This window comes from Limnohabitans sp. Bal53 (assembly GCF_003063355.1).
Classification (GTDB): Bacteria; Pseudomonadota; Gammaproteobacteria; order Burkholderiales; family Burkholderiaceae_C; genus Limnohabitans_A.
Window position 1 is genome coordinate 904,547 of record NZ_NESH01000001.1, and the last position, 54,901, is coordinate 959,447.

Annotated in this window: 59 protein-coding genes and 1 pseudogene (2 of these 60 cut by a window edge); 21 read left to right on the forward strand and 39 right to left on the reverse strand. The window is 60.1% G+C overall.

Annotated features, from left to right (window positions below; all coding sequences use genetic code 11):
- On the forward strand, positions 1-250 hold the final stretch of the coding sequence (locus B9Z50_RS04360) for an amidase (RefSeq protein WP_108362374.1). 947 nt of this gene lie to the left of the window's left edge; only the last 250 of its 1,197 coding nucleotides appear in the window; its start codon lies beyond the left edge, outside the window; the stop codon is at positions 248-250.
- Between the two features lie 100 nt (positions 251-350).
- On the opposite strand, the gene B9Z50_RS04365 is transcribed toward B9Z50_RS04360, so the two are convergent.
- From B9Z50_RS04365 to rpmH, 10 genes and pseudogenes are all read right to left on the reverse strand, one after another.
- The gene (locus tag B9Z50_RS04365; protein ID WP_146183159.1) at positions 351-596 is read right to left on the reverse strand and encodes a hypothetical protein; all 246 of its coding nucleotides are present in this window, start codon (positions 594-596) and stop codon (positions 351-353) included.
- A gap of 7 nt (positions 597-603) precedes the next feature.
- Positions 604-780: a hypothetical protein gene (locus B9Z50_RS17885; protein ID WP_233249772.1), complete on the reverse strand. Its 177-nt coding sequence runs from the start codon at positions 778-780 to the stop codon at positions 604-606.
- A 66-nt stretch (positions 781-846) separates the two neighbouring features.
- A pseudogene (locus B9Z50_RS17890) lies at positions 847-1,005 on the reverse strand (ATP-binding cassette domain-containing protein); the annotation flags it as partial.
- A 68-nt stretch (positions 1,006-1,073) separates the two neighbouring features.
- The gene (locus B9Z50_RS04375) at positions 1,074-2,594 is read right to left on the reverse strand and encodes an AMP-binding protein (protein ID WP_108362376.1); all 1,521 of its coding nucleotides are present in this window, start codon (positions 2,592-2,594) and stop codon (positions 1,074-1,076) included.
- Between the two features lie 82 nt (positions 2,595-2,676).
- Positions 2,677-3,651 carry a fatty acid desaturase family protein gene (locus B9Z50_RS04380; RefSeq protein ID WP_108362377.1) on the reverse strand — a complete coding sequence of 325 codons (975 nt, stop codon included), beginning with the start codon at positions 3,649-3,651 and terminating at the stop codon, positions 2,677-2,679.
- A 159-nt stretch (positions 3,652-3,810) separates the two neighbouring features.
- The gene (gene mnmE / locus B9Z50_RS04385; RefSeq protein WP_108362587.1) at positions 3,811-5,223 is read right to left on the reverse strand and encodes a tRNA uridine-5-carboxymethylaminomethyl(34) synthesis GTPase MnmE; all 1,413 of its coding nucleotides are present in this window, start codon (positions 5,221-5,223) and stop codon (positions 3,811-3,813) included.
- Positions 5,224-5,283: 60 nt separating this feature from the next.
- Positions 5,284-6,966: a membrane protein insertase YidC gene (gene yidC, locus B9Z50_RS04390; RefSeq protein ID WP_108362378.1), complete on the reverse strand. Its 1,683-nt coding sequence runs from the start codon at positions 6,964-6,966 to the stop codon at positions 5,284-5,286.
- Complete coding sequence (gene yidD / locus B9Z50_RS04395; protein ID WP_108362379.1) at positions 6,963-7,238, reverse strand: membrane protein insertion efficiency factor YidD; 276 nt, start codon at positions 7,236-7,238, stop codon at positions 6,963-6,965. Before yidD ends, yidC begins: the two co-directional genes overlap by 4 nt.
- Positions 7,235-7,672 (reverse strand): ribonuclease P protein component, encoded by a 438-nt coding sequence (locus B9Z50_RS04400; protein ID WP_108362588.1) that lies wholly within the window; start codon positions 7,670-7,672, stop codon positions 7,235-7,237. The genes yidD and B9Z50_RS04400 overlap by 4 nt, the downstream gene beginning before the upstream one ends.
- 81 nt (positions 7,673-7,753) lie before the next feature.
- Complete coding sequence (gene rpmH / locus B9Z50_RS04405) at positions 7,754-7,888, reverse strand: 50S ribosomal protein L34 (protein WP_005798102.1); 135 nt, start codon at positions 7,886-7,888, stop codon at positions 7,754-7,756.
- 240 nt (positions 7,889-8,128) lie between these two features.
- Between rpmH and dnaA the strand changes: the two genes are divergently transcribed.
- From dnaA to B9Z50_RS17730, 6 genes are all read left to right on the forward strand, one after another.
- Entirely contained in the window at positions 8,129-9,529 is a 1,401-nt protein-coding gene (gene dnaA / locus B9Z50_RS04410) for a chromosomal replication initiator protein DnaA (protein ID WP_233249748.1), read from the forward strand.
- 150 nt (positions 9,530-9,679) lie between these two features.
- On the forward strand, positions 9,680-10,789 hold the full coding sequence (gene dnaN / locus B9Z50_RS04415) for a DNA polymerase III subunit beta (protein ID WP_108362381.1): 1,110 nt from the start codon (positions 9,680-9,682) through the stop codon (positions 10,787-10,789).
- Positions 10,790-10,872: 83 nt separating this feature from the next.
- A complete protein-coding gene (gyrB, locus tag B9Z50_RS04420; RefSeq protein WP_108362382.1) occupies positions 10,873-13,476 on the forward strand; it encodes a DNA topoisomerase (ATP-hydrolyzing) subunit B in 2,604 nt (867 codons plus the stop codon).
- A 127-nt stretch (positions 13,477-13,603) separates the two neighbouring features.
- Positions 13,604-14,689: a tRNA preQ1(34) S-adenosylmethionine ribosyltransferase-isomerase QueA gene (gene queA / locus B9Z50_RS04425; RefSeq protein WP_108362383.1), complete on the forward strand. Its 1,086-nt coding sequence runs from the start codon at positions 13,604-13,606 to the stop codon at positions 14,687-14,689.
- A gap of 37 nt (positions 14,690-14,726) precedes the next feature.
- Positions 14,727-14,978, forward strand: coding sequence for a type II toxin-antitoxin system Phd/YefM family antitoxin (locus tag B9Z50_RS04430; RefSeq protein WP_090044586.1), 252 nt, complete (start codon positions 14,727-14,729; stop codon positions 14,976-14,978).
- Positions 14,979-14,993: 15 nt separating this feature from the next.
- Positions 14,994-15,146 carry a type II toxin-antitoxin system RelE/ParE family toxin gene (locus B9Z50_RS17730; protein ID WP_199221657.1) on the forward strand — a complete coding sequence of 51 codons (153 nt, stop codon included), beginning with the start codon at positions 14,994-14,996 and terminating at the stop codon, positions 15,144-15,146.
- A 134-nt stretch (positions 15,147-15,280) separates the two neighbouring features.
- On the opposite strand, the gene B9Z50_RS04440 is transcribed toward B9Z50_RS17730, so the two are convergent.
- Genes B9Z50_RS04440 through B9Z50_RS04450 form a run of 3 tightly spaced genes read right to left on the reverse strand, consistent with a single transcriptional unit; the run spans position 15,281 to position 17,351 of the window.
- On the reverse strand, positions 15,281-15,595 hold the full coding sequence (locus B9Z50_RS04440; protein ID WP_108362384.1) for a non-heme iron oxygenase ferredoxin subunit: 315 nt from the start codon (positions 15,593-15,595) through the stop codon (positions 15,281-15,283).
- A complete protein-coding gene (locus B9Z50_RS04445; protein ID WP_108362385.1) occupies positions 15,592-16,080 on the reverse strand; it encodes an aromatic-ring-hydroxylating dioxygenase subunit beta in 489 nt (162 codons plus the stop codon). The genes B9Z50_RS04440 and B9Z50_RS04445 overlap by 4 nt, the downstream gene beginning before the upstream one ends.
- A 5-nt stretch (positions 16,081-16,085) precedes the next feature.
- A complete protein-coding gene (locus tag B9Z50_RS04450) occupies positions 16,086-17,351 on the reverse strand; it encodes an aromatic ring-hydroxylating dioxygenase subunit alpha (RefSeq protein ID WP_108362386.1) in 1,266 nt (421 codons plus the stop codon).
- Positions 17,352-17,454: 103 nt separating this feature from the next.
- Here B9Z50_RS04450 and B9Z50_RS04455 point away from each other — a divergent pair, with 103 nt between their 5' ends.
- The 3 genes from B9Z50_RS04455 to B9Z50_RS04465 all read left to right on the forward strand — a co-directional run bounded on the left by B9Z50_RS04455 (position 17,455) and on the right by B9Z50_RS04465 (position 20,868).
- The gene (locus B9Z50_RS04455) at positions 17,455-18,402 is read left to right on the forward strand and encodes a LysR family transcriptional regulator (RefSeq protein ID WP_108362387.1); all 948 of its coding nucleotides are present in this window, start codon (positions 17,455-17,457) and stop codon (positions 18,400-18,402) included.
- Positions 18,403-18,478: 76 nt separating this feature from the next.
- Complete coding sequence (gene tgt / locus B9Z50_RS04460) at positions 18,479-19,651, forward strand: tRNA guanosine(34) transglycosylase Tgt (protein WP_108362388.1); 1,173 nt, start codon at positions 18,479-18,481, stop codon at positions 19,649-19,651.
- A gap of 62 nt (positions 19,652-19,713) precedes the next feature.
- Positions 19,714-20,868 carry an ATP-binding protein gene (locus tag B9Z50_RS04465; RefSeq protein WP_233249749.1) on the forward strand — a complete coding sequence of 385 codons (1,155 nt, stop codon included), beginning with the start codon at positions 19,714-19,716 and terminating at the stop codon, positions 20,866-20,868.
- Here B9Z50_RS04465 and B9Z50_RS04470 read toward each other — a convergent pair.
- The 16 genes from B9Z50_RS04470 to pedF all read right to left on the reverse strand — a co-directional run bounded on the left by B9Z50_RS04470 (position 20,855) and on the right by pedF (position 34,994).
- The gene (locus tag B9Z50_RS04470) at positions 20,855-22,102 is read right to left on the reverse strand and encodes an FIST N-terminal domain-containing protein (RefSeq protein ID WP_108362390.1); all 1,248 of its coding nucleotides are present in this window, start codon (positions 22,100-22,102) and stop codon (positions 20,855-20,857) included. The genes B9Z50_RS04465 and B9Z50_RS04470 overlap by 14 nt on opposite strands.
- The gene (locus B9Z50_RS04475; protein WP_108362391.1) at positions 22,099-22,815 is read right to left on the reverse strand and encodes a PhaM family polyhydroxyalkanoate granule multifunctional regulatory protein; all 717 of its coding nucleotides are present in this window, start codon (positions 22,813-22,815) and stop codon (positions 22,099-22,101) included. The genes B9Z50_RS04470 and B9Z50_RS04475 overlap by 4 nt, the downstream gene beginning before the upstream one ends.
- A 64-nt stretch (positions 22,816-22,879) precedes the next feature.
- Positions 22,880-23,728: a TauD/TfdA family dioxygenase gene (locus B9Z50_RS04480; protein ID WP_108362392.1), complete on the reverse strand. Its 849-nt coding sequence runs from the start codon at positions 23,726-23,728 to the stop codon at positions 22,880-22,882.
- Between the two features lie 55 nt (positions 23,729-23,783).
- Entirely contained in the window at positions 23,784-24,932 is a 1,149-nt protein-coding gene (locus B9Z50_RS04485) for a methanobactin export MATE transporter MbnM (protein ID WP_108362393.1), read from the reverse strand.
- A 21-nt stretch (positions 24,933-24,953) separates the two neighbouring features.
- Positions 24,954-25,838, reverse strand: a complete 885-nt coding sequence (locus tag B9Z50_RS04490) for an MbnP family copper-binding protein (RefSeq protein WP_108362394.1) — start codon at positions 25,836-25,838, stop codon at positions 24,954-24,956.
- Between the two features lie 20 nt (positions 25,839-25,858).
- Positions 25,859-26,404, reverse strand: coding sequence for a copper chaperone PCu(A)C (locus tag B9Z50_RS04495; protein ID WP_233249750.1), 546 nt, complete (start codon positions 26,402-26,404; stop codon positions 25,859-25,861).
- A 10-nt stretch (positions 26,405-26,414) separates the two neighbouring features.
- Entirely contained in the window at positions 26,415-27,002 is a 588-nt protein-coding gene (locus B9Z50_RS04500) for a Crp/Fnr family transcriptional regulator (protein ID WP_146183160.1), read from the reverse strand.
- A 95-nt stretch (positions 27,003-27,097) separates the two neighbouring features.
- Positions 27,098-27,496, reverse strand: coding sequence for a DUF2946 family protein (locus B9Z50_RS04505; protein WP_158270630.1), 399 nt, complete (start codon positions 27,494-27,496; stop codon positions 27,098-27,100).
- Between the two features lie 31 nt (positions 27,497-27,527).
- Positions 27,528-27,995, reverse strand: coding sequence for a copper chaperone PCu(A)C (locus B9Z50_RS04510; RefSeq protein WP_108362397.1), 468 nt, complete (start codon positions 27,993-27,995; stop codon positions 27,528-27,530).
- A 132-nt stretch (positions 27,996-28,127) separates the two neighbouring features.
- Complete coding sequence (locus B9Z50_RS04515) at positions 28,128-28,493, reverse strand: DUF2946 family protein (protein ID WP_108362398.1); 366 nt, start codon at positions 28,491-28,493, stop codon at positions 28,128-28,130.
- 63 nt (positions 28,494-28,556) lie between these two features.
- Positions 28,557-28,979 (reverse strand): BLUF domain-containing protein, encoded by a 423-nt coding sequence (locus B9Z50_RS04520; RefSeq protein ID WP_108362399.1) that lies wholly within the window; start codon positions 28,977-28,979, stop codon positions 28,557-28,559.
- 95 nt (positions 28,980-29,074) lie between these two features.
- A complete protein-coding gene (locus tag B9Z50_RS04525) occupies positions 29,075-29,452 on the reverse strand; it encodes a DUF779 domain-containing protein (RefSeq protein WP_108312538.1) in 378 nt (125 codons plus the stop codon).
- Between the two features lie 73 nt (positions 29,453-29,525).
- Positions 29,526-31,046 carry an aldehyde dehydrogenase gene (gene adh, locus B9Z50_RS04530; protein WP_108362400.1) on the reverse strand — a complete coding sequence of 507 codons (1,521 nt, stop codon included), beginning with the start codon at positions 31,044-31,046 and terminating at the stop codon, positions 29,526-29,528.
- Positions 31,047-31,326: 280 nt separating this feature from the next.
- The gene (locus B9Z50_RS04535; protein WP_108362401.1) at positions 31,327-33,525 is read right to left on the reverse strand and encodes a TonB-dependent receptor domain-containing protein; all 2,199 of its coding nucleotides are present in this window, start codon (positions 33,523-33,525) and stop codon (positions 31,327-31,329) included.
- A 25-nt stretch (positions 33,526-33,550) separates the two neighbouring features.
- Positions 33,551-34,459 (reverse strand): ABC transporter substrate-binding protein, encoded by a 909-nt coding sequence (locus B9Z50_RS04540; protein ID WP_108362402.1) that lies wholly within the window; start codon positions 34,457-34,459, stop codon positions 33,551-33,553.
- Between the two features lie 46 nt (positions 34,460-34,505).
- A complete protein-coding gene (gene pedF / locus B9Z50_RS04545) occupies positions 34,506-34,994 on the reverse strand; it encodes a cytochrome c-550 PedF (RefSeq protein ID WP_108362590.1) in 489 nt (162 codons plus the stop codon).
- 380 nt (positions 34,995-35,374) lie between these two features.
- Here pedF and B9Z50_RS04550 point away from each other — a divergent pair, with 380 nt between their 5' ends.
- Entirely contained in the window at positions 35,375-37,552 is a 2,178-nt protein-coding gene (locus tag B9Z50_RS04550) for a sigma-54-dependent Fis family transcriptional regulator (RefSeq protein WP_370463054.1), read from the forward strand.
- Here the strand turns inward: B9Z50_RS04550 and B9Z50_RS04555 are convergent.
- Positions 37,529-38,542, reverse strand: coding sequence for a hypothetical protein (locus B9Z50_RS04555; RefSeq protein WP_146183161.1), 1,014 nt, complete (start codon positions 38,540-38,542; stop codon positions 37,529-37,531). The genes B9Z50_RS04550 and B9Z50_RS04555 overlap by 24 nt on opposite strands.
- 288 nt (positions 38,543-38,830) lie before the next feature.
- Here B9Z50_RS04555 and B9Z50_RS04560 point away from each other — a divergent pair, with 288 nt between their 5' ends.
- Genes B9Z50_RS04560 through B9Z50_RS04575 form a run of 4 tightly spaced genes read left to right on the forward strand, consistent with a single transcriptional unit; the run spans position 38,831 to position 41,448 of the window.
- Positions 38,831-39,592, forward strand: coding sequence for a hypothetical protein (locus B9Z50_RS04560; protein ID WP_233249751.1), 762 nt, complete (start codon positions 38,831-38,833; stop codon positions 39,590-39,592).
- A complete protein-coding gene (locus tag B9Z50_RS04565; protein ID WP_108362404.1) occupies positions 39,589-40,200 on the forward strand; it encodes a hypothetical protein in 612 nt (203 codons plus the stop codon). The genes B9Z50_RS04560 and B9Z50_RS04565 overlap by 4 nt, the downstream gene beginning before the upstream one ends.
- Positions 40,201-40,222: 22 nt before the next feature.
- Positions 40,223-40,747: a hypothetical protein gene (locus tag B9Z50_RS04570; RefSeq protein ID WP_233249752.1), complete on the forward strand. Its 525-nt coding sequence runs from the start codon at positions 40,223-40,225 to the stop codon at positions 40,745-40,747.
- Between the two features lie 5 nt (positions 40,748-40,752).
- The gene (locus B9Z50_RS04575; protein WP_146183162.1) at positions 40,753-41,448 is read left to right on the forward strand and encodes a hypothetical protein; all 696 of its coding nucleotides are present in this window, start codon (positions 40,753-40,755) and stop codon (positions 41,446-41,448) included.
- Between the two features lie 29 nt (positions 41,449-41,477).
- Here the strand turns inward: B9Z50_RS04575 and B9Z50_RS04580 are convergent, their stop codons facing one another.
- Positions 41,478-42,047 (reverse strand): hypothetical protein, encoded by a 570-nt coding sequence (locus tag B9Z50_RS04580; RefSeq protein ID WP_146183163.1) that lies wholly within the window; start codon positions 42,045-42,047, stop codon positions 41,478-41,480.
- A 604-nt stretch (positions 42,048-42,651) separates the two neighbouring features.
- Between B9Z50_RS04580 and B9Z50_RS17400 the strand changes: the two genes are divergently transcribed.
- On the forward strand, positions 42,652-42,942 hold the full coding sequence (locus B9Z50_RS17400; protein ID WP_146183164.1) for a hypothetical protein: 291 nt from the start codon (positions 42,652-42,654) through the stop codon (positions 42,940-42,942).
- Between the two features lie 304 nt (positions 42,943-43,246).
- Here B9Z50_RS17400 and B9Z50_RS04590 read toward each other — a convergent pair whose 3' ends face one another.
- The 7 genes from B9Z50_RS04590 to B9Z50_RS04620 form a co-directional block, all read right to left on the reverse strand.
- On the reverse strand, positions 43,247-43,567 hold the full coding sequence (locus B9Z50_RS04590) for a c-type cytochrome (RefSeq protein ID WP_146183165.1): 321 nt from the start codon (positions 43,565-43,567) through the stop codon (positions 43,247-43,249).
- 220 nt (positions 43,568-43,787) lie between these two features.
- Complete coding sequence (locus tag B9Z50_RS04595) at positions 43,788-45,476, reverse strand: PQQ-dependent methanol/ethanol family dehydrogenase (RefSeq protein ID WP_108362409.1); 1,689 nt, start codon at positions 45,474-45,476, stop codon at positions 43,788-43,790.
- Between the two features lie 262 nt (positions 45,477-45,738).
- Complete coding sequence (locus B9Z50_RS04600) at positions 45,739-46,677, reverse strand: quinoprotein relay system zinc metallohydrolase 1 (RefSeq protein WP_233249753.1); 939 nt, start codon at positions 46,675-46,677, stop codon at positions 45,739-45,741.
- A gap of 41 nt (positions 46,678-46,718) precedes the next feature.
- Entirely contained in the window at positions 46,719-47,519 is an 801-nt protein-coding gene (locus B9Z50_RS04605; protein WP_108362411.1) for a quinoprotein dehydrogenase-associated SoxYZ-like carrier, read from the reverse strand.
- A 20-nt stretch (positions 47,520-47,539) separates the two neighbouring features.
- The gene (locus tag B9Z50_RS04610; RefSeq protein WP_108362412.1) at positions 47,540-48,394 is read right to left on the reverse strand and encodes an ABC transporter permease; all 855 of its coding nucleotides are present in this window, start codon (positions 48,392-48,394) and stop codon (positions 47,540-47,542) included.
- The gene (locus tag B9Z50_RS04615; protein ID WP_233249754.1) at positions 48,376-49,611 is read right to left on the reverse strand and encodes a branched-chain amino acid ABC transporter substrate-binding protein; all 1,236 of its coding nucleotides are present in this window, start codon (positions 49,609-49,611) and stop codon (positions 48,376-48,378) included. Before B9Z50_RS04615 ends, B9Z50_RS04610 begins: the two co-directional genes overlap by 19 nt.
- A 47-nt stretch (positions 49,612-49,658) precedes the next feature.
- Positions 49,659-50,651, reverse strand: coding sequence for a PQQ-dependent catabolism-associated beta-propeller protein (locus B9Z50_RS04620; protein ID WP_108362413.1), 993 nt, complete (start codon positions 50,649-50,651; stop codon positions 49,659-49,661).
- 187 nt (positions 50,652-50,838) lie between these two features.
- On the opposite strand from B9Z50_RS04620, the gene B9Z50_RS04625 reads away from it, so the two are divergent.
- From B9Z50_RS04625 to B9Z50_RS04645, 5 genes are all read left to right on the forward strand, one after another.
- Complete coding sequence (locus tag B9Z50_RS04625; RefSeq protein ID WP_108362414.1) at positions 50,839-51,837, forward strand: tripartite tricarboxylate transporter substrate binding protein; 999 nt, start codon at positions 50,839-50,841, stop codon at positions 51,835-51,837.
- Positions 51,834-52,592 (forward strand): ATP-binding cassette domain-containing protein, encoded by a 759-nt coding sequence (locus tag B9Z50_RS04630; RefSeq protein WP_233249755.1) that lies wholly within the window; start codon positions 51,834-51,836, stop codon positions 52,590-52,592. The genes B9Z50_RS04625 and B9Z50_RS04630 overlap by 4 nt, the downstream gene beginning before the upstream one ends.
- A gap of 97 nt (positions 52,593-52,689) precedes the next feature.
- Positions 52,690-53,340: a glutathione S-transferase gene (locus B9Z50_RS04635; protein ID WP_108362415.1), complete on the forward strand. Its 651-nt coding sequence runs from the start codon at positions 52,690-52,692 to the stop codon at positions 53,338-53,340.
- Positions 53,341-53,439: 99 nt separating this feature from the next.
- Positions 53,440-53,811 carry a TraR/DksA C4-type zinc finger protein gene (locus tag B9Z50_RS04640; protein ID WP_108362416.1) on the forward strand — a complete coding sequence of 124 codons (372 nt, stop codon included), beginning with the start codon at positions 53,440-53,442 and terminating at the stop codon, positions 53,809-53,811.
- Positions 53,812-53,874: 63 nt separating this feature from the next.
- The gene (locus tag B9Z50_RS04645; protein WP_108362417.1) at positions 53,875-54,288 is read left to right on the forward strand and encodes a VOC family protein; all 414 of its coding nucleotides are present in this window, start codon (positions 53,875-53,877) and stop codon (positions 54,286-54,288) included.
- Between the two features lie 21 nt (positions 54,289-54,309).
- Here B9Z50_RS04645 and mrdA read toward each other — a convergent pair whose 3' ends face one another.
- Positions 54,310-54,901: the 3' end of a penicillin-binding protein 2 gene (gene mrdA, locus B9Z50_RS04650; RefSeq protein WP_108362418.1), read on the reverse strand. It continues 1,406 nt past the right edge of the window; the window shows 592 of its 1,998 coding nt (coding positions 1,407-1,998); its start codon lies off the right edge, out of view — the gene reads right to left on this strand; its stop codon occupies positions 54,310-54,312.

Below are 54,901 nucleotides of genomic sequence, written 5' to 3' on the forward strand. Positions count from 1 at the left end.
GCTGCCCAGCATGCCCGATATCGCGCCACTCAAAACCACAAGTGAGAGCGCAATTGAGGACTACCGCAATCGGGCGATCCGCATGTTGTGCGTTTCAGGTTTGAGCGGCTTGCCGCAAATCAGCCTGCCAATGGCCAGTCGCGATGGAGCACCGCTGGGCCTCTCGTTGATGGGACCACGCGGGTCCGACCGGTCCTTGATCGCTTTGGCCGCTGAAATCATGACGGCATCAACCAGCCGCATCGCCTGAAGGATCAATGCGCGCCGAAGTTACCACGCTCGGCCCGCACTCCTTGGGCCTCGTGACTTTCTGCACTGAACAGCGCTACGATCAAGGCTTTGCCTGATACTTAACAGGGGAACGGCATTTCATCAATGGTCAGTGCTTGCCAATTGGCCGTTGGCCACACCCCCTTGTTGAGGGTTTGTTTGTCGCTGCGAAGTTGCACAGACGCGCCGCTGTTGGTGTTGGCGATGCAGCGGCTTTGGATCGAGCAAATATCGACAACACTGTCTGGCACCGATCCCAAGGGCCAGAACACCAGAATTCGACACCAACTGACGTCAGTTGTTGTTTCATTTAAGGCCAGCTTCAAAAAGCCACTACACGAGGGTCATCTGGGCGTCTTGCGTCGGTTTTTTGATGATCAAACGCTTCAGCACCCGCGCTTGCAGTTCATTGATGCTCGATATCCCTTCTATCGGCTGCGCGTTGTTGATCCGCTCCTCGTGCCGCTGAATTTGGCTGAGTTGAGACAGCGCTTTTTCGGGCGACAACATGCATGGACAAGCTCGCGCTGAGTTGCAACTCAATGCGCACGTTTTTCACCACAGTGAGGTTAGGAAAGGTGGCTGAAATTTGGACAACAAATTGAAGACCATTGTCTTGCCCGCACCATGGGGTCCGATGAGCGCGTGAATTTGTCCGCGCTTGACCTGCAAGTTAACGCCATCGACGGCGATAAATCCTTTGAACTTTGATGAGGTCTTGGGTTTGTCCCGCAAATGTCTGCTGCTGGGGCAAACACCTTTGGAACCATCAGGTTTTCATAGCGCTGTCACAGGGAGCCGCTTCATTTGAGGGTTTGTGCATCCTGCTTGCGCAACTCGGTTTTCAGCACTTTGCCGTAATTGTTCTTGGGCAAGCTCTGCACCAGGTGGTAGTGCTTGGGGCGCTTGAAGCGTGCCACTTGGGCCAGGCAGTGCGCGTCCAGCTCGGCCACACTCAAGGCTTCACGGCACACCACAAAGGCCACCACCACCTCGCCCCACTCGGGGTCAGGCCGGCCAATCACCGAAACCTCGGCCACTTGCGGGTGCGTCAGCAGCGCTTCTTCGACTTCACGCGGGTAAATGTTGGTGCCACCGCTGATCACCATGTCTTTGGATCGGTCCAGAAGGCTCAGGTAACCGTCCGCGTCCAGGCGACCCACATCGCCAGTCTGCAACCAGCCGTTGCGAATGGTTTTGGCTGTGGCCTCGGGGTCGCGCCAATAGCCGGCCATGACCAACTCGCTGCGCACGCAAATTTCGCCCACTTCACCCGCGGGCAGTTCAGCGCCAGCTTCATCGCAAATCCTCAATTCGACCATGGCTTGTGCGTGGCCCACCGAGGCCAGGCGCTCGCGCCAGCGCGGGTGGTCGGTGTCCAGTACATCGCCCTTGGGCAAGACGCTGATGGTCATTGGGCATTCGCCTTGCCCGTAGATCTGCGCAAAGTGAGGCCCGATGACTTGCAGGGCTTCTTCGATGTCGGCCAGGTACATGGGGCCACCGCCATAGACGATGGTGGCCAAGCCTTGCGGGCGCTCGGGCAAAGTGCGTGCTGCATCCACCAGCCGCCGCACCATGGTGGGCGCTGCAAAAAAAGAGGCCTGCTGCCAGTGAGCGGCCAGCGCCAGGGCTTCGTGCGGGTCAAAGCCATGCGAGCGGGGCACCACGTTCAAGCCCGCGTTCAGCACATAGGGCAGGTGGTACATGCCGCCGCCGTGCGAGAGTGGCGCGGGGTGCAGCATGGTGTCGCCGCGCTGCACCGACTGCACTGAGCCAAAATACGCCAGCGTGCTGCCGCACAACTGGCGGGCGCACAGCACCACGCCCTTGGGTTTGCCGGTGGTGCCACTGGTGTAAAACAGCCAGGCTGGGTCGTCGTCTTCACGGGATTGCAAAGCCAACTGCGGGCTATCGCCTTGCAGCATGAAAGCGTGGTCAGCGTGCACCTGGGTGGTGGCCTGGCGTTCGCTCAAGGCTTGCTTCAAGCCACTGGCGCGTTCCGCATCCACCAGCGCCAAACGCGCCTGGCTGTGCCCGGCAATCCAGGCCGCTTCGCGTTCGTGCAACTTGGCGTTCACCGGCACAGCCACAGCACCACACCACCAAATGCCCCACATCAGGGGCAGGTATTCGGGCGCGTTGTGTATGAAGAGCATGACCCTGTCGCCGGATTGCACACCTTGGCTGTGCAACCAATGTGCCGTGCGTGCGGCGCGGCGGGCAAATTCGGCGTAGTCGCACCAGAGCTCGGTGCCATGCGCGATGGCCGCTTGATGCGGATAACGATCGGCGCTGCGTGCCAGCCAAAGGGCGATGTTCATGTCGGTTCAAGCTTTCCGGCAAGCTGCCTGTGTACCGGCCCTTGCCTGTCGGGTTGGGAAGCATGTCATGAGGCTGTGCGCCTCAAATCATGGCCGCTGTTTTGCGTAGCTCGCCAGCAGGCGTGCCCGGACCGTCCTGGTTTTTGGCGGTGGCTTGGCGCAGCACCGCCAAGTAGCCAGGGGCCAGCTCCATCCGTGGCCCAAAGCCTTGCGCGATCAGCATGCGGTGCGCTGCAGGCAGCTTCCAGCAGGGGGTGAACACAAACAGGTGGTGCTCCAGGTGGTAGTTGACCCAGTAAGGGGCCAGCACCATGCGCATACCCCAGTTCGCCATGGTGGTGCGGGTGTTGCGCAGGCGGTCGTTGTTGTCGCCCACCACCGCGTGCTCGGCGATGTTGCGCACTCGGCTGATGACTTGGTACCAAGTCAACAAAGGCAGCAGCCAAAGCGCAAAGTAGGCCCACCACACACCCGCTGCGGCCGTGACCGCGAAGATGGCCAGGTTGCTCAAGAAAAAGTATTTTTCTGCAGCGAAAAGGTTCTTCACGCGCTGCAAGCGGCTGGGGCTGCTGCCCATTTCCATGCGGAAAAACGCCATGCGCCTTTGGTAGCCGGTGATGCCCAAAATATCGCGCCGCATCTTGCGCCAAAAGCTTTGCTTCGTGATCGGGAAAGGGGCCGACAAAATCAGGTCGGGATCTTCGGCTTGCTGTGTATGGCGGTGGTGGCTCAGGTGGTAAGGCCGGTAGAGCGTGAGGCTGGCTCCCACAGGCCAGCCGCACAAAAATGCGCCCAGCGTGTCATTGAGCCGCGTGTTTTTGAACAAGGCGCGGTGCGCCGCGTCGTGCATCAAAATCGCCAAGCCCAGCTGCCTGCCGCCAATGACGACCACGGCGACGATGAAGCTCAAAGGGTTGGGCCAGGCAATGAAAAACGCCATGGCCAAGGCGATCACGCCCCAAGCGTGCAACACCAGATATGCGCCCATCCAGTCCGAGCGTTCGCGCAAATACGCGTCTTGTTCGGGGCTCAGGCTGGGCGGGTTGTCGGTGGTCATGGTCAAGGGGCTCGGCAAAAGGCCTATCTTGTGCCTATGGCCCCGGACAGATAGTCACAGGCGTGACCTTTTGGGGGCTTTCCCCAATCACCCGCCCTGCCATTCATGAAACGTCTTTTTGAACCCATGGGCCGCGTCCATCGCCCAAGGGGTGAGCGCCTACTTACCGATGCAAAAACTCGAAAAAATCACGCCCAGCAAATCGTCGGCGCTGAATTCGCCCGTGATCTCGTTGAGCGCGTTTTGGCCCAGGCGCAACTCTTCGGCCAACAGGTCGAGGTTTTGCGCTTGCGCTGCCAAATGGGCGTCGGCCATGTCCAAATGCTCACGCACCCGGTGCAGCGCCTGCACATGCCGCTCTCGGGCGATGAACAAGCCTTCGCTGGCTTGTTGCCAACCGGCTTGTTGCAACAGTTGCTGGCGCAAGGCTTGCAGACCTTCACCGGTTCGGGCCGAAAGCGTCAAGCCAGAGCGCTCCCCCGAAACCTGTGCGGCGTCGGCTTTGTTCCACACATCGATCACCGCCACACTGGCGGGCAAACGGCTTTGCAGGGCGGCGGCAATGTCGGCATCTGCGCTGTCGTAATCGGTTTGGCCCACGCGTGTGAGGTCGTGCAAAAACAGCACCGCGTCGGCCCCTTCAATCTGGCCCCAAGCGCGGGCAATGCCGATTTGCTCCACCTCGTCCACACCCTCGCCTTCGCGCAGCCCGGCGGTGTCGATCACATGCAGCGGCACGCCTTCAATCTGAATGGTCTGCTGCACCACATCGCGGGTGGTGCCTGCAATGGGCGTGACGATGGCGAGCTCGGCCCCGGCCAGCGCGTTGAGCAGCGAACTCTTGCCCGCATTGGGTTGGCCCGCAATCACGACCTTGATGCCTTCGCGCAGCAATGCACCTTGCCGGGCTTTGCCCAACACGGTCTGCAGTGCGGCTTGCAGGCGCGTCAACTGCCCCTGCGCATCGGCCTTTTGCAAAAAGTCAATTTCTTCTTCCGGGAAGTCCAGCGTGGCCTCCACCAGCATCCGCAGGTGAATCAGGGCATCGCGCAGCCCATGGATTTCTTTCGAGAAGTCTCCGGCCAAAGACCGGCTCGCGCTGCGTGCAGCAGCCTCGGTGCTGGCGTCGATCAGGTCGGCAATCGCCTCGGCTTGGGCCAAGTCGATCTTGTCGTTCAAAAAAGCGCGTTCAGAAAACTCGCCCGGCTGCGCCACGCGCAGACCCGGCAAAAGGGGCTTGTCTGTGGCCGGATCCACTTCGGCAGCCGCTTGCATGCAGCGCGCCACCAGCAACTGCAAGACCACCGGGCCACCGTGCGCCTGCAATTCCAGTACGTCTTCGCCTGTGAACGAATGCGGGGCCACAAAGTGCAGCGCCAACCCGTGGTCGATGGGGCTGCCATCGGCATCTGAAAAAGGCAGGTAGGTGGCTTCACGCGGCTTCAATGGCCGCCCGCACAGCGCCTGAATCAGCGATGACAGATTTTGACCCGACACCCGCACGATGCCCACAGCACCGCGACCGGGTGCGGTGGCGATGGCGACGATGGGTTCTTGGTGTCTGGCGAGCATGGTGTCAGTGGGTGTGAAGCAAAAAAAGGCCGCTTTCGCGGCCTTTTGGGTCAAGACGGTTTACTTGAACTTGGGCAGATTGAACTGCGGCGGCACGCCCATGCGGGTGTTGATCATCCACTGCTGGGCGATCGACAAGATGTTGTTCGTGATCCAGTACAGCACCAGGCCCGCTGGAAAGAAGAAGAACATCACCGAGAAGATCAGCGGCATGAGCCACATCAACTTGGCTTGCATCGGGTCTGGTGGCGCGGGGTTGAGCGCGGTCTGCAGCAAGGTGGTCGAGGTCATGACCAGAGGCAAGATGAAGAACGGATCAGGTGCCGAGAGGTCGTGGATCCAGCCGATCCAGGGCGCATTGCGCATCTCGACGCTGGACAAGAGCACCCAGTACAGGGCAATGAACACCGGGATCTGGATCATGATGGGGAAGCAGCCACCCATGGGGTTGACCTTTTCCTCGCGGTAGATCTTCATCATCTCCTGCTGCATCTGCTGCGGGTTGTTTTTCAGGCGCTCGCGCATTTCCATGATGCGGGGGTTGATGGCCTTCATCTTGGCCATGCTCGAATATGCCTTGGCGTTGAGCCAGTAAAAACCGATCTTGAGCAAGAGCACCAAGGCCACAATGGACCAGCCCCAGTTTTGCAGCACGCTGTGCAGTTGGTCCAGCAGCCAGTACAAAGGCTTGGACAACATGGCCAACCAGCCGTAGTCTTTGACCAAGTCCAGACCTGGCGTCAAGGCTTCGAGCACTTTTTCTTCTTGCGGGCCGCTGTAGAGCTGGTTGCTCACGGTTTTGGACTGGCCCGGAGCCAGATCGGCCACAGGGGTGATCATGCCCACGGCATACAGGTTGGTGTCGACTTTGCGCACAAAGTTTTCGCGCGGCACACCATCGGCCAACAACCAGGCGCTGGCGAAGTAGTGCTGCACCATGGCCACATAACCATTGGTCGATGTCTTGTCGATCTCGGCCTTGTTTTTCTCGATATCCTCGAAATCCACCTTGTTGTACTTCTTGGCATCGGTGTAAATCGCCGGGCCGGTAAAGGTGGAGTAGAAGGACGACTCGCCCTCGGGCTTGTTGCCGTCACGCACCAGTTGCATGTACAGCTGAGGCGACACACTGGACTGGCCGTTGTTGACCACTTCGTGCTTCACGTCGATCACGTAACTGCCGCGCTTGAGCGTGTAGGTCTTGACCAGCTTGACGCCATTCATCTCGGCCGATTCGAAACGCAGATTCAACTCGTTCTGTCCGTCCTTGAGGCTGCGCTCGCCGCTGAAGCTCATGGGGGCTTTGTGGGTCGGGAAATCACCGCCGATCAGACCCGTCTGGGCCATGTACACACGGCTGCTGCTTTGGTCCAGCAAGACCATGTTTTTGTTCGAATCGACGAAGTCGCGGTGCCGGGTGAATTCGGTGCGCACCAAGGAGCCGCCTTCGGAGTCAAAGCTGAGTTTGAGCACATCGGTTTCCACCTCGATCTTCTCGCGCGGGGCGGCCAAGGCCGCAGGTGCCGAGGTGGGCACCTGGCCTGGCGTGGCCGTCACGGCCGCTGAGGTAGCAGGCACGCCGTTGGCGCTGGCAGCGGCTGCAGGCGCAGACGCGGTAGCGGCCACTTCGGGCTTGGGGAAAAACGTGGCCTTGTTGCCGTTGTACAGCTGCCATTGGTCCCACAACAAGACCAGGGAAAAACCAAAAATCACCCAAAGGATGGTGCGACGAATATCAGTCATGGGGTCTTCTTTGAGGAAGTAGGGGAAAACAAAGCAGTGAACAAGCGCGGGGCTTGCGCGGGAACGGGGTCATGGCCACCCTGGCACCACGGACCGCATCTCACCAGGCGGTGCACCGTGAGGTAGCCACCCTTGGCCGCGCCATGCTGCGCAAGGGCCTCCAAGGCATAGGCCGAACAGGTGGGCTCGAAGCGACAAGACGAGCCCAGCCAAGGGCTCAGCAGCAGGCGGTAGCCGCGCACCACACCCATGAGCAAACGCTGAACGATCATGACCGCACCTCTTGGCGCACGGCACGCTCGAACAACTGCAGCAACTCTTCGCGCACGGCCAGCTTCAGGGGCTCGGAAGTGGCGCTGATGAACTGCTTGCGGTCGAAGGTCGTGCGCAGGCGCACCACATGCGCGGCCACAGGCAAGCGATCCACAAAGTGCTCGCTCACGTTGTAAATCTGACGCTTGATGGCATTGCGCGTGACGGCGCGACGCGCCCAGCGTTTGGGCACCATGGCCCCCAGCCAGACATCGAACAAGCCAAAAAGGGCCTGCTCCGATGAGGGTGCAGGCCCGTTCTTTTCGGTCTGTGCCAATGAGGTGTCTTCGGGCTGAACCAAGCTCAGGCGGTGCAGCGCAAAATGCGCCGTCCGCGAGACCGTGCCACCCGCCAAGGCGGCCTGAAATTGTGGGCGTGTTTTCAAACGCTGCACGATGGCCAAACCCCGGCATTGACCGCCCACAGTGGCCTCGGGCCACAGCCAGACGGTCGAATGGGCATCAAGGCGCCTGTATTAGACGGCCAGACGCTTGCGGCCCTTGGCGCGACGTGCATTGATCACGGCGCGACCGCCACGGGTCTTCATGCGAACCAGAAAGCCGTGGGTACGGGCGCGACGTGTCTTGGATGGTTGGTAGGTGCGTTTCATAACTCTTCCTTTGTGCCCGGGGCCATGAATCAGCTTTGGGCGAAACCCAAGATTATCGCAAACTTTCGCAAGCCCGGCAAATGAACTGTATTTTCTTCCATCAGGGTGAGCCCGGGGGTCAATCGGATCGATGTGGTTTATGATCGCCCTCCCGACCCGAATCGGCATGTGGATAAGCTCTTGATAAAGCCCCACATCCAGCCGTCCCAGACCCCCACTGTCCACAATAAAAAGTACTACATGCCCGAGGGAATCACCCCAGAATTTCAGATGGATGCAGGCCAATCGCTGTGGCAAGCCTGCGTCGAAGAGCTCGCCCGCGAACTGCCCGAGCAGCAGTTCAACACCTGGATCAAACCGCTCAGCGCACAGGTCTCGGACGACCAGCAAAGCGTCACTTTGTTTGTTGCCAACCGCTTCAAACTCGACTGGGTTCGCGCCCAATACGCCAGCCGTCTGGCCGCTTTGCTGGAAAACCTGCAAGGCCACCCCGTCAAAATTGAGTTAGCAATCACTCCTCGTGAAAGCGGCATCAGACCTGCAAAAGCATCCACACCCTCATCGATGGAGACGGCAACCGAAGCCCCCATTGCGCCTGAAGAAGTAATCACTAACTCCTTCCGCAGTCGACTCAATAGCGCCTTGAATTTTGACAACCTGGTCGAAGGCACGGCCAACCGCATGGCGCGTGCAGCGGCCATGCACGTCTCGGGCTCGCCGGGGCAGCTTTACAACCCCTTGTTCATCTACGGTGGCGTGGGTTTGGGCAAGACCCACCTCATGCACGCCATCGGCAACAAGCTGCTGGCCGACCGCCCCGAGGCCAAGGTTTTGTACATCCATGCTGAACAGTTTGTGTCGGATGTGGTTAAAGCTTACCAACGCAAGACTTTTGACGAGTTCAAACACCACTACCACTCGCTCGATTTGCTGCTGATCGACGATGTCCAGTTCTTCGCCAACAAGGACCGCACGCAAGAAGAATTCTTCAACGCCTTTGAGGCCCTGCTGGCCAAAAAATCACACATCGTGATGACCAGCGACACCTATCCGAAGGGCTTGGCCGACATCCACGAGCGCCTGGTGTCGCGCTTTGATTCGGGCCTGACGGTGGCCATGGAGCCGCCCGAACTCGAGATGCGGGTGGCCATTTTGATCAACAAAGCCATCAGCGAGGGCAGCGAAATGCCCGAGGACGTGGCATTTTTTGTGGCCAAGAACGTGCGCTCTAACGTGCGCGAACTTGAAGGCGCACTGCGCAAAATCCTGGCCTACTCGCGCTTTAACCAAAAAGACATCTCCATCCAGCTCGCCCGCGACGCCTTGCGCGACCTGCTGTCCATCCAGAATCGCCAAATCAGTGTCGAGAACATCCAGAAAACGGTGGCCGACTACTACAAGATCAAAGTGGCGGACATGTACAGCAAGAAGCGCCCGGCCAGCATCGCCCGCCCGCGTCAGATTGCCATGTACTTGGCCAAGGAAATGACCCAAAAGAGCTTGCCGGAGATCGGCGAGTTGTTTGGCGGGCGCGACCACACCACCGTACTGCACGCCGTGCGCAAAATCAGCGCCGAACGCCAGCAGCTGACCGAACTGAACCAACAATTGCATGTTCTGGAACAGTCTCTCAAGGGCTAAGTCGCCATGAACCCATCACGCACCTCGGTTTTAGGTGATTTGCACCCCTTGCGGGCCGTTTTGCCTCCAAAAAACAGCGAAAATGCATGCTGTTGCGAAAAATTCACCCAGCGTTGAGCTGCGGTGACAAAAACCACCAAAGGTAGACAAATGATCGTCCTGAAGGCCACCCAAGACAAATTGCTGTCGGTCCTGCAATCCGTGTCCGGCATCGTTGAGCGTCGCCACACATTGCCCGTACTGGCCAACGTGCTGATCCGCAAAACAGGCCATGCTTTGCAGCTGACCACCAGCGACCTTGAAATCCAGATCCGCACCACCGCCGAGATGGAAGGCGACCCAGGCGACTTCACCACCACCGTGGGTGCACGCAAACTCATCGACATCTTGCGCACCATGCCTGCCGACCAAACGGTGAGTCTCGAATCGTCACAAGCCAAGCTGATCTTGAAGGGCGGCAAATCCAAGTTCACCTTGCAGACCTTGCCCGCAGAAGATTTCCCGCTGGTGCAAGAAGCGGCCAGCTTCGGCCCCGTGTTCAGCGTGCCACAAAAGACCCTCAAGCAATTGCTGGGGCAAGTCTCGTTTGCCATGGCCGTGCACGACATCCGCTACTACCTCAATGGCATCTTGTTTGTGGCCGAAGGCAACCGCCTGAGCCTGGTCGCCACCGACGGCCACCGCCTGGCCTTTACAGCGGCCACGCTCGACGTGGAAGTGCCCACCAAACAAGAAGTCATCTTGCCGCGCAAAACCGTGCTGGAACTGCAGCGTTTGCTGTCGGACGCCGACGGCGCGATCGAGATGCAATTCGCCAACAACCAAGCCAAGTTCAGCTTTGACGGCATGGAGTTCGTGACCAAGCTGGTCGAGGGCAAGTTCCCCGACTACAACCGCGTGATCCCCAAAGGCCACCGCAACAACCTGACGCTGGGCCGTCAAGCCCTGCTGTCTTGCTTGCAGCGCACAGCGATTTTGACCAGTGACAAGTTCAAGGGCGTGCGCCTGAACCTCGACCCCGGCAGCTTGCGCGTGGCGTCCACCAACGCCGAGCAAGAAGAGGCCGTGGACGAACTTGATATCGACTACGGCGGTGACGCCATCGAGATCGGCTTCAACGTCACCTACATCATCGATGTGCTCAGCAACATGGGCCAAGACATGGTCCGCATTGACCTGGCCGACGGCAACAGCTCAGCGCTGATCACCATTCCGGAAAACGACAACTTCAAATACGTGGTGATGCCGATGCGCATTTAAGGCGAAAGCCCACAAGGACTCCCTTATCGAAACCCGCGACCTCTCGCGGGTTTCGGCCATTCAAGCGACAGAGAAAATTGAACATGACCGACGAAATCAACCCCAGCGAAGAAGCTTTCACCACCGCGCAACCCAAGATCGACGCCCACCAAGCGGGCGCATCCGAAGGCTACGGCGAAGGCTCCATCCAGATTCTGGAAGGCCTGGAAGCGGTGCGCAAACGCCCCGGCATGTACATCGGTGACACATCCGATGGCACAGGTTTGCACCATCTGGTGTTCGAGGTCGTGGACAACTCGATCGACGAAGCGCTGGCGGGCCACTGCGACGACATCGTCGTCACCATCCACTCTGATAACTCGATCAGTGTGACCGACAACGGCCGTGGCATTCCCACGGGCGTGAAGATGGACGACAAGCACGAGCCCAAGCGCAGCGCCTCCGAGATCGCTTTGACCGAACTGCACGCGGGCGGCAAGTTCAACCAAAACAGTTACAAGGTCTCCGGCGGTCTGCACGGCGTGGGCGTGTCTTGCGTGAACGCTTTGAGCAAGTGGCTGCGCCTGACGGTGCGTCGCGAGGGCAAAGTGCACCAGATCGACTTTGCCAAAGGCTTTGTGCAAAACCGTTTGCTCGACACCGTGGACGGCGTGGAAGTCTCACCCATGCGCGTGACAGGAGCCACCGACAAGCGCGGCACCGAAGTGCACTTCTTGCCCGACACCGAAATCTTCACGCAGAACACCGATTTCCATTACGAAATACTGGCCAAGCGTTTGCGCGAGTTGTCCTTCCTCAACAACGGCGTGCGCATTCGCCTCAAAGACGAGCGCAGCGGCAAAGAAGACGACTTCTCTGGCGCCGGTGGCGTCAAAGGCTTTGTGGACTTCATCAACGCCAACAAAAAAGTGTTGCACCCCAACGCCTTCCACGCCAACGGCGAGCGCCCGGCCGACAGCTACGGCGGCATCCCCGGCACCAGCATCGGTGTGGAAGTGGCCATGCAGTGGAACGACGGCTACAACGAGAACGTGCTGTGCTTCACCAACAACATCCCGCAACGTGACGGTGGCACTCACCTCACCGGCCTGCGTGCCGCGATGACACGCGTGATTGCAAAGTACATCGAGAAAAACGAGATCGCCAAAAAACAAAAAGTCGAAGTCAGCGGCGACGACATGCGCGAAGGCCTGTGCTGCGTGCTGAGCGTCAAAGTGCCCGAGCCCAAGTTCTCCAGCCAAACCAAAGACAAGCTGGTGTCGAGCGAAGTGCGTGCCCCGGTGGAAGACATCGTGGCCAAGGCACTGACCGACTTTTTGGAAGAGCGCCCCAACGACGCCAAAATCATCTGCGGCAAGATTGTGGAAGCGGCCCGCGCCCGCGAAGCCGCCCGCAAAGCCCGCGAAATGACACGCCGCAAAGGCGTGCTCGACGGCATGGGCCTGCCCGGCAAACTGGCCGACTGCCAAGAAAAAGACCCCGCCCTGTGCGAAATCTACATCGTCGAGGGCGACTCCGCCGGCGGCTCGGCCAAGCAAGGCCGAGACCGTAAATTCCAGGCCATCTTGCCCCTGCGCGGCAAGATCCTGAACGTGGAAAAAGCCCGCTACGAAAAGCTGCTGACCAGCAACGAAATCGTCACCCTCATCACGGCGCTTGGCACCGGCATTGGCAAGGCCAGCGCCGAATCGGGCAAGAGCGGCACCGACGACTTCAACGTCGACAAACTGCGCTACCACCGCATCATCATCATGACCGACGCCGACGTGGACGGCGCGCACATCCGGACCTTGCTGCTCACCTTCTTCTACCGCCAGATGCCTGATTTGGTCGAGCGTGGCCACATCTACATTGCCCAGCCACCGCTCTACAAAGTCAAGGCCGGCAAAGAAGAGCTGTACCTCAAAGACGGTCCGGCGCTCGACGGCTTCTTGCTGCGCATCGCGCTCAAAGACGCCAGCATTTCTACGGGCGGCGCTGCACCGCAAGTGCTCACAGGCGAGACCCTCGAAGCCCTGGCGCGCAAGCACCAAGTGGCCGAACACGTCATTGCGCGTTTGTCTAACTTCATGGACGCCGAAGCCCTGCGGGCCATGGCCGACGGCGTGTCACTGAACCTGGATGGCATGGAACAAGCCGCCGCTTGCGCCCCCGCGCTGCAAGCCAAGCTGCGCGAACTCAACACCACAGGCATTCCCGCCGAAGTGACCGCCGAGTTTGACGTGCGCACCGACAAACCGATTCTGCGCATCAGCCGCCGCCACCACGGCAACATCAAGAGCAGCATCATCACGCAAGACTTTGTGCACGGTGCGGATTACGGCGCTTTGGCCGAAGCGGCCGAGACCTTCCGCGGTTTGCTGGGCGAAGGCGCCAAAGCCACACGCGGTGAAGGCGAGCGCCAGAAAGAAGAAAAAGTGGGCGACTTCCGCCAAGCCATGCATTGGCTCATCAGCGAAGCCGAACGCACCACCAGCCGCCAGCGCTACAAAGGCTTGGGCGAGATGAACCCCGCCCAGCTGTGGGAAACCACTATGGACCCCACCGTGCGCCGCCTGCTGCGCGTGCAGATCGACGACGCCATCGAAGCCGACCGCGTGTTCACCATGCTCATGGGCGACGAAGTCGAGCCACGCCGCCACTTCATCGAGAGCAACGCGCTGCGGGCGGGCAACATCGACATCTGAGTGTTCTCGCTTTAGCGAAACCACCGCGCCGCACCAGCGGTACGTGCGACGCGGTGCCCTCGTGCCACACCAGCAAGTGTGGCGTCTGTCTTTCACTTTGTACGGGCCTGTCCGGCCCTGAAGCCCCATGACTTCTGACAACAGCGCCACCACGCGCAACTTCACGCTCAGCGATTTCGACTTTGAGCTGCCCCCCGAACTGATTGCCCAGCACCCCGCCACCGAGCGCAGCGGCTCGCGCTTGCTCGACGGCACATCGGCCACGGTGGTGGACCGCATTTTTCATGAACTGCCTGGCTTGCTGAATGCGGGCGATCTGCTGGTGTTCAACGACACCAAGGTGGTCAAGGCCCGCATCTTTGGCGAGAAGGCTTCGGGCGGCAAACTCGAATTGCTGATCGAACGCGTGCTGCCTGGCCACCAAGTGGTGGCGCACATGAAGGTCAGCAAAAAGCCTTTGATCGACGGCAAGATGTTCATGATGGGCGGCGCCCAAAACGGCGGGTTTGACGCCGTGCTGCTGGGTCGTTGGCCCGACGAAAACGGCCAGCTGTTTCACCTGCAACTGAGCGACGAGCCGCACGCCCTGATGGAAAAGCACGGCGTGATGCCATTGCCGCCTTACATTGAGCGCCCTGCGGGCGCGATCACCCACACCGATTCGGCAGAAGACGCCCAGCGCTACCAGACCGTGTTTGCACGAGCGCCTGGTGCGGTGGCCGCGCCCACGGCGGCGCTGCATTTTGACGAAGGCGTCTTGGCCGCCCTGGCGGCACGCGGCGTGCAGACGGCCAGCGTAACGCTGCATGTGGGCGCGGGCACGTTCCAGCCGGTCAAGACCGAGAACATTGCCGAACACCACATGCACAGCGAATGGTATGAAGTGCCCGAAGCCACACAGCAAGCGATTGCGGCCTGCAAGGCACGCGGCGGCCAAGTGGTGGCGGTGGGCACCACCACCGTGCGCACGCTGGAGTCGTGGGCCAAGTTCGGTCAGGCCAGCGGCGACACGCAGATTTTCATCACCCCGGGGTTTGAGTTCAAAGTGATCGACCGGCTGATCACCAATTTCCACCTGCCCAAAAGCACCTTGATGATGTTGGTCAGCGCTTTTGCGGGCTACGAACACATCATGGGCCTGTACCGCCACGCGATGGCGCAGAAGTACCGGTTCTTCAGCTACGGGGATGCGATGCTGCTGATTCGGCGCTAAAATTAGCTCTTTATTTAGCGCCCATTGGAGTTTCGCTATGGAAACCTTGATGACCCAACAGACGGTGAGCATGTCTGAGTTCAAACGCAATCCGGCCTCGGTTTTGCGCTCTGCCAACCGACGCCCCGTGGCCGTACTCAGCCACAACAAGGCCGCGTTCTACATGGTCGAACCTGCATTGTTTGAGGCCATGCTGGATCAAATGGCAGACCGTGATCTGGAAAATCTGGTCAGGTCTCGCTTGGAGCAAAAGGCGCAAGCCATTTCGGTAGACATCGACACGGTTTAAGCGGTGGCTTACACCTTGAAATTCTTGCCTGAGGCTTTGGCCGAGTGGCAGGCACTGGATAGCTCCGTCAAAGAGCCTTTGCGCAAACTGCTGAAAAAACGCCTCGACAACCCACACGTCCCTGGCGGTGCATTGCATGGGGACTTAAAGGGCTACTACAAGATCTAGCTGCTCAAGCAAGGCGTCCACTTGGTTTACGGTGTTGAAGATGATGTTCTGATCGTCATGGTCATGGCGGTTGACCGCCGCGAAAACAGCAGGGTGTACCAGTCCACCTTGGACCGACTGCTGGCGTCCAAACCTTAAAGCTGCAAGAACACCCGCCCACCCTCGACCTTGACCGGCCAAGTCTTGGCCGCTTCGGTGGCCGGGCCGCAGGCCACTGAGCCGTCACGCAGGCTGAACTGGGCCTGGTGAAAGGGACATTCCACATGGTCGCCTTCGACAAAGCCGTCACAGAGCTTGGCGTTGCCGTGGGTGCACTGGTTGTTGATGGCAAACACCTCGCCGTCCACGCTGAACAGGGCAATGTCTTGTCCTTCGGGCGTCACGGCGATGCCCGCGCCTTCGAACAGGTCGGCCTCGGCGGCCACGTCAATCCAGTTTGTCATGGTCATATGGGGTAAATGATGGCGTTGGGGATCATTTCGCTGTCGTACACGCACAGGCGCTCGGCGAACTTCAAACCTTCGGGTGTTGGCACGATGGTGTCGATGTAACGGCCCACGTTGAACACGGTGCTTTCCTTGTCGAGCTTGGTGCGAAACACCGCGTAATTGGCTTGTGAATGAATGCGATCACCCTCCACACGCTGCACCACCGGCGCGCCCACCACATGCCGCTGGTAATAGGGGTCGTGGTACAGCGTCTCCTGAATGCCATAGACCCGGTCTTTCAACATGCCTTTGCTGGTGAACGAGAGGGTGCACAACGGAAAGCCGCGCTCGTGGTTCTCACGAGGGATGAGTTTGTACACGCACTGCTCGGTGAAAAACTCGGGCCACAAATCCCATTGGCCACTGTCCACAGCCAGGGCGTAATCGGCGTACAGGCGGGTCAATGCCATGTGGGTTTCAAAATTCACTATGGTGATTGTGCTCATCTTGTTCAGGCCTCCATCACTTTGCGCCAGTATTCATACATGCCCCGAATCAGGGTCTCGGTCACCATGTGGTCCGTCTCGCCCACATCGCGCCCGCCCAGCTCCACCAGCATGCGGTGCTCGGGTTTGGTCTCAAAGGCTTGCTGCGAGAACTCGATCACCTCGCCGTCGTCCGCACTCACAAAACCTGCGGGGCCAAACAGGTTGGACTGGCGCAAGCGGCGCTCGGTCATCTCAGGCGTGTCGTCTTCAAAACCAAAATGCGTCCAGACAAAGTCGAACGCACCATGCCCGTCAGGCTGGATGTGGCGGGTGGACACGCTGTTGACCTGCTGCTGAAAAATCACACTGGGGAACAGCGTCATCATCACGGCCGTGGGCATTTGCTCTTCCATTTGCCACCAGCCTTCGGGCACGATGTCCAGAAAGCTGACGTCGTGCAGCTGCATGCTTTCTTTGAAGCTGCTCACCTGTGTGACCTGCGACGCCTGCCCCGTGGCCTGGCCCGCGCTGCCCCGGGTGGAAATCATGGCGGCGTGGCGGTGGTGTGCGTCCATGCGCAGCTCGCTCTTGTTGTCGGCCCGCCAAAGGCCAAAGGTCACAAACCAGGTGTGCAAGAGGCCGGGGTGGTACGGGTCTTTGATGTTCTCTTGCATCAGCTTCCAGTTGCCTGGAATGCGCTGGCGGTTGTAGCCCAGCACCACCAGCTTGCGGCCGTTGAACAGGCGGTCAAAGTACTTGAGGATGGTGGGGCCCATGAAGTCTTCGAGCGACTCCACAGCAGGGTCAAACGACGCGAACACCACGCCGCCGCGCGTGGCCACTTTCAAGGCTGTGAGGCCGTGGTCTTTGGGGTCAAAGTCGGCGGGCATGCCGCCATTGACCTTGCCGTCTTGGCGCACACCACGTCGAAACGGTACGCCCTGCAAGTCACCCTTAAGCGTGTAGCTCCACTGGTGGTAGGGGCAGACAAATTCTTTCTTGTTGCCATGGCGTTCGCGGCAAAACTGCATGCCCCGGTGGGCGCAGACGTTCTCGACCACATGGATCTGCCCGTCGGTGGCCCGCGTCATGATGACCGAGCGCTCGCCCACCACGGTGCGCTTGAAGTCACCGGGGTTCGGGATCTCGGCTTCCAGGCCCACATAGCTCCAATGGCCTTTGTAGAAGAAACGCTCCAGCTCCTTTTTGTGCAGCGCCTCGTCGGTGTACACGGCAAACGGAACGCTGCTGGTGCCGGGCGTTTCCCAGTGGATGGTTTGTTCGTGCATGGCGTTTCCTCGAATTTCTTGATGCGGATCATGGGCAATGGCTGGAATTTCGTAAATCGAATTTCAAAGATAATCACTATTCAAATTTCAAATATCACCCAAAATGGACCTCGCCCGCCTCGACCTGAACCTGCTGCTGGTGTTTCACCACTTGTTGCGCGAAAAACGCGTCTCGGCAGTGGCCACGGTCTTGGGCATGAGCCAGCCCGCCGTCAGCAGCGCCTTAGGCCGTTTGCGCACCAGTCTGGACGACCCCCTGTTTTTGCGCACCCAAGGTGGCATGGTGCCCACGCCCTATGCCTTGCAGCTCGCCGATCCCGTGGCCATCGCGCTCGATGGCTTGCAGCAAGCGCTGCAGGTGCGCGCCTCGTTCGACCCGGCCACCAGCGAACGGCGCTTCACCCTGGCCATGACCGATGTGGGCGAGATGTATTTCCTGCCGGTGCTGATGGACGCACTGGCCCAAAACGCACCAGGCGTCACGCTGAACGTGGTGGCCGTGACCAGCGCCAGCCTGGGCGAAGACATGGCCACGGGCCGCACCGACTTGGCGCTGGGCTTGCTGCCGCAGTTGCAGGCGGGTTTCTTCCAGCAAGCGCTGTTTCGCCAACCCTATGTGTGCCTGATGCGCAAAAGTCACCCACTCGCCCATGCGCCTAACGTGACCCTCGCCGACTTTGCCGCTGCCGACCATGTGCGGGTGATCGCAGCGGGAACGGGCCACGGCCGGATAGACGAGGCCATCAGCGAGGCCCTGGAGCGCCAGGGCTTGCAAAGACGCATTCGACTCACGGTGCCCCACTACGTGGCGCTGGGCGACGTGCTGGGCCACTCCGACCTGATCGCCACCGTGCCCGAACGCTTCGCGCAGCGCGTCACACACCCCTACGCCCTGACCACCCGCGCCCTGCCTTTGGCGGTAGACGGCAGTGTGATTCACCAGTTCTGGCACGCCCGCCTGCACAAAGACCCGGGGCACCAGTGGCTGCGCGAGTTGGTCGCGCAATGCTTTGGTGATGGCAGCAAAGCCAGCGCAGAACAAATAGCCTGATTTTTTGGCCTGAGTTTTTTGCCAAATCGCTCACAGGGTGAGCTCCTACAATTCAGGCCTCAGCTTTAGGCCTTACATGCTCCAATTCGACCTGCTCAAAACCGACCCTTCCAGCCACGCCCGCCGCGGTACGCTGACCCTGAACCATGGTGTGGTGCAAACGCCGATCTTCATGCCTGTGGGGACCTACGGCACCGTCAAAGGCGTGATGCCGCGCAGCCTGCACGAGATGGGCGCGCAAATCATTTTGGGCAACACTTTCCACCTGTGGATGCGCCCGGGTCTGGACATCATGAAAGGCTTTGGCGGCCTGCACCAGTTTGAAAAATGGGACAAGCCCATCTTGACCGACTCGGGCGGTTTTCAGGTCTGGTCGCTGGGCGACATGCGCAAGATCACCGAAGAAGGCGTGACCTTTGCCAGCCCCGTGAACGGCGACAAACTCTTCATGTCGCCCGAAGTGAGCATGCAGATCCAGACCATCCTCAACTCCGACATCGTGATGCAGCTCGACGAGTGCACGCCTTACGAAACCAAGGGGCACTTGACCACCGAGGCAGAAGCCCGCAAGTCAATGGAAATGAGCCGCCGCTGGGCCGTGCGCAGCAAGGACGAGTTTGCACGGTTAGAAAACCCCAACGCGCTGTTTGGCATCGTGCAAGGCGGCATGTTTGAAAACCTGCGCCAGGAATCGCTGGACGCGCTGGTCGAGATGGACTTTCCGGGTTACGCGATTGGCGGCGTGAGCGTGGGCGAGCCCAAGGACCTGATGCTGCAAATCATGGCGCACACGCCCCACCGCCTGCCCGCAAACAAACCGCGCTACCTGATGGGCGTGGGCACCCCTGAGGATTTGGTGCAAGGCGTGGCCGATGGCGTGGACATGTTCGACTGCGTGATGCCCACCCGCAACGCCCGCAACGGCACGGTGTTCACCCGCTTTGGCGACCTGAAGCTGCGTAACGCCCGACACAAAAACGACCCGCAGCCACTGGACACCAGCTGCACCTGCCACGCCTGTGCAGGTACGTCCGGCGTGTCATGGGACCAAGGCGGACGCGACGGATTCAGCCGTGCCTACATGCACCACCTGGACCGCTGCGGCGAAATGCTCGGTCCCATGCTGACCACCATCCACAACCTGCACTACTACCTGAACCTGATGCGCGAAGTGCGCGAATCGCTGGACGCGAGCCAGTTCAGCGCCTTCCGGGCTCAGTTCAAGACGGATCGGGCACGCGGAGTCTGAGGTATTTATCCTTGCAAATCATGGAATGAAACTCCATAATTGCAAGGATGTTTAAACGCCATTTGCAATCTTTACTGGGTGAAGAACTCCAGTTTTCACCGGCCGTGGCCTTGCTCGGCCCCCGTCAGGTGGGCAAAACCACGCTGGCACTGGAAGTGGCGCGCAAGATTCCGCACGTCTATCTCGACCTGGAATCGGATCGAGATCGCGGCAAGCTGGCCCAGCCGGAGTTGTATCTGGAAAGTCACCTGGACAAATTGGTCATCATGGACGAGGTGCACCGGGCACCTGGCCTGTTTCCGGTGCTGCGCGGCTTGATTGACCAGGCCCGACGCTCAGGCCGGGCATCCGGACAGTATTTGTTGCTCGGCTCGGCCAGCCTGGATGTTTTGCAGCAGTCAGGCGAAACCCTGGCCGGTCGCATCGCTTATCTGGAACTGGGCCCCTTGACTGTCCTGGAAACAGGCCAGGGCACCATGGATGACTTGTGGCTGCGGGGTGGTTTTCCGCAAAGTCTGACCGCCCCCTCAGATGCCCGCAGCCTGCGCTGGCGAGAAAATTTCATCCGCACCTATCTGGAACGCGACATTCCACAATTCGGCCCGCGCATCGCCGCCGAGACATTGCGCCGCTTCTGGACCATGCTGGCCCACCACCAAGGCGGCCTGCTCAACGTGGCCCAACTGGCGCGCAACCTGGGGGTGGATGTCAAAACCGCACAAAGCTACATCGATCTCTTGTGTGACTTGCTGTTGGTGCGCAGGCTCGCCCCTTGGCACAACAACACCGGCAAGCGCTTGGTCAAAGCACCCAAGGTGTATGTGCGTGACAGTGGTCTGGTGCATGCGCTGCTGAACATCGAATCCAAAGAAAGCCTGCTCTCGCACATGGTGGTGGGTGCCAGCTGGGAAGGGTATTGCATTGAAACCTTGCTGGCCTGTGCACCTGCTGGCGCGACGGGCTACTTTTACAGAACCAACGGGGGTGCAGAAATTGATTTGCTGCTGGTTTGGCCAGGCGGTGAGCTTTGGGCCATCGAGATCAAACGCAGCAGCACACCCAAATTGGAGCGTGGTTTTCACAGCGCCTGCGATGACCTGAAGCCCAGCCAAAAATGGGTGGTTTATCCGGGCAAGGAGACCTACCCTCTTGCGGCAGACACTCAGGCGATTTCATTGCATGGCCTGTGCGAGCGGCTCGCCCTCAATCGGTCGTGAACACCGTCAACACCCCGGTGTAACCGTACAACTGCTTGCGGGCAATTTCGCCCGCCGCAAAGAAGCCCACCAAGGGCACATAGCCCAAAGCGTGGCGAATGATTTGCATCTCGGCGCTGGGCCCGCCAAAGTGGGGGCCACCGCGTCCGGTGCAGCTCACATACACCGCGCCCGCGATGCGCTGACCCGCTTGGGGCAAGGTCGGCACCGGGTCGTCGGTCAACGCATTGATCGCCTCGATGGACAACATCTCGGGCTCCAAAGCTTCGCGAATTTCGGCGCACACCCGAATCAAATCGGCACGGGCCGCTTGCACATCGCGGCGGCAAAACGTCAAACGCATGCCGGGCTCCAGGTGCTCGGCAATGGCCACGCCTTGGCGCAAAGGGTCCAGGCCAATGATGTGACGCACCCGCACGTCGTTGCCCAGATTGCCCGCACGGCCCACGCCCGACTGCCCGGGCGCACTCAGGCCAACCAGTGTGGAGCGCACCACCGCAATGGCTTTTTGCGGCTCGCTCAGGCTGATGTCCAGATCGGCCAGCATCACATCCAGCGCAGGCTCTCCCGCCAACTTGAGCACCACATGGCCTTCGGCTTCGGTGACCTCGCGCTCGGGGGCCACAGGCTGGCAGCCTTGTGTCACGCGCGACAAAAGCGACACATCGGGCGAGAAAGCCACCCCACTCAAACCGCCTTCGAGAACACCGCCATTCACCTCTTGGCCACCTGCATCTTCGGCCCGCACTGAAAACTGCACGCTGCGCGTGCGGCTGGCGCTCAGACCGCCAAATAAATAGCCTTGCTGCGTGCGCTCGGCCATCTCTTTGATCAGCTCGGCGAGGTCGGGCGTGTGCGGGTCTGCGTGCACCAAGGCCGCATCGGCCCAGCCTGCTGGCAGCGGCGACACCCCAGAAAACACGCGGTATTGCTCGGGCGTCAGGTCGCACAACATGAGCGCCATGGCGGGTTCGTCAAAATACTCCGCATTGTTCACCGCCACACCAATGCCGACCGTGCCTGCCCAGTCGGGCACCTCTGGCAAGGCCTGGCGCAGGTGGTCCAGCAGGGCTTGCGCCTCGGGCGCGTAATGGTCAGTGATGTAGAGCAATCCCAAACGCGGCTGGCTGGCGTAGTCTGGCAGACCCATCTGGGCACGCAGCTGCGCCAGCACCAGGCCTGCGGCCATACGCCACTGCGGGTGGGTGGCGTGGCCACAGGGAAACAGCTTCATGATGCTTTGCGCTTGGCAGCCGCCTTGCGCGGCGCAGATGGGGCAACCGGTTTGGTTTTGGCAGCAGCAGACTTCTTGGCTGCGGGCTTTTTGGCTGGGCTTGGTTTTTTGCCAGGTGCTGACGTGCTGGCCCCTTTGGCCGTCATCCCCGTCTTCATGGCTTCGGCGGCCACGTCTTTGACGGCCGCTGCGGCAATGTTTTGAAACTGCTGGGTCAAGGCACCCCACCACTGCATCGGGTCCACCGCAGGCTTGGCGGACGCAGGCCCTGCCGAAGTCGCTTCAGGCTCCTCTTTCACCGCATCAGGTTCTGGCTGAACGGGTTCGGGCTGTGGTGCGGCCTGCTGGGGCGCAGCAGCTTGCGGCTCAGGTGCTGGTGCAGGCGCTTTGACCGTGAAAGCCTTGGCCAGATCGGCCATGTTCACATTCATGCTCTGCAGCGTGGACAAGGTCATTTTTTGCACCTCCATCGCCTGGATGGTGGCCTTGAGCGCCGTGGTGTTTTGCTCCAACCAGAAGAGCACCGACTTCAACTCCTGAATGCGTTTGTCGATGTCCTCGATGCTGAGCGTGGGCGCCACCCAGCTGGCCATGCCGGGCACGGCACCCGCACTGGCACCAGGCGCGGCCTGCGCTGCCGTTTTGGACAGGTTTTGTAAAAAGTCAAAACCCGGTACGAATTTGCCAAAGCCGAAGGCGGATGAATCGCTCATGGTGTCTCCTGAAAAAGGACTGAGCAAAGCTTACCCGAAGACGCTTTCAATCAGTCTGACGCACTCAAAACGCTGGGTCTGCCGTGAAGGTGACGCGATGCAGCTTGCGGTGCTGCGGATAAAAGTCGGCCACGGCGTAATGCTGGGTCGAGCGGTTGTCCCACACCGCCAATGAATGGGGCTGCCAGCAAAACCGGGCCTGCACTTCGGGGGCGGTGATCAGCCCAAACAACTGCGCCAACAATGCGTCGCTTTGCGTACGCGGCAGGCCGTGGATGTGGGTGGTGAAGGTCGGGTTAACGTACAAAATCTTTTTGCCTGTGACGGGGTGCACACGCACCACCGGGTGCGTCACGGGTGGGTATTTGGCGCGAGCAGCCTGCAGCTGCTCGCCCGTGGCATCTTGGCGCAGCAAGTATTCGGTCCAGCCGGTCACCTCCCAGGTGTGCATGGCACTCAAGGTTTCCAGATAGGCTTTGAAGTCAGCAGGCAAGGCCTCGTAGGCGGTGGTCATGCTGGCCCAGACGGTGTCGCCACCGCTGGCTGGAATCACTTGCGCATACAGGCTGGTGCCGATGGGCGGATTGGCTTGCCAGGTGATGTCGGAATGCCAATTGTTGTTGGCCGCCGGGCGCTCGGCGGTGCTTTCCACAACTTCAATCTCGGGCTGGCTCTCCACTCGGGGAAAGAAGGCTTTGACTTCGTTGACTTGGCCAAAACTGCGGGTGAAGGCCACCTGCTGAGCAGGGGTGAGCACTTGATCCCGAAAAAAGATCACCTCGAACCGGGCCAAAGCGTCCTTCAGCTCGGTTTGTGCCAGATCACTCAAGGGTTGCGACAAATCCAAACCATGGAGCGTGGCCCCGATGTTGGGGGTAAAGGGCGTGGCAACAAAGCTTTGGTAGTCGGGCATCCGAGCAGTGAAAAATGTCATTTCCCGATGATGCCAGAGCGGGCCCCAGCCAGTTTCACGGGCGCGTTTTCCACGGATTGGCGTGGCGAGGGTTGTGAACAAAGGTGTGGTCGGTCAAGGTGTTCAAGAAAGCGACCAGGTCGCTGACTTCTTGTTCGCTGACCTCGAAGCCCCCGATCAATGAACTGCGCAAGGGGCTGGGCCCGTTGGCCGTGCCGCCTGCGCGGCCGGCCTGGGCGTAGTGCTCGCGGATGACTTGGTCGAGCGTGGCCATCGAGCCGTCGTGCATATAGGGCGCGGTCAGCGCAATGTTGCGCAGGCTGGTCGTGCGGAACTTGCCCATGTCATCGGGGTCGCCCGTGAACTCGCTGATGCCCGGGTTGTCTGCGGGGTAAGCACCCCGGCCATCCAGGTTGTGCATGCCCGTGTTGTGAAAGCCGCGCTCGGCCAATGGCAGCTTGCTGTGGCGGATGTTGTCGGTGAAGGTGAAGCTGCCGTGGCAGTGGTAGCACTCCATCTTTTCGCCAAAGAACAGGCTTTCTCCGCGCTTGGCCGCTGGGGATATGGCCGTGGGCTGGCCGCCGTATTTGTAGCGGTCATACGGGCTGTCAAACGAGAGCAGGCTGCGCTGAAAACTGGCCAAGGCTTTGGTCAGCGTGCCCAGCGAATACAAAGCCTCTCTGCCTTTTGCGGCTTCGGATGGAAAGGCTTTGGCAAACAAGTCGCGGTAACGCGCATCGGCTTGCAGGCGTGCAAACAGTTCTTTCTCTCGCCCTGCCATGCCCATCTCGACCGGATGCTCACCAAACAGCGGAATGAGCGCCTGCACCTCCAAAGCCGTGAGGTTGGGGTTGGCCCAAGTCAGCACTGGCAGATAGGCCACATTAGCCAGCGCCATGGCACTGCGTTGACCCGCTTGCCCGGTGACGCCCTTGGCCACGGCCAGTCCGTCGGTGAAGGCTTTGTCCTGGTGGTGGCAGGTGGCGCACGACATGCTGCTGTCAGCCGACAGGCGTTGGTCGTAAAACAGGTGCCGCCCCAGCTCGACCTTGGCCGCACTCATCGGGTTGTCTGCGGGCACCACAGGGCGTGGCACCCAGGCAGGCAGGTCCCAATGAAAAACGTCTGTGGAACTGCCCGTGAGCACAGCCCAGCCAGCCAAGGCCAGCAGGCAGGTGCTCAGGGTTTTGCTCAAAGGATTCATGGCCGAGCTCTGGGGTGCAGATCAGCGCTTGGACAAAAGGCGTTGAGGGCCTGCAGCGGCCACGCCGTCATAGGCCAGGCCCAGCGCCTGCATCACAGGTGGGCAGTCGCCGTCTTTGGGGAAGCTCATGCAGCCGGGCGATGTGCCTTTGGCGTTCACGTCCACATTGGCCTGTGCCAGCAACGCGCCCATGTCGGCCACCACGGTGTTTTTGCGCAGGTCAAAGCCATCGAAGCGCACCGTCATGCGGTTGGGGTTTTGGCAAGCGCTGGGGGCCTGGGTTTTGCTCTCGCCCGCGCATGCCGTGCTGCCCAGGTGCACCGAGTAGCGCGTGACCGGGCCCATGGCGTTGGCTGCTGCGGGTTTGTCTGTGCTGATGCCACTGCTGGCGGTGTCGAACTTGATGAACTTGTAGCCGCCTTGCCAGTTCCAGAACATGGCTGTGGAGTTGAGCGGCGCGGGGGCGACCGTGGGGTCTTGGTGATTTTGTGCAAAGGGCACGCCCACGGTGAGTTCCACCCCGGTGTACTCGCCCGCAGGCACTTGGCCGCGCACGCTGGTGTTGGTGGCTTCTGTGCCATTGCGGCAAGGGCCTGCGCCGTTTTCAAAGTCCAGCAGCGCCACCGATTGCTGTTGCCACACGCCGTCTTGTGCGAGCTGCACGGGCACGGTGCTGCCGTCTTGGCGCACCAGCTTGACCTCGCTCACGTACATGCGAAAGTCGCTGGGCGTGATGGTCGAGCGCGTGCTGCCCACGCCTTCGTAACGCTGGCCGCAGGCAAAGGGCTGGCCGTTGATTTGGGCAGCAAATTTCAGCTCAACAGCTTGGGAAGTGGGTGGGCTGGGCAAGGTGCTGCAGGCGCTCACGGTCAAGGCCACTGCCGTCAGGGTGAAAATATTTTTCATCGTGTTCTCCATTTCAAAAATCAATGCTTGTGCGCAGGCGCACCTGCACGCGGTGTTTGCACCCAAACGTTCACACGCCGGGTGCCTGCTTTTTCAAAGACCAGCTCCAGATCGAAGCGGTCACCGTCTTGGAGGGGTTTGGCCACGTCCAGCAGCATCAGGTGGTGCGTGCCTGCGCCGCCGTGCCGCAAGGACACTTCGGTTTGCGCGGGCAGCTCCAGCGCAGGGACTTGGCGCATGCGCATGACGTTGCCGTCCATCTGCATGTGGTGGATTTCGACCCGCGCAGCCACAGCGGTGCGGGCCGACAGCAGTCGGTCAGGCGTTTTGCCTTTGTTGCGGATGGACTTGAAATACACCGCGCCGGTCGTAGTGCCTGCAAGGCTGGGCGTGGCGTAGGGGTGGTCGATGACCACATCGCCTTGGCGAAAGTCGTGTGCGTGGGCAGAGCCCATGCCCAACAGCGCCAGGGCCACCAGCCCCATGAACAAGCCACCCGTCACAAAGCCCAGGCCAAAGCCGGTTTTTGGGGCGCTCTGCCAGAACCTGAAAATCACTTGTTGCATACCAGACCTTTCAGGCCGCCATGGCAAAGGGCTGGTCCACCGCCCACACGCTGGGCACACGCAGTCGAGGCTGCTTGCGTTCGGGCAACAAGGTGTTGAGTTCGCGGCACACGGTCTCGAAGGTGGAGTCGACCACGCGGGCCATTTCTTTGAGCGTGGGCAGTTCTTTGCGCTGAACGGTCAACACACGGCCATCGGCCTGCTTGCCCAACACCGTCAACAAATAGGCCAGTCGCTGCACGATGGGGCCGGTGCGCAAAAGGTGCATGTCGCAGGTCTGCCGCTGCTGCTGCATGAAGCCCTGCGTCATGGTGGTGTAGCGGTCCAGATCTTGGCTTACCGGGTGGGGCACCGCTTGTGCGGCCACCAAGGCCACAGCCGTGAAGGCATAGGGCTCGGCACACAGCGACTCCACGCCGATCAGGTCACCGGCCTGGGCCAGTTGCACCAGAATTGGGCCGTCTTGGCCATGGCGCTCCAGCTTGAAAACACCTTGGGTCACGCGCCACACGGGACCGACACCGCCGGCGGCCAACAAGCTTTGGCCACGGCTCACGCTGATGGGTTCACCCACCGGAATTTGATTGAGAAATTGCACACGCTGCTCCTGACTGAAACGGCCAGAGCACCCGCTGAAAAGCGGGCACCCGGCAAACAGCAGGCGGGCATGGGCCCAGCCTGCCACGGCTGACTTCAGGCGTGGGCAGGCGGGGCGCGGGAGTGGACCGTCCAGTGCAGGACGGCTTGAGGAATGTGTTGATCAAACTGCGCCAACAGAGGCGGCGCTTGTGGCAATGCCTGCCACGACAAGGGTGTAGGCGGCGGCGCCATGCGGTCACTGGCCAACACGCACAAGGCGCAATGGTCGAGCATGGACGCACCCGGTACAGAACCTTCGCCGCTCTGTGCATTGCCCTGTTCGTTGAGCGCCGTCTGTGGTGTGCCCTCGGTGGTGCACACCGCCATCCATGGCACGGCGCTGCCCTGGCTCCAGGCCCGCGCACGCGAGACCGTGGGGGCCAAAGCCGCCAGCAGCATCGCGCACAGCAGCCACAGGCTGAGCCTGCGCAGTTGGGCAGAAGTCCAGGTCATGGATGGGTCAGTCGAGGGACAAGCCGTCAGCTCAATGCTTGTGCATCTTGCCGTCGCCATGCTTCATGGCGGGTGCGGCGGCCATGCGGGCTGAGGCTTTGATCTCGATGTTCTGGCGCTTGCCGTCTTTGCCTTCCACCACCAGCGTCACGGGCACGGTGTCACCGTCTTTGACCTGACCTTTGAGGTCCATCAGCATGACGTGGTAGCCACCGGGCTTGAGGTCCACCGCTTTGCCAGCAGGCAAGGCCAGACTGGGGATCGCACGCATTTTCATGACACCGCCGTCCATGCTCATTTCATGCACCTCAACCACACCCGCCACTGGCGACTGGGCCGAGATCAACTTGGCATCTTGCGCCGACTGCAGCTGCATGAAAGCACCCGTGGCTTTTTGCTGCGCCACGGTGGCACGCACCCAAGCATCTTTGACAGTGACTTGGGCTTGGGCGGCAAAGGCCGACATCAGGACGGCAAAAGAGACAACAACGCGTTTCATGGCGAACTCCAGTTAAAAAAAGACACGATAGGAAAGGGGTGTGGCGGCGCTTGAAAGCCAGCGCATCGGTCACGGGCACGGTGAGCGGCTCATGCGGGCACGCCGCACTTGGCCGTCAAACAGCTGCCGTGATCAAGAAAAAGAGGGGGGAGCGCGGGCCTGCCAAGGCAGGCCGATGAGCGAGGCCAGTCGGGCCTGCTCTGAGGGAAGCAGCGCATGAGACAGCCCGGCATGGACTGGCGCTGAAACCGACACCACCGGGGGCGCGGCCACCGGCAAACACAAGGGGCAGTGCAGGCCGTTGTGGCTGCCTTGCGCTTCCTCGCCGTCGGCATCGAGCTGGAGCAACTTGACGCTGCCCGCTGAGGTGCACACCAATTGCACGCCCTCAGGGTTGACCAGCGGAGAAGCCACGGCCGCCCCCACAAACAACACAAACCACACCAGCACGAGGCGGGTGAGGTGGTTAGCGTTGCGCAGGGATTGCAGACTGAACATGTGAAGAATTATGGCATCGAAGGCTGAGACCTGTCGGCACACCCGGTCAATGCGCCCGTCTTTTCACATGGCTGTATCAGCTTTTTCGTCTGTGACCTGTTCGGTTGCCCACTGGGTGCAACGATCAGCCGCACTGGACATGCCTTGGGCATCCACCGGAAAAAAACCAGGAATGTCGTATTTATCGAAGTGCGCATAAGAGGAAAAGGCCATGGCCCAATCTGCAAACTGCCGATCGGTGATCGGGCTTCGCGCCAACAGTTCTAAATTGTGGTGCCGCTCATCGCGCTGGAGGCTTTTCCACAATGCATCGATCGAGCCAGAGGGGCCTTCGATGCAATGAACAAAGATCTCCTCGGTGTAGAGCAAATGCCCCGTGATGCCCAAGCTCAGGTTGCGTTTGCGACACTGCACCAGCAAATTGAACAAATGCAAGCTGCCCAATTTGTGGGTGGCTTTTGAGCGGTAAACCAAGCGTTCCAACATACAGCCTCCAGGACCAACCGGGTATTTTTGTCGACGGGCTTGATGCGAGCCTTACAAAATGCCATCAATTGCGGGTTTGCCCCCACACCCCGTCATCAGGCCAGATCGCGCAGCACCTGAGGCTCGATGGCAGCCCACTCTTCGTCGGTGAACAGGCGCGAGCGGGTATGAAAGGCCTTGCCGGTATTGCCTTCCAGCGAAAAGGTGCCGCCCGAGCCTTCGATGACATCGATGATCAGCTGGGTGTGCTTCCAATACTCGTACTGCGATTTGCTGATGTAAAAAGGCACCCCGCCCACATGGCCCAACAACACGTCGTAAGGCCCAATCGTCAGGTCGGTGGGCAAATAACAATTGGCCGCGCTGTTGTCGCAGCAGCCGCCACTTTGGTGAAACATCAGCTCGCCGTATTGGGCTTTGAGTTCATCGATCAAGGCCAGCGCTTCGGGCGTGACCACCACACGTTCAACCATGTTCATCTCCTGACATGCCAAGACAAAAAGGGGCGGATTGCGCCGCCCCTGTGAGGATGACCGATTCAATCGATCAGAAGAAGCCCAGCTTGCTCTCGCTGTAGCTGACCAAGAGGTTCTTGGTTTGCTGGTAGTGGTCGAGCATGACCTTGTGGGTTTCGCGGCCGATGCCGGACTCTTTGTAGCCACCAAACGCAGCGTGTGCGGGGTAAGCGTGGTAGCAGTTGGTCCACACACGACCGGCCTTGATCGCACGGCCCATTCGGTAGGCCACGTTGCCGTTGCGGCTCCACACGCCAGCGCCCAAACCGTACAGGGTGTCGTTGGCAATTTCCAGGGCTTCGGCTTCGTCCTTGAAGGTGGTCACGGCCAACACGGGGCCAAAGATCTCTTCTTGGAAGATGCGCATTTTGTTGTGGCCTTTGAACAAGGTGGGCTGCACGTAGTAGCCGCCTTCCAAGTCACCGCCCAGGTGGGCTTGTTCGCCACCGGCCAAGACTTCAGCGCCTTCTTGCTTGCCCAAATCCAGGTAAGACAAGATTTTGGTCAACTGCTCTTTGGACGCTTGTGCACCCATCATGCTGTCGGTGTCGAGTGGGTTTTGGTGCTTGATGGCGGCCACACGCTTCAAGACACGCTCCATGAACTTGTCGTAGATGCTTTCTTGAATGAGGGCACGCGATGGGCAGGTGCAGACCTCGCCCTGGTTGAAGGCAAACAGCACCATGCCTTCGATGGCTTTGTCCAGGAAGCCATCGTCTTTGTCCATCACATCGGCAAAGAAGATGTTGGGCGACTTGCCGCCGAGTTCCAGCGTGGCGGGGATCAGGTTGTTGGCGGCGGCTTGTGCGATCACACGGCCTGTGGAGGTGGAGCCGGTGAAAGCGATCTTGGCGATGCGCTTGCTGGTGGCCAAAGGCATACCGGCTTCGCGGCCATAACCATTCACGATGTTGAGCACGCCTGGTGGCAGCAGGTCGGCAATCAATTCCACCAACACCAAGATCGAGATGGGGGTGGATTCGGCGGGCTTGAGCACCACGCAGTTGCCTGCGCCCAGGGCAGGGGCGAGTTTCCATGCGGCCATCAAGATCGGGAAGTTCCAGGGGATGATTTGCCCCACCACACCCAGCGGCTCGTGGTAGTGGTAAGCCACGGTGTTTTCATCGATGTCAGACAGCGCGCCTTCTTGTGCACGCACGCAGCCTGCGAAGTAACGGAAGTGGTCCACCGTCAGTGGGATGTCGGCGTTGAGCGTTTCGCGAATGGCTTTGCCGTTGTCCACGGTTTCGGCGTAAGCCAACATTTCCAGGTTGGCTTCGATGCGGTCGGCAATCTTGAGCAAGATGTTGGCGCGCTCGGTGGGCGATGTCTTGCCCCAAGCGTCCGATGCGGCATGGGCAGCGTCCAGCGCCAACTCGATGTCGGCAGCATCCGAGCGTGCGGCCTGCGTATAGACCTTGCCGCTGATGGGCGTGATCACATCGAAGTATTGGCCTTTGACCGGGGCCACGAACTTGCCGCCAATGAAGTTGTCATAGCGGGCTTTGTATTGAACTTTGGCGTCAGCGGCGCCGGGTGCTGCATAAATCATGGTGTCTCCAGAAAAGTGATGAACGTCTTGCAGGACGTACTTTCTTTTTGCAGCAACCATGCCAATGCCAAATGACGCTCGCCCACCGACTTTTTGCGCCAGCTTGAAGCAACTTGGGCTCCTGATGCGAGGCCACTGTCTCAACCCTCTGTGACACTGCGCCAAACTGGTACGGCAAATGATTTCATAGGTGCCAATGCCCGATCGTAAGGCCATGCACGCCCCATCCCCCAAAGAAACAGGCCCCGAAGGGCCTGTCTGAGAGGGTGCTGACCGTCCGTCAAAAGCGGCGCTGCGCCTCCAACCCCAGCAACAACTTGCGCCCCGGGCCCGGCTCAAAGAAACGCTTGTTGCCATCGTTGACGATGACGGAGCCCACATGCTGGCGATCGGTGAGGTTGTCCACCCGCACGAACTCCTTGAGCGTCCAGTCCCCACGCTCTTGCTCGAACTGCACACCCAGGTTGAACACGGTGTGCGCGGCCGCTGCGTCGGTGTTCAGGTCATTGACCATCACGCTCCCCACATGCCGCGCCTCCAGCGTCACCCGGCTGCCCAACCAGCCCGTGTCCCAGGCTGCTTGCGCAAACAGCTGCTGCTTGGGCAGGCCCGGCATGCGGTTGCCTGCGGGCACCTCCACCTGCGGATTCACGTTGGGGCAAAGGGTTTGAACACAGGTCTTGAAGGCATCACGGTAATTTGCATCCATCCAGGTGTAGGCTGATGTCAGGGTGAGGTCGCCTATGCGCCACTCGCCCGCCAGCTCCAGACCTTGGCGCAGAGTGCGTCCGGCGTTCTGGAAAGTGGTGCGCCCGCCCGTGTTGTTTTGCACCACGATCTCGTCGTCGGTGCGGATGTCAAACGCGGTCGCGCTCCAGCGCAGCTTGTCTGCGCGACCACGCATGCCCAGTTCGGCGCTGGTGCTACGGGCGGCGATGAGTTCGGTGTTGAAGCCCGAAACGCCACCGCTTGGGTAGGCTACTTCATTCAGTGTGGGGATTTCATAACCCTTGCCGATGCTGGCAAAAGCCTGCACTGTTGGGCTCCACTGCCAACGCACACCGACCACGGGCAAGGTACCTTTGAAACTTTTGCTGCCACTGTCGTCGCCGTTGGCACCCACAATGTAACGGTCGCTCGATTCGTATTCGGTGCGGGCCTGGCGCACGCCGCCCATGAGCGTCAGGTCTTGTGTGCGCCACTCGGCTTGTACATAAGGGTCCAGCGTTTGAGCGCGGTTGACCTCATCGCGTCGCAACTTGCCTTGCACGCCCAGCGTGCTGCCCACGAAGTTTTCGTAGCCTTTGCGCTTGTCACTTTGGTGGTCAGAAGCCAAGCCCGCGCTGAGCGCGAGGCGACCGCCCTGCCATTCACCCTCGTGGCGCCAGCGGGCGTTCCAGCCCCAGTAGTCACGGTCGAGATCGATCACCGCGCCCGAGCTGCGTGGCGGCGTTTGAGCGCCCGGCGGAATGGACTGAAATTGCACAACCTGGCGCTGGCCGCCATAGCCCATCAGCTCCAGCTTGTGACCATTGCCGAGCGCTTGCTCAAAGGCCAAGCCCAGCTGAGTTTGCGAGACGGTTTTGCGGGTGTTGAAGGTCAGCGCCCCGGCATTGGTTTGGTCTGGGTTGTCGTCAAATGCGGCGCGGTCAAGGCCTTGCGGATCCAACGCGGAGCTGCTGTGCCGGTTGAACACCAGCACCGTGCGCCCGCCTTCGTGCGAGCGCGAGAGTTTCATGTTGGCCGTATTGCGGTCAGCCTCAGACTGCGGGCGGGTGCCATCGGTGGCAAAGCCGCTCACGTCCAGCGCATACGACCAGCCCGGGGCCTGCTTTGTGCCGGTTTGGCCCGTGAGCTGGGTGGATGCGCGCCACAAGCCGTCAGAGCCTGCCACCACACCCGTGCGCCACTGAGCGGGCTGCTGACCGTCTTCGGTGTAGAGCAGCAAAGCACCGCCGGACGATGCGCCATAGAGCGCAGCCATGGGCCCACGCACAACTTCAATCCGGTCGGCGCTGCCCAACGGGAAGTTCGCGGCCTGGCCAGAACCATCAGGCGCGCTGGCCGGAATACCGTCCACAAACAGGCGCACACCGCGCACACCAAAGGTGGCGCGAGCGCCGTAGCCGCGCACCGAAATTTGCAAATCTTGGGCGTAGTTTTGCCGGTTACGAATCACAAGGCCCGGAACGCGTCCCAAACCCTCAGAAAGGTTGATTTGGGCTTGACCCTCACGCAGCTCATCACCCCCCACCACATCGACCGAGGCCGCACCACGCCAGACCCCGCCACTTGATCGCTGAGCAGATACCACCACCACGGGCGACAAGGCCCCGGCGTCGGTATCGGCCTCAGCCGCAGAAGCGGGCACCGACTGCGCTTGAGCGCCAGCGGCACACATCAAGGCAATGGCCCAAGCCACTGGAGCCAGCCGCGCGGGATGGGTAGAGTTCAAACTGGATAGGTGTGAGAGGCTCATGGGTTATGTTGTTCGAATGGGTTATTCACGGTGCCACAAGGGTCATGCCCCTGTCACGGTATATGGCCAGCAAACGGCCATCGGCGCGAATTTTGTTCAAGGCCGTCTCCAAAGCCATCGCCAATTGCTTATGACTTGTCTTTACAGCCATGCCGATGGGCCAACCGTTGTCGGCCAGACCAGGCAGCGTCAGTTGTGTCAAACCAAACCCGGCAGCTGGACGCCCTGCTGCACGCAAGGCCGTTTCGGCCTGGGCCCGCGAAACGTAGGCTGCAACGGCCTCGCCCTTGATCACCGCGTGAGCCGCATCGATGCCCGAGTTGAACATCTTGACCTGCGAGCGCAGGCGCCCCCCCCCAAAACCCAGCAAAGTGCTGGCAGCACCACTGCCACGTTCGGCAGCCAAGGGTAAATCCTGCAAGTCCAGGCCCGACTGAACGGTGGGCAAACGCTCCAGCGCATGGAAAACGGTCAGCACTTCGCGGGAATAAGGCGCAAAGATCAACACCTGCTTGTTGGCCACCATGAGAAATTTGTCCACGGGAACATGCAGCATGACGTCAGCTGGCCCGTAACCCAAGTAATGCCCACGCCAAACCATGTTGCGCAGGTCATCGTTCATTTTTTCGCCCGCATCAAAGGGGAGCAAACTGAGCTTCAAGCCCATCTCGCTGGCCAAGGCTTGCGCCAACGCCACATCGACGCCCTCCATGTCCTGACCCTTGCCATCTGAATAGGGGGCATTGTCTTTGTACAAGGCCACCTTGAGCACACCACTGGCGCGCACTTTGTCCAGATCAAACAACTCCTGTGCTTGCACGGCAGCATGCCCTAGGCCCAGGGCAGCGCCAGCACATGCCCAAGAAGCGGTTTGCAGCCATTGGCGGCGTGTGGACGGGGTTGTATGTGGCGTCTGCGGCAAGTCTTTGGTCATGAAGTCTCCTTTATTGGCATGTGAGGCCGAGCGCGCTCAGTGTGGCTTATTTTTCGCGACGGGTTTCGAGGTAAGTGCGGATGGCCCAAATGGCTTCCTGGCTCAAGGTGCTCTCAAACGGGGGCATGTAAACACGGCCGTCACGGGTGCGGCCACGGCGCACGGTGGCCACGTAATACTCGTCCATTTCGGCCAGGCAAGCGTTTTTCTTGGCCTCATCGGCCATGCCTGTGCAGTCGGCGTCCATTTTGCGCAGGTCAGGGGCGATGCCGCCCGAGATGGCTTCCAGTCCGTGGCAGCGGGCGCAGTTCTGGTTGTAGGCCGAGGTGCCAATGCGAAGCGCTTCTTTGGCGGCTGGGCCTGTGGTGTAAGGGTTGCTAGGCAACCATTTGGCACCCAGTTGTGGCAGGGTGTGGGTGTCCACGGCCTGGGGCGTGACATCGCCGTGGGCCCACAAATGGGAGCCGGCCAAGACCAAGCTACCGAACAAGAAGGTGGTGCGCAAAGCGCGAAGTGAGGAACGTGTGGTGGACATGTAATGAACTCGCATGGGGTTGAACAATGCGGATGTACTGGCAAATAGCGTGCCATACAGCACACTGTTGCAAATTCGGACAATGTGCCACATGGCCAAGTCAAGTCTTTGCAACTCGGGCCCAGATGTTTCAAAAAGATACACCACCTAGTACGCACCACCCCAATTACGACATATTTGACACATTCAGGCCTGGCCGATGTTTTGCATGTGCGCACAAAAGGTACATTTTTCTGTAAAGAGTCGTTGTGCGTAATCAAACTGAAAGCTTCGCGTCAGAACATGAGTTAGGCGCTGATTCGGATGAGTCAGCCCATCCACAAAAAATAGACGCGCCGCAGAGCCACATTTGGGCTTTGACGGACCTGTCAGGAGACAACATGCTCAGCATGCACACACGCACCCCGCCCAACAGCGGGATTTATGCGCTCAACAGTGACCAACACCGCCACCTGATCCGGGAGTCCCACGGACGCAGTCTGTCTTTTGGACTAGATTCCTGGGTTAAACCCGATTTTTCACCGCTGAACCAACGCGGTGTTGAGCATGCGCGTGTTGAAAACCACATGCTTTATCAGCACGCCAGCCCGGTGATGGAGACGCTATACGAACAGATCGCCAACACCCACAGCATGGTGCTTCTGACCTCCAGCAACGGCTTGATCCTTCACTCACTGGGCGATGCAGACTTCTTGGAGAAAGCCACCCAAGTGGCCTTGATGCCCGGGGTCGAGTGGTCCGAACAAAGCCGAGGCACCAACGCAATCGGCACAGCGTTGACCGAGGGCCAACCCGTGGTGGTCCATGGCCGTGACCATTTTCTTCAATCCAACCAGTTCCTGACCTGCTCTTGCACACCCATTTTTGACCCCTATGGCAAGGTGATGGGGGCGCTGGATGTGACGGGTGACGAACGCAGCTACCACCAGCACACTATGGCACTGGTGCGTATGTCGGCGCAAATGATCGAGAACCACATGTTCGAGAATGTGTTCCCCGACGCCATGCGCATCCACTTCCATTCGCGCCCGGAGTTCCTCAATACTTTGGTCGAAGGCATTGTGGTGTTCACCCTGGATGGTCGCTTTTTGTCGGCCAACCGCAGTGCCCAGTTCCAACTGGGACTATCGGTCAACGCCATGAAGGCGCACACCTTCTCCTCCTTGTTTAACCTACCGGTGTCGCAGTTTCATGACCGACTGCGCCATTCGGCCGGGCAACCTGTCAGTCTGTGCATGCACAACGGGGTTTCGGTGTTTTGCCAGGCGCGGCTCAAATCCAGCAGTGCCTGGTTTGGCGGTCTGCACCATGCGCCATCGAGCGCGCCGTCGCCACAGCCGAAGGCGTACCCCAATAAACCCGCCAGCGTGACGCCCGAGCCGACACCTGCAACCCGCGCTACCACTGCTGCTGCCGCTGGACGGGCAAGCTTGTCAAGCTTGCACTACCTGAACACGGGCGACCCCCAAATCGCGGCCGTCCTGCACAAGCTGCAGCGCGTGCAAGGCAGCGATATCCCGATCATGATCCTCGGCGAGACCGGCACAGGCAAGGACATTTTGGCCCAGGCCATTCACAACGACTCTGCACGCGCACGGCAGCCCTTTGTTTCGATCAATTGTGCCTCTATCCCCGAGACCCTGATCGAGTCAGAGCTCTTTGGCTACGAAGAAGGGGCCTTTACCGGGGCCAAACGCCGAGGTGCCCCCGGCAAAATCCAGATGGCGCATGGCGGCACCCTGTTTCTGGACGAGATCGGCGACATGCCCACCCAGCTGCAGGCACGTTTGCTGCGCGTGCTGCAAGAGCGGCGCGTGACCCCCTTGGGTTCAGGCAAGGAATACGACGTGGACGTGATGCTCATTTGCGCCACCAACAAGAACCTCAAAACCCTGATTGCCCAAAACCAGTTCCGCGAAGACTTGTATTACCGCCTCAATGGTCTGGTGGTGCGCCTGCCGGCGCTGCGTGAACGCTCAGATTTCGAAATTGTGGCCAACAAAATACTGTTCAACCTGTGCGAAGAAGATCATAAAATCCATATTTCCGACGAAGTGATGGCCTTGTTCTTGCAGTACCGGTGGCCTGGCAATTTTCGCCAACTGCACAACCTGCTGCGCACTGCGGTGGTCATGGTCGGGCACAGCGGTGGCATTGGCATGGAACACTTGCCCGATGACTTTTTGGAAGAGGTGCAGCAAGCACCCGTGCGCCTGCAACCCGAACCCTTGCCTTGTGAAGAAGCCGCGCTGGTCATGCCCCTGAGCACCGTGGATGCACACCCCCCTGTGGCGGCCGAATCACCCCTTGCTGCGCCTGGGGGCGTCACAGCACCCTGGTCACACCGCCCCCCCCAAGCCGCACCACCACAGCCGATGGCAGCGGCTGCACCCACCAGCGCGGGAGCGCCCCGCTTGCAGGATGTCGCCCTGCAAACCATGACCGATGCCTTGCGGCAATGTCGTGGCAACGTTTCTGCGGCAGCCAAATTGCTGGGGGTTTCACGCAACACCATCTACCGCAAAAAAGACCATTTACCGCCGGACGTCTGGGACTGAACCACAGGCACGCGGCCAGTCTTGCTGGTCCAACCAAAGCTGCTCGGCCTCGCGCCAGGCGCGGCGTTGGTTGAACAGGTGCTGTTGTCGCCAAGCCTGCATCTGCCCCGCATCGGGTGCAGGCCAGTCTAAGGGCGGCACCAAGTCTTGCACCCCTTCGGCCTCAGACTGCCCCAGCTCCAGTCGGCTCCATGCATGCCCCAAAATGCGGCACAAGTAGTGGAACTGACGCTGCAGCGCAGGCTGCACCTGCTGAGGCCCGGCCACCAAGTGTTGCCCGATCAGCCAGTCGGGCTGCATGGCCTTTAAACGGTCCAGCGCCGCCAACCATCCCAGCACACTGCCTTGGGCGAGCACGGGCCAACGCCCATCCACCAGACCTCCAGCCAAAACAACACCCCCTTGGCGTTGGGCCTTCACCGACATGCCCTGGGGGGGCGACCACAGCACCAAATCGTTTTCCGTGTGCGCCTGGCGCATCTCCTGCACACGCCACGCTCGCTCCCCGATTTGCAACCACTGCCCCTCATGCAAAACGATTTGGGGCCACACAATGCGCGTGCCTTGCATCGCGGCCTCACCCAATTCACGGGTGAGCGAAGCCAAACACTGGGGGCAACGCCTTTGCATGGCCAGTGCTGTGCCTGCCAAGGCCGAGACCGGGACCGCCATCGCGCTGTTGGCGAGCACCTGCTCGGCGTGCGCATGGGTGTTGATCAATGCCGTCACGCGTGCGCCTTGCTGACACCACAAACTCTTGTGCAGCGCCTGACCCACATGGTGGCTGGGCCCAGGGTCAACCACGGTGCGCTCTGCACCCTGCCCCAACACAACCGTGGTGGCCAAAGGCTCGGCATGCACAGCGTCTGCGGCCGAGGACAGCGCCACAGGCCAGCGCCCATGCACCACCGCCACATCGGGCAGCACTTGTTGCAACACCAGCGCCTCATCGGGCGCACAGGCATTACGTGCTTTTTGTGTTGTTGGCATGCCAAGCAGCGGATGGGCCTGTACCGTCAGCCCCCACATCAGCCCCAAAAGAGCCCACTTGAACCCATGTCGCCATGTCCGCTTTGTCACAACACAAACGTCGGCACTGTTCCAAACTGGAACACCTCGTCCCGTCATGGGCCTGACCTTGGCTGGGTGGAGGGTAGAAACGGTCAAAAGAGGTGGCACTTATGTTGCTAATGAAAACGGTTGGCACACGGTGGCTGGTATGTTCGCACATGCTGCACTTGGCATGCCAGCCCCTCATTCCTGGAGACGATCGCAAGCATGAACTCACTCACCCATCCGGTCAGCCGCTGGCACCAGCGCATGTGGGGTGCCTTGTTGGTCAAGCGTCTGCCCGGCGCCGCCCGGCCCAGCATGGCGCTGGAGCAATCCCCTCAAGGCCTGTTCCTGTTGTGGCTGGCCTTCATGGGCTTGCTGGTGTTTGCTGCCAGCGTCATGGCGCAACACGGTCTGTGGCTGCGACTGGTACAAGCCGACCCCACAGGCTTGACCATCGCGATCGTGCTGCTGTTCATCGGATGCTCGCTCTGGGCGGGAGCCCGCAGCTGGCAACTGGGCTTGCAGTGGCAGACCTTGCACCTCTCGGCCCAAACCCCGCTGGCGGGCAGCGCCAGTTGGGCGAGCGATTACCTGCTTGCCCGTACCCACAGCGCCACCGACAAAGGTGTGCTGCAACAGGTTTTGAGTGACCGGGCCCACGGCCCCCAAGAGATGGCCTGGTGGCTCAATGGCATCCAGCTTAAGTTAGGCTTGCTGGGCAAGGTGATCGGCTTTTCCGTATTGGCCCTGGAACTGGGTCGCATGGACGGGTTTGACTCCCAACAATCGGCCCAGATGCTCAAAAGTCTAACGGGTGGTCTGGGCATCGCCTTGTTGACCACCATCACAGGCTTGGCAGCCAACATCCTGCTCGGTTTGCAACTCATGCGCATCGACCGCTTTGCCGACGGCCTGGTCGCTGAAATCCTGCTGCGCGGTGAAACCCAGGCCATGCGCGAGACGCCGGGTAAGGCCAACGCATGAGCATCGGCCGCAGCACACGCGACACCGAAACCGATCCTTTTTATGACATGTTGTTCAACATGTTGATCGCCTTCGTTTTTTGTTTTGTCATCGCACTGCTCGCCTTCAACCCCCTGGCCAAAAAGGCTGGCGATGTACCCGCCAAGGCCGAGTTCATGATCACCGTATCTTGGCCGGATGAGAACCCCAACGACCTGGACACCTGGGTGATGGAGCCTGGTGGCAAAGTGCTCTGGTTTCGCCAGCGCGATGTGGGCATGCTGCACCTGGACCGCGATGACCGTGGCGACAAAAACAACTCGGTGGTGGTCAACGGAAAAACCATCACCAGCGCGGCACGCCAAGAAATCGTGACCCTCCGTGGTCTGGTGGCCGGCGAATACGTGGTCAACGCGCACTACTACGAAAGCCGCAACCAGTTGCCCGTAGATGCCACGGTGACCGTGGTCAAGATCAACCCGCAAGCCCAAATCGTGTTCACGGGCACCCAGCAAATAGGTGCCAAAGGCGAAGAACGTACCTTGGTGCGTTTTTCTATCGACGACAGTGGCCAGGTGCTCGATGTGAACACCCAGCCCAAGCCCATCGTGCTGCGATCGGGCATCTGAAACTTTTTTAAATCACCTCATCATGATCCCGACCACCACCACCGAACTGCTTTGGCTGGGCATCGCCTACGCGCTGCTGGCCTTCTTGCTTTTGTGCCTGTGCTTGGCCACACGATGGCATTGGCTCGTCAAGGCCCTGATGGTCGTTGTCGTCAGTGCCTTTTTCCTGTTGCACAACCAAGTCTTGCGCGGCATCGCGGGCTGGCCGGCCGACGATGCCCTGCCCCCCCGTTTTGTGCTGCTGTCGGCCGTGTTTGACGAACCCAGCCCGGCTCGCCAGCATCCGGGTGCCATTTACATCTGGGTCAATGAACTCAAAGACCACGAAGCGCTGGATCTGCCCCGCGTGCACCGCTTGCCCTATGAAAAAGACCTGCACCGCATCTTGGGCGACGGCATCAAAAAAGCACGTGACGGCAACACCCAGATCGGCACCACCGAGCCGCGCCGGGGCCAAGGCGGACTGCCTTGGCTGAGGCCGGGCAGCGACGACAAAGTCCAGATCAAACTCAGCGACTTGCCCCGTGCGCAATTGCCCGAGAAATGACCACCATGAAACCCATTGCCTTGGCTGGCGCATCGCTGTGCGCTTTACTGCTCAGTGCCTGCTCGCCCCAGGCAGGCCCGGATTGGTTTCCTCTGCGCGCAGGCGACGTCACGCACTATGAGGTGCGCTACAAAACAGAGGCAGGCAAAGATAACGAAGTCTGGACCTTGCGCACCCGCGAACCCGTTCTTTGGCGCGACAAGACCCACGCTGTGCGCCACCATTCGCAGGGCGTGGCCTATTTGTTTCAAGTGGATGAGCAAGGCGTGCGCCGTGTTGCCCACCAAACCGACATCGACCGCGAACCGCAAGCGGACCCAGCTGCCATGTGGGTGCTCAAGGCCCCCTACCAAACCGGGACCGAATGGACCACAACCACGGTGCCATATTTGTTGATGCGCAAAAACGAGTACCCCCGGGATCTTCGCTACACCCACAAAACCACCATGACCTGGCGGATCGTGTCCGACAAAGAGCAACTCAAGCTGGGCAGTGGCGAGGTTTTGGAGCCCTGCCTGCATGTGGTGGGCGAGGCTTTTCTGAACCTCTACACCGACCCGGTCAACGGCTTCACCGACGTGCCCCTGACCAGCCACGAGTGGTATTGCCAAGGCCACGGCCTGGTCAAATTCACCCGCGAAGAAAAAGTCCTGGCTGGTTTCCTGATCGGCGGGACTTTGACGGCAGAGCGCATACGCTGAACGGACACCCAGAGATCAAATCCGAAACCTTATTCGATGCGCAGCTTGCGGATCCAGCGGGCATCGGGTGCAAAAGGTTCGCTGTCTGCTTGGCCATATGGCGGCAGGTCGAGCTTGTCCGGCGGGGCACTGATGAGGTTCAGGTCCACCGCCTGCGGCAAGCCCTCCAGTCCGGTGGGCGACATGCGCCAACGGAAAATGATCCCATTCCACAGCTTGGCACCAAAGTCCGCTGGTTTTTTGTAGAGGAACAACAGGTGGTGGTCCAACCACTGCCAATTGTCCTGAGACACGGTGGCCGGATTGGCGTAGGGGTATGGCACATGGCATGTCACCTCCAATGCCGCGGCCAAACATTTGAACTCACGCATCGATAAAAAGTGGTCGCGCATCACGGCATGGTCCATGTGTACACGGATTTTGGCTTGACCTTTCTCAGCGGGTGTGAATTCGACGCGGCCTATTCGGGTGTATTGGCCATCGCGTGTTTCGGCCACGAGGGTCTTTTCGCCCTGTAGCTCAAAGGCTTGCGCCGTAGGCAGCAGCACCATCAATGAGCACAACATTGCACCCCTCAAATCTTGGCGTTTGATCAGCATGTCTTTGTTCTCCCCTTTTATCCGGCCCTAGCCGGTGATCGCAAAAACACGCAAAACACATGCCACTTCAGCGCTTGCAAAGTCTTGTCACAGCAAGCGCAAAAATGACAAAGGGACTTTCGCGTCAGAAGCGATAACGCAAACCTGTCATCCCCATGCGACCACGGCCAGCTTGCAAACCCTTGGTTCGGGCACTGTAATACTTGTTGTCGAGCACGTTTTCACCATAGAGGAATTAGGAAACTTTTTGCCCCTTAGGGGCGAAGCCGATGGATGCACTCTAAAGAGACAAAGATGGGGTTTCCCCAAACAGGCCGCAATCGGTTTGCCCGTCACCACCAACGTCCCCGCAAAGGCCTTCTGCAGAGCTGCCCCGGTAGTTGTCGGTACTTGAAAATGCGGCTGACTTAGGTGACGCCCACTCGCGCTAGCGGCCCTTGTGGACCCTCGTAGGACAGGTTCATGGCCAGTGCATACTTGAGTGCATAAGGCAAGCGGTTACCTGCCTGGTAATAGCCGTAACCATCTTCACCCTCACCGCCCACCTGACCGCTGTCCTTAATTTGGCGGTCATCAAGTGCGTGAAGGCTTGGCTGGCAAAGTCATGGGTTTTCTGACCCGCAAGTTCACCCAAGTTGAGCTTGCCACTGATTTCAATGCCCGTCTGCTGCGCCCGACCTTCGTTCGTAAAAACCCCACTGGACTGCCCGACGTGGTAAATGATGTCCATGCTGAACACCATGACCTCCAGTTGGCCGCTATTGCGCAAGCCCGTGCGCACGCCCAGCTCGGTGGTGTTCGACTACTCAGGCGTCACCTTTTGCAGCGTGTTGTTGTCAATGTCGCGGTTTGGCCATTGGGGTGCAAAGCGATGGATGCCGCAAAAACACCGTAGCGTCATTGAGACCGTTCCAGGTCCAGACCAGACCAGACCAAGCAATGCTTGCAACTGACTATTGGTCAAGCTACTTTCCAAGGTGTCAAAAACGGCCCCGGTGGCCGAGCTGTAGATGTTTTTACAGGAGGTCACTATAGATGCCACCAATTAGCATGGTGGCCTGCTGCTCGAACTGCGCGTCTTCGCGCACGTCCTGCTGCCAAACCATGCCCAACACCAGCAAGAACGCAAAAGCCACAGCCAGTCAGGTGGAGAGTGTTGTGCGCAGGTCCATGTCGGTATGCGCAGTCCCGCCAAGGGATCAGGGCTTGCTCGCCAAGATGTGCGTTGCCACGGTTTTCAGATCATCCTGACTCATGCCTCGATGGGCAGGCATGGGCACGCGGCCCCACTTGCCCTTGGAGCCGTTTTGGATCGATTGGACCAAGGTGACGACGGCATCTTTGTCGTTGCGGTATTTGTCCGCGATGCTCAAAAAAGCGGGCCCTACGATTTTTTCGTCTTTGGCATGGCAGGACAGGCAGCCGTTGTCTTTGAGCACGGCTTGTGCATCCGCCGCTAGCGCCCATCCGGCAGCGGCCCAACTCACGGCCAGCAGCACGAGGCTTTGTCGGGTTTTCATGTTCATGTCTTTCTTTCAGGCCAATGAATCAGCATGCAAGTGTTGCGTTCAGCAGATGCCGACATGGCACCGGCAAAAAAAAGAGCAGCCGCCTGCCTGTGCGCAGAAGACTGCCCTGGTTGTGGGCCCTCAGCAAAAAGCCATATCAGGCCTTGCACTGTGGGCTGTGCCCTTGAGTGTGATCGCTGACACGAACCACCCGCAGGGTACAGTCAGAAAATCACTTCATCAGCTTGAAGGTCCAGACGGAGCCGCCTTGTTCGAGGAAGTTGACTTTTTTGGCCACTTCACCACCCCACAGCGGCACAGCACCACCCCAGCCAGAGACCACAGACACGTATTGGTCGTTGCCTTCTTTCCAGGTGATGGGAGGTGCCACGATGCCCGAACCGGTCTGGAACTGCCACACCACCTTGCCGGTCTTGGCGTCAGCGGCCTTCAGGTAGCCTTCAGGCGTGCCCCAGAACACCAGGTCGCCTGCCACCAACACGCCACCCCACAGAGGGGCTTCGTTCTTGACTTCCCACTCGATCTTGCCGGTCTTGGGGTTCACAGCGCGCATGGAGCCGATGTAGTCGTCGTACAAAGGTCTGATGGTGAAGCCCGCACCCAGGAAGGCTGCACCTTTTTTGTAGGTCACAGGCTCGTTCCAGATTTCCATGCCCCATTCGTTGGAAGGCACATAGAACAAGTTGGTCTTGGGGCTGTAGGCCATGGGCATCTGGTTCTTGCCGCCCAAGAAACCGGGGGCAGCGAACACCGACTTGCCCTTGTTGCCGTCACCACCAGAACCGGTGGGGTCACCTGGACGGTTTTCAGGCACAAAGTTGGGACGGCCTGTTTTCAGGTCAATGCCGTTGGCCCAAGTGGTCTTGGTGACGAAGGGGAAGGCGTTGACCAGCTTGCCGGTGGTGGCATCGTTCACATAGAAGTAACCGTTGCGGTCGGCCTTGCCGCCCATGCGCTTGCCGTCCATGTCAAAGGTCACGAACTCGTTCACACCGTCATAGTCCCAGCCGTCGTTGGGGGTGTTCTGGTAGTGCCACTTGATCTGACCGGATTTGACATCGATGGCCACGGTGGAGGTGGAGAACAAGTTGTCACCCTTGCGCAGGTGGCTGTTCCAGGGGCCGGGGTTGCCGGTGCCGAAATAGGCCAGACCTGTTTTGGCGTCATAAGTGCCGCCCAGCCAGGGGGCTGCGCCGCCGGTCTTCCAAGTGTCACCAGGCCAGGTGGCGTTGGTGGTACCAGAGATGCCGTTTTCCTTGCCGTCCTTGTAGCCCATGTGGCCTTCGACCACAGGGCGGACCCAGACCATCTTGCCCGTTTTGGGGTCACGCGCTTCCACGCGGCCCACCACACCGAATTCACCGCCGGACAAGCCGGTCAGCAACAAGCCATCGGCGATCAAAGGCGCAGCGGTGTAGCTGTAGCCTGCAGAGTAGTCGTCGATCTTCTCGCGCCAAACAACCTTGCCTGTGTTCTGGTCCAGCGCAACCAACTGGGCGTCCAGCGTGCCAAAGATGACCAGGTTGTCAAACAGCGCTGCACCACGATTGATCACGTCGCAGCAGGGCATGATGCCTTCGGGCAGCCGGTGCTCGTACTTCCAGAGTTTTTTGCCGGTCTTGGCGTCCAGCGCAAAAATGCGCGAGTAAGAAGCCGTGACAAACATCTTGCCGCCATGAATCAAGGGCTGCGATTGCTGGCCGCGCTGCTTTTCACCGCCAAAAGACATGGACCACACGGGCACCAGTTTGTTGATGCTCTTGGCGTTCACATCGGTCAGCGGCGAGTAGCGCTGGCCTTGTGTGCCCAGACCCGAGGACAGGACGTCGTTGGTCGTGGCGGAGTCTTTGCTGATCATGTCGTTCGTGACTTGAGCACCAGCTTGAGCTGCGGCCATCATGACGAGCAGGCTTAAAAGTTTGAGTTTCACAGTGTTGTCTCCTGTTGAAAGAAGGGGCAGAGCGTTGAAGAAAAGGAACGACTTGCCAGCCGGTAAAGCTGAACTGACTTGCGTCGTAATTTTTCAGTGGCAAATACCGTGCCACCTGCAAGGCTATTCGGACACATCCAAAGATCAGGCATAACCCTAATGAATCTGTTGCTTTCAGGAGTCCAATTCAACAGCTTGCCGCTACAGGCCCGTCGCGCTGTTCAATTTCGGATCACTTGGATGTCACAGTCGGCGCAGTCTGAAATGAAAACTGTTCAGTCTCATAACGCGGGTACAGCGTGGTCACGTTGCGCGCATACTCTGCCCGCAAGGCCGCCCAAGGCACAAAGCGTTCAGGAATGGGCAGACGCAAAACCTCTGAGAGGTCCAAACCTTGTGCGGCACTGGTTTGCATGCGCGTGTGCAACCACTGCAACCAATCCAACGTCTGGTCCACCCCGTAGGTGCCGGTGTGCACCGGGCCGTGGCTGGGCACTACCGTCTTGACCTGTCCTTGGGTAATCCACTGGCGCATGATTTGCAAACTGGCGATCCACTGCGCCAAGTTGGCATGGGGCATAGTGGGCACCCGGTCGGCAAACACCAGCCCCCCAGCAAACAACACCTCTGTGGTGCGATCGATCAGTACCAAGTCATGGTCGGTATGGCCTTGCAAGCGCACCCATTCCAGCGTGTGCCCACCCCACTCGAAGCGTCCGGGCTGAATGTCCTCACGCGAAGGGCGGAACTCGGTGCCACGCATCCAGTCGCCACACAGTCGGTACAGGTTGTCCTCGTAGGCCTTGCCCTCGGCCTGCATGCCTGTACGGCTGCCCGGCAGGGCAGCGGTGGGCACATCGCCCCAGGCCTGGTTACCTAAAAAGTAGTCCGGGTGCAAATTGAGGCTTACCACTTTTTTAACTGGATGAGGCGTCAGGCGGCCGAGGGCGGCGCGTTGCTGGTCGCCATACAAACGAGAAGGACCGGTGTTGATGACCAAAGAGCCTGCCTTATTGCTGAGCATGGCTGTATTGATGATGTTGCAGCCGTTGGCATGGCTGAAATCATCTACTGCGCCTTCGATGACCCAGGTTCCTGGTGCAATCTGGCGGGGCTGCAATTGGTAATCCAGTCGCGCCACATCGACCGCCCCCGCTGGGCTGGCGATCATGGCACAGAGCCAAACCGCCGCCCGTGGCATGCGCTGCGCCCTCATGCTGTCACCTGCGCTTGGATGCGGTTGCCGTTGTTGTCACGCCCTTTGATCTGCCAAGGGCCGCGCATTGCATCGCCCAGCTCCAAGGTCAAAAGCGGGTTTTCTGACACCGGTTCGTGCAAGCTCAGCCGCCATACGGCCTGATCCTGGAAATTGTGCAAGGCCAGCTGCTCAATGTGAAAACTCGGGATGCCCGCCACCAGCCCGGTGTCCATCGGGTGCATCACGCGAAGGCGCAAGCGCGTGCCGCCGTCGATCACGTTGCGGAACACACGGGCCTGCACTTGGCCCAGCGTGCGGCTCCAGGAGCCATCAGCCCGCGTGATGCCGGGCACAGTGCAACCACCGCCAGAGGCGTTCACCCAGGTCTGGCCCACATGCCAGCGCCCATCGCGGGTGCGCACCAAGGCGCGCACGGGCGAGCCTTGCTCCATGCGAAAACGAAACGCCAGCACTGGCCAGCTGCCCAGGGGCTCGAAGTCGAGGATGTGCTGGATCGGGTTGCGGTCTGCAACGAGCCGGATCATGTCGATGGGGCCTGCCGAAAGCGCCAAGGCTCGCGCATCGACCAGGATCGGCACATTCATCGCATCTTCGGCAAACTCGGGGCCCTTGACCACCACGTCATCCGTGAAGCGCCAATTCGCCCCCAGCAGATGTTTTTTGATCAGCACAGGCCACTGCATCGACCCCAAAGGATCACCCCCTGTGGGGTCAGCCCCTTGGGCCCAAGCCGCACCACCCAACATGCCGCCCAGCCCTGCCAGGGCCCGGCGGCGGCTCCATAACTTGTTCATTTTTGTCTCCCAACATTTTTTCAGGATGCGCCGCGTTGTTTCATCCAGCCACGCTGCGGGTCATAGCCACGCACCGCCAGCGCAAAAAAGAACGAGGTGCCCAGCAGACCCACCAACCAGCCCATGCCGTAGGTTTGCCCTTGCAAGGCAAAGCGCATCGTCTCCACCGCTTGCGTAAAGGGATTGAACTGCGCCAATTGGTAAAGCCACACGGCCCCGGCTTCTTCAAACTTCCACAAGGGGTAGAGCGCTGAGCTGATGAAGAACATGGGGAAAATCACGAAGTTCATGGCCCCCGCAAAATTTTCCAACTGGCGCACATACACCGACAGCACCAAGCCCATCGAGGCCATCAGCACGGCGGCCAGCACTATGGCGGGCAGCGCCAGCAAGGCGTGCAGCGGGGCGACATCCACGCCCAACAACCAAGCCACGCCCAAAAAAACCACCATTTGCAGCACCGACAGGCTGGTGCCCGCCAGCAGCTTGAAGGCCAGCAGCCATGCGCGGTTCAGGGGCGCTGTGAGCAACAAGCGCATGAGCCCCATCTCGCGGTCATAGACCAGGGACAGTGAGCTTTGCATGCCGTTGAACAGCGCAATCATGCCAAGCAAGCCCGGCAGCATGTAAACCTTGTATTCGATGTAGGTTTCATACGGCGGGATGATGGACACGCCAAACACATTCTGAAAACCCGTGGCAAACACCACGAACCACAGCAGCGGCCGCACCAGGGCCGAGGCTAAGCGTGCGGGTTGACGCAAAAACTTATGGATCTCGCGCCCGACCACGGCCCGCATGGCGCGCAGCAAATGTACGCCATAGGTTGGCGCAGGCGACAAGGGCGGTGGGGCGGTCAGGGCTTGGCTTTGCATGTGCTTTCTTTTTCATCGACACCCAAGGTGTCCATCACTTCAACTGGGTGCAAGACGCCGTCCAGCGGCGCGGTCCCCAAAACACCATCCACATGGCTCAAAAACAGGGGCTGACGCAACTGGCCATCCCAGCTGCGGTATGACAGGCGCGGCCCTTTGGCCCCGTCCACAAACACCTGGCCGCTGCGCAGCAAGCGGGCTTGGTCGGGCAAAGCGGCTTTGCTGTGATCGCTGACCAGGGCCGCGATGGATTTGACGGCCACCCAAGCGGCCCAATCTTGACCGACCATGGGGCGTTGCGCCTGGCGAGCAAAGCGGCGATTGACCTGTGGGCCGCCGTTGCGCTCCCACTGAGCGTGCCAAGCCAAGGCCACCAAACCATTGGCCCCCACCACCGGGCGGGGTTGCTGAGTGGCGTAGGGCAGCGTGCGTGCAAACTCGCCATCGGCGTCCATCACCGCCACCACATCGTGGCTGCGGTCATTGGTGAGCAAGCGGGTGTTGGCCAAATCGCGTTCACGCGGATCCCCCGAGAGCTTGAAGGCCTTGGTGTCCACTGTTTTGATGCCATAACGTTTGGCCGCCCGTTGCCAGGCCTGTCCTTGCAACTGGTCGGCGGCTTCGGGGCCTTGCAGCACGAGTGCATTGCGCCATGAGCGGGCCGCGAGGTACTGGGCCAGGGCATCGCCCAACATGGCTTGACTGGGGTAACTGTGAAACAGCATGGCAGCACACTGACTACCCCGCAGAGCATCTGCGGCAGCGCTGGCGTTGAACAGCAAAGCACTGGTGCCCGCGACCTGCACCGCTTGGGCCAACTGGGCTTCGGGCAGATCGAGCACCCAATAGGCCACGCGGTCGCTCTTGAGCTGCTGAAAAACCTTGCCCAGATCGGCGGCACTGCCCGCTGTGACAGCGATCACTTTGATCGAGTGCCCAGCTGCGCGCAAACCAACTTCGGCATCGCTGGCACCCAATTGCGCCGCTTGCACCAAGCGCCCGGCAGGATGACCCGGGTAACGGCGCTCCAAGCGGCGGCTTTGGTAACGGGCATCGTCGGCCAAGGAGACCAGGGCCACCGTGTGGGTGGCGGCCTGCGCCACGGGTGCCCCGCTCAGGCCGACCACCATGGCCAGCCCCCCCGTGAAAGCAAAGCTTCTGACGACCCAAGCCGTTGTGGCCAAAATGAGCGGCACCAGACTTTGGACAGTCCGCATCAACACGCCTGACTTGTCGCCTCTGACGCGGGCATCAGGACTGGGTATCATGGGCTGACCAAGGGTGTATGGGGCACGCGACCCACGGCCACGGTGCGGATGGCTTTGCCTGCCTGCGTGTCCACCAAGGTCATGTCATCGGACAAGCCATTGGTCACGTACAGCTGTTTTTCATCTTGGCTCAAGGCCATACCCCAAGCCCGCTTGCCCGCCAGTACGGTACGGCGGACCTTGCGTGTGGCCACATCGACCTCGGCCACATGGTTGGCTTTGCCCAGGCTGACCCAGGCGGTCTTGCCGTCTCGCGTCATGACCACGCCCACTGGGGTGATGTCGCTGGCGCGCATGCCTTTGATCTCAAAAGCCACGGTGCCCTTGACAGTGTGGGTCTTGGCGTCGATCACAGACACATTCGAGCTCAACTCATTGCTGACCCAGATTTCACTGCCATCGGGTGATGCCGCAAATCGCCGTGGGCGGTTGCCCACCTTGATGTCTTTGATGATTTTTTTGCTGCTCAGATCAACCAAGTGGACCAAATTGGCTTCCTCGGAAGTCACATACGCGAATTTGCCATCGCGGCTGAGCATCACACCTTCGGGCTCCCCTCCGGTTTTGACCTCGAACAGCGGTTTTTTGCTGGCCAAGTCATAGGCCGCGAGGACGCTGTCGTCTTCAATGGAGACATACGCCACCTTGCCATCCGGGCTCAGGTCAAAAATTTCAGGGCTGTCGCCCAAGGCCACAGTGTCGACCATCTTGCCGCTGGCGCGGTCCACCACACCCAACTGGTTACTGTCACCGCAGCAAACATAAATTTTGCTCTGATCTTTGCTGAACATCATGTGGCGCGGGCGTTTGCAAACATCGATCTTGGATTGCAACTTGCCTGCGGCATCGAACACCAGCACCTGGTTGTCTTTTTCAGAGGACACATAAACGCTGGAGGCTTGCGCCCAAGTGGCACAGCACAAGAGCGCAGCAACCGTCAAACTGCGCCATGCGCTCGGGCGTGCAACACGAAGTGGATTTGACGTCATGGAAGATGTCTCCTAGGTTGAAGGAACAAGTGTTCCGTTTTGACACACCCTTGGCAGAGGTTCTGCTGAGCTTCCCGCAAGTCTTGTGCCAAAAACGGCCCTCATGGCGGGTTTGGGCCTGAGGTCTCTTTGTTTTTGTCGCTTGAAAAGGTAACGACACTGGCGTGCATTTTGCTAATGTTTTGACATGATGTCTTTCCGAAAAAACCCGACCCCGATCACACGCCGTCAAGGCCTGCTCCTGGCCATGGCACTGGGCATGGGGAGCTGGCCCGGCTGGAGCCAGGCCAGCAGCGGCTGGCCACAAAAGCCCATCCAGCTCATCGTGCCCTGGCCAGCGGGCGGCGGCACTGACCTGAGCATTCGGGTGCTGGCCGAAGAGGCCGGGCAGCGTCTGGGACAGACGGTGGTGGTCATCAACCGCCCCGGGGCAGCCGGCACACTGGTGGCCCCCCTGCTCAAAGCGGCGGCACCTGACGGCCACACCATCGGCCAACTGCCCCTGCCCGTGTTGCGCCACGCCCTGATGCACAAAGTGCCCTGGGACCCCCTGACCGACCTGAGTCCTATCTTGCAGGTCTCAGGCACCACCTTTGGTCTGCTGGTGCCCAACAACAGTCCTTGGCAAAAAGTGCAAGACTTGCTGGACTGGGCACGCACCCGTCCGGGTGAATTGATGATGGGCTCCACCGGCATCGGCTCCACCCCGCACCTGGCCATGGAAGACCTGCTGAGCGCCCACCACATCCGCTACACCCATGTGCCGTTCAAGGGCACGGCCGACCAAATGCTGGCCTTGGCCAGCGGCAGCATCATGGCGGGCATGAACTCGACGGGTTTTGCCCCTTGGGTCGAACAAGGCAAACTGCGCCTGCTGGCGGTTTTCAGCGACCAACGCAGCGCCCGCTGGCCACAAGTGCCAACCATGAAAGAGCTGGGCTTTCCACAAGCCGTTTTCCATTCGCCTTGGGGCTTGGCTGCACCTGCGGGTACACCGCCTGCCGTGCTTGCCCAGTTGCACGACGCCTTCAAAGCGGCCCTGTTCAGCCCCAGACACCTGAGCGAGTTGCAGCGCTATGACCAGGAGGCCGATTACCTCGACGGCCCGTCTTACCGACAGATGCTGGTACAAATCAGCCAACGCGAACGCAAACTGCTGCAGCGCATGAAACTGCTGGCCGAATGAGCCCCCAACTCCGCAACACCATGCCCCCATCAGTCCTGCCCCTGCAAGCTCAATCCCTGACCAAGGCTTACCAAGGCCATGTGGCCTTGCGCGAGCTGAGTCTGAACCTGGTCCCGGGCGAGCGGGTCGCCTTGCTCGGACCCAACGGTGCGGGCAAATCCACGCTGATGCAATTGCTCACGGGCTTGTTTGCCCCTGACAGCGGCAGCATTCAGATCATGGGGCACGACCTGCGCTACGCCGCGCCCCGGGCACTGGCCCACTTGGGCGTGGTGTTCCAACAACCGGCGCTAGATCTTGACTTGAGCGTGCAAGCCAATCTGCGCTTTCACACCGACCTGCATGGCCTGCCTCGCGCCTTGGCCGATCAACGAATCCACGAAGGTCTGGAGGGCTTGGGTCTGCTGCCCAACCTTCGCCAGCCTTGTCGGGCCTTGTCGGGCGGCAACCGCCGCAAAATCGAACTGGTGCGCGCTCTGCTGCACCGCCCGGCCGTGCTATTGATGGACGAAGCCACGGTGGGCCTGGACCCCGCCTCGCGCGTGCAGCTTTTACAAGCGGTGCAAGACCTGCAGAGCGCTCAGGGCGTGGCCACACTGTGGGCCACACACCTGGTAGAAGAAGTGGCGCACGCTGACCGGGTGATCGTGCTGCACAAAGGCCACATGCGCCATGAAGGTCGGGTGGGAGACCTGCTGGCCGACACAGGTCAAGCGGATTTGCAATCCGCTTTTTTGAGCCTGACACGGGCTTGATTTCATTCACCCTCTGGCCCAGCCGTCATCTTGGCGACCGCCACAGATGCACAGCGGCACTACGCTGGCACCTTCCCACTCCCATCTGAGGCTCACCATGCTCACACTCTGCGGCTTTTCTGCCAGTAATTACTACAACAAAGTCAAATTCGCGCTGCTTGAAAAAGGCGTGCCCTTCACCGAAGAGTTGGCCTGGGTGGGTCAGACTGAAGCGGCCTGCAGCCCTTTGGGCAAAGTGCCTTACATCAAGACGCCCACCGGCTCCCTGTGCGAGTCGGCCGTGATCATGGAGTACATCGAGCAGCAGTACCCCCAGAACCCCCTGCTGCCCGCCGCCCCCTTTGCTGCGGCCAAGGTGCGCGAGCTGGTCACGTTTTTGGAGCTGCACCTGGAGCTGGTGGCACGCAACCTGTATCCGCAAGCCTTTTTTGGCGGGCAAGTCAGCGATGGCGTCAAGGCAAAGACCGCCGACCAGCTTGAGAAGAACGTAGCCGCTTTCGCCCAATTGGCTCAATTTGAGCCTTACCTGATCGGCGACACCCTGAGCCTAGCCGACTGCGCGGCAGTGGTGCATTTGCCGCTGGTATCGGCGGCGACCAAACTCGTTTATGGCCGCGATTTTCTGGCCGATCTGCCCGTACGTGACTACCTCAAGCGCATGAACGAGCGCGCCACCATGCAACAGGTCAATGCCGACCGCAAGGCCAACACCGAATTACTGATGGCGCGCGCCAAAGCCAAGGCCTGAAACTCATCCAGCCCCTGGCGTGGCCCTGCGCCAGCGCCAAGTCAGTAAGGGTTGACCTGCGTCAACCCCGCGAGCGCCGGGCGGTTTCATGATGAAACCATGAATACCGCCACACCCACACCCCACGACATTTTCAGAACACAACTGATCGCAGCGCGTACCGAGCTGCTGGCCCGCATGGCCCATGAGCGCGGCGGCGTATTCTCACGCGCCGAAGTGGCCGTCGATCACTTTGGCAACGCCATGGAATCTCGCGCCCAGATTCAGACCGAGCGGCAAACCGAATTTGCCATCAACGAACACGAAACCGCCGAGTTGGGTGACATCGATGCAGCGCTCGAACGCATCCAAGCGGGGACCTACGGCACCTGCACCGATTGCGGCGTCAGCATTCCCCCTGCTCGCCTGAACGCCTACCCCACAGCCAAGCGTTGCATCGACTGCCAAAGCCTGTCCGAGCACCACCGCTGAAACGCCCTCACCTCAGGTTCTGACGGCTGCCCGTCGGTGCTGTGGGCTGATATGCTTTGGCGAATGCACAGCCTGTTTCACTTCGCTTTTCACGTCACCGACCTGGACGAGGCCCGCCGTTTTTATGGCGGCGTGCTCGGCTGCCAAGAAGGCCGCTCCACCGACACCTGGGTGGACTTTGACTTTTTTTCGCACCAAATTTCACTGCACCTGGGCGAGCCTTTCAAAACCACCCTCACGGGCCACGTGGGCGATCACCTGGTGCCGATGCCGCACTTTGGTCTGGTCTTGCAAAAGACCGCTTGGCAAGCGCTGGCCGATCGCCTGCAAGCCCGTCAAATGAAGTTTGTCGTCGAACCCCACCTGCGCTTTGCGGGGCAGCCTGGCGAGCAATGGACCATGTTCTTCATGGACCCGTTTGGCAACCCCATCGAAGTCAAGGGCTTCGCCAGCCTGGACACGGTCTACGCCAGCTGAACAACCGGACCCTGCGATGACTCAGGGCTTGTCGGCTTTGCCTGCGGGCAGGACTTTGGGGGCCATCAAGGGCACCTCAGCTTTGCTCCTTGGCTGGCCGATCGGGCTGGCGGTCTGGCCTTTTTGTGTGGCTGCCATGTCTTCTTCGCTGGGGTACTGCCCCAGCAGCCAGTAGTCAAACACTCTTCGCGCAATGGGTGCAGCTGACGCCGCACCAAAGCCCGCGTTCTCCACCACCACCGCCACCGCAATTTGCGGTTTTTCGGCAGGTGCATAGGCCATGTACAAGGCGTGATCGCGCTGGTATTCGGACAACTTGGCCGCGTCGTATTTGTCTTTTTGCCCGATGGTCACGGCCTGCGCCGTGCCGGTTTTGCCTGCGCTGGTGTACGCGGCTCCCGCAAATACACGCTGCGAGGTGCCCGAGGTCACCACCCCAACCAGGCCTTTGTGAATCACATCAACGTGTTCGGGTTTGTAGCCCAGGCTCAAGGGCTGCTGCGCCCCCACTTGCGACTGCGCATGGGTCAACGCATCTTGCGTGGCAGTGACGACGCGGGGCTTGAACTGCATACCGCCATTGGCCAGTGTGGCCGTGGCCGAAGCCAATTGA

Bases quoted from the DNA above. Each gene is read 5' to 3' on its own strand.
- B9Z50_RS04565 (WP_108362404.1), top strand. From the start codon at position 39,589: ATGAGCATCGGCCGCAGCACACGCGACACCGAAACCGATCCTTTTTAT.
- mnmE (WP_108362587.1), bottom strand. From the start codon at position 5,223: ATGCTCGCCAGACACCAAGAACCCATCGTCGCCATCGCCACCGCACCC.
- B9Z50_RS04510 (WP_108362397.1), bottom strand. From the start codon at position 27,995: ATGAAACGCGTTGTTGTCTCTTTTGCCGTCCTGATGTCGGCCTTTGCC.
- B9Z50_RS04430 (WP_090044586.1), top strand. From the start codon at position 14,727: ATGGAAACCTTGATGACCCAACAGACGGTGAGCATGTCTGAGTTCAAA.
- B9Z50_RS04595 (WP_108362409.1), bottom strand. From the start codon at position 45,476: ATGATGGCCGCAGCTCAAGCTGGTGCTCAAGTCACGAACGACATGATC.
- B9Z50_RS04605 (WP_108362411.1), bottom strand. From the start codon at position 47,519: ATGAACAAGTTATGGAGCCGCCGCCGGGCCCTGGCAGGGCTGGGCGGC.
- B9Z50_RS04485 (WP_108362393.1), bottom strand. From the start codon at position 24,932: ATGAATCCTTTGAGCAAAACCCTGAGCACCTGCCTGCTGGCCTTGGCT.
- B9Z50_RS04495 (WP_233249750.1), bottom strand. From the start codon at position 26,404: ATGCAACAAGTGATTTTCAGGTTCTGGCAGAGCGCCCCAAAAACCGGC.
- B9Z50_RS04380 (WP_108362377.1), bottom strand. From the start codon at position 3,651: ATGACCACCGACAACCCGCCCAGCCTGAGCCCCGAACAAGACGCGTAT.
- adh (WP_108362400.1), bottom strand. From the start codon at position 31,046: ATGATTTATGCAGCACCCGGCGCCGCTGACGCCAAAGTTCAATACAAA.
- B9Z50_RS04600 (WP_233249753.1), bottom strand. From the start codon at position 46,677: ATGATCGCCAGCCCAGCGGGGGCGGTCGATGTGGCGCGACTGGATTAC.
- B9Z50_RS04525 (WP_108312538.1), bottom strand. From the start codon at position 29,452: ATGGTTGAACGTGTGGTGGTCACGCCCGAAGCGCTGGCCTTGATCGAT.
- B9Z50_RS04640 (WP_108362416.1), top strand. From the start codon at position 53,440: ATGAATACCGCCACACCCACACCCCACGACATTTTCAGAACACAACTG.
- B9Z50_RS04470 (WP_108362390.1), bottom strand. From the start codon at position 22,102: ATGAAGCTGTTTCCCTGTGGCCACGCCACCCACCCGCAGTGGCGTATG.
- B9Z50_RS04560 (WP_233249751.1), top strand. From the start codon at position 38,831: ATGAACTCACTCACCCATCCGGTCAGCCGCTGGCACCAGCGCATGTGG.
- B9Z50_RS04620 (WP_108362413.1), bottom strand. From the start codon at position 50,651: ATGACGTCAAATCCACTTCGTGTTGCACGCCCGAGCGCATGGCGCAGT.
- gyrB (WP_108362382.1), top strand. From the start codon at position 10,873: ATGACCGACGAAATCAACCCCAGCGAAGAAGCTTTCACCACCGCGCAA.
- dnaA (WP_233249748.1), top strand. From the start codon at position 8,129: ATGCCCGAGGGAATCACCCCAGAATTTCAGATGGATGCAGGCCAATCG.
- B9Z50_RS04580 (WP_146183163.1), bottom strand. From the start codon at position 42,047: ATGCTGATCAAACGCCAAGATTTGAGGGGTGCAATGTTGTGCTCATTG.
- B9Z50_RS04645 (WP_108362417.1), top strand. From the start codon at position 53,875: ATGCACAGCCTGTTTCACTTCGCTTTTCACGTCACCGACCTGGACGAG.
- B9Z50_RS17400 (WP_146183164.1), top strand. From the start codon at position 42,652: ATGGGTTTTCTGACCCGCAAGTTCACCCAAGTTGAGCTTGCCACTGAT.
- queA (WP_108362383.1), top strand. From the start codon at position 13,604: ATGACTTCTGACAACAGCGCCACCACGCGCAACTTCACGCTCAGCGAT.
- B9Z50_RS04520 (WP_108362399.1), bottom strand. From the start codon at position 28,979: ATGTTGGAACGCTTGGTTTACCGCTCAAAAGCCACCCACAAATTGGGC.
- B9Z50_RS04540 (WP_108362402.1), bottom strand. From the start codon at position 34,459: ATGACCAAAGACTTGCCGCAGACGCCACATACAACCCCGTCCACACGC.
- B9Z50_RS04480 (WP_108362392.1), bottom strand. From the start codon at position 23,728: ATGCCCGACTACCAAAGCTTTGTTGCCACGCCCTTTACCCCCAACATC.
- B9Z50_RS04505 (WP_158270630.1), bottom strand. From the start codon at position 27,496: ATGACCTGGACTTCTGCCCAACTGCGCAGGCTCAGCCTGTGGCTGCTG.
- B9Z50_RS04615 (WP_233249754.1), bottom strand. From the start codon at position 49,611: ATGCGGACTGTCCAAAGTCTGGTGCCGCTCATTTTGGCCACAACGGCT.
- yidC (WP_108362378.1), bottom strand. From the start codon at position 6,966: ATGACTGATATTCGTCGCACCATCCTTTGGGTGATTTTTGGTTTTTCC.
- B9Z50_RS04550 (WP_370463054.1), top strand. From the start codon at position 35,375: ATGCTCAGCATGCACACACGCACCCCGCCCAACAGCGGGATTTATGCG.
- B9Z50_RS04445 (WP_108362385.1), bottom strand. From the start codon at position 16,080: ATGAGCACAATCACCATAGTGAATTTTGAAACCCACATGGCATTGACC.
- B9Z50_RS04440 (WP_108362384.1), bottom strand. From the start codon at position 15,595: ATGACCATGACAAACTGGATTGACGTGGCCGCCGAGGCCGACCTGTTC.
- rpmH (WP_005798102.1), bottom strand. From the start codon at position 7,888: ATGAAACGCACCTACCAACCATCCAAGACACGTCGCGCCCGTACCCAC.
- B9Z50_RS04535 (WP_108362401.1), bottom strand. From the start codon at position 33,525: ATGAGCCTCTCACACCTATCCAGTTTGAACTCTACCCATCCCGCGCGG.
- B9Z50_RS04575 (WP_146183162.1), top strand. From the start codon at position 40,753: ATGAAACCCATTGCCTTGGCTGGCGCATCGCTGTGCGCTTTACTGCTC.
- B9Z50_RS04570 (WP_233249752.1), top strand. From the start codon at position 40,223: ATGATCCCGACCACCACCACCGAACTGCTTTGGCTGGGCATCGCCTAC.
- tgt (WP_108362388.1), top strand. From the start codon at position 18,479: ATGCTCCAATTCGACCTGCTCAAAACCGACCCTTCCAGCCACGCCCGC.
- B9Z50_RS04515 (WP_108362398.1), bottom strand. From the start codon at position 28,493: ATGTTCAGTCTGCAATCCCTGCGCAACGCTAACCACCTCACCCGCCTC.
- B9Z50_RS04555 (WP_146183161.1), bottom strand. From the start codon at position 38,542: ATGCCAACAACACAAAAAGCACGTAATGCCTGTGCGCCCGATGAGGCG.
- B9Z50_RS04490 (WP_108362394.1), bottom strand. From the start codon at position 25,838: ATGAAAAATATTTTCACCCTGACGGCAGTGGCCTTGACCGTGAGCGCC.
- B9Z50_RS04630 (WP_233249755.1), top strand. From the start codon at position 51,834: ATGAGCCCCCAACTCCGCAACACCATGCCCCCATCAGTCCTGCCCCTG.
- B9Z50_RS04625 (WP_108362414.1), top strand. From the start codon at position 50,839: ATGATGTCTTTCCGAAAAAACCCGACCCCGATCACACGCCGTCAAGGC.
- yidD (WP_108362379.1), bottom strand. From the start codon at position 7,238: ATGATCGTTCAGCGTTTGCTCATGGGTGTGGTGCGCGGCTACCGCCTG.
- B9Z50_RS17885 (WP_233249772.1), bottom strand. From the start codon at position 780: ATGTTGTCGCCCGAAAAAGCGCTGTCTCAACTCAGCCAAATTCAGCGG.
- pedF (WP_108362590.1), bottom strand. From the start codon at position 34,994: ATGTCCACCACACGTTCCTCACTTCGCGCTTTGCGCACCACCTTCTTG.
- dnaN (WP_108362381.1), top strand. From the start codon at position 9,680: ATGATCGTCCTGAAGGCCACCCAAGACAAATTGCTGTCGGTCCTGCAA.
- B9Z50_RS04450 (WP_108362386.1), bottom strand. From the start codon at position 17,351: ATGCACGAACAAACCATCCACTGGGAAACGCCCGGCACCAGCAGCGTT.
- B9Z50_RS04455 (WP_108362387.1), top strand. From the start codon at position 17,455: ATGGACCTCGCCCGCCTCGACCTGAACCTGCTGCTGGTGTTTCACCAC.
- B9Z50_RS04375 (WP_108362376.1), bottom strand. From the start codon at position 2,594: ATGAACATCGCCCTTTGGCTGGCACGCAGCGCCGATCGTTATCCGCAT.
- B9Z50_RS04635 (WP_108362415.1), top strand. From the start codon at position 52,690: ATGCTCACACTCTGCGGCTTTTCTGCCAGTAATTACTACAACAAAGTC.
- B9Z50_RS04475 (WP_108362391.1), bottom strand. From the start codon at position 22,815: ATGAGCGATTCATCCGCCTTCGGCTTTGGCAAATTCGTACCGGGTTTT.
- B9Z50_RS04610 (WP_108362412.1), bottom strand. From the start codon at position 48,394: ATGCAAAGCCAAGCCCTGACCGCCCCACCGCCCTTGTCGCCTGCGCCA.
- B9Z50_RS04590 (WP_146183165.1), bottom strand. From the start codon at position 43,567: ATGAAAACCCGACAAAGCCTCGTGCTGCTGGCCGTGAGTTGGGCCGCT.